The following is a 46521-nucleotide window of genomic DNA, read 5'->3' on the forward strand; positions in this document are numbered from 1 at the left end:
TGGTGCGCGATCCCGGTAAGCGGGATCGATATAGTCGATGTAGCAATGCGGCGGCTCGGTAACGTGAGAGTCCGCCGAGATCAGGCCTTTTGGCAGGCTGTTGTTCGCCGCTACGCCGCTCGTGGCGTCGATGGTATCGAGTATCGGATTGGTGACAGAGTTCATTCGGTTTCTTCCTGTGCAGAGCAATGCCGGAGTGAAGATCAGCGGCCGCACACAATCAGCAACGCCGCTCCGATCACCGCGCCATGGCTAGGCTGAACGGGCTTCCACGGTGTCCGGCTTCGATGCCGTCCGTCGCTGCACCGCCATCGGTTCCGATGCGTTCGCCGTCCCGCCGATGGAAAAATGCTCTGGATCAGGACTGCGGGTCAGCTGCCACATGTCGATGATCCGCCAGGGGCTGGACAGATAAAGCCGTCCCTTGCTGTTCTGATAATAGCTTTTCACGCGCGGATGACCCCAGATCATATTGTCCAACTGGCGGTCCAGCCGGTCATTATAGGCGTCAAAGGCCGCCTGCCTGGGTTCTATCGTACTCCCCTCGTGCGAGAGCATGAGGTCAAGGCAACCGATGGCGAGATTGGACTGCGCCTCCGACAATATGTTGATGCCCGCGCCATGCTGCGGCACGCTGTTGGGGCCGGACAGTACGAAGAAATTCGGAAAGCCCGGCACCGTGAGGCCCAGATGCGCGCGCGGGTCTTCATGCCCCCAAAGCTGGCGGATCGTCTTGCCGTCACGTCCTTCGATATGCATCGGCGCGAGCATGTCCGCCAGCACATAGCCAGTGGCGAATATGATGACGTCCAACTCGATCAGGCGGCCATCGCGCGTGACGATGCCGTTTTCGACGATCCGCTCGATGCCGCTCGTCTCCAGTTCGACATTGTCCTGCTTCAGCATGTCGAACCAGCCCGCGTCCAGGCACAGCCGCTTCGCGCCAGGGGGATAGTCCGGCGTCACCTTGTCTTTGAGGTCGGGACGGTCGGCCAGATGCTGGTCGATATAGGACAGCAGGAACTGCCGCATATGCTCGTTCGCCTGTGACACAGATACGTCCGGCATGTGCCAGTCGGGGTCCATGACGACATTCTGGTACAGCCCGTCCGATGCGTTCCAATAAGTATAGAGGCGCCACCATTGGGCATAATGCGGAATATGCCGCATCGCCCAGCGCACCTCTTCCGGCACCAGTCCGTTCAGCATCGGATTGGGCACGACCCAGTGTTTCGATCGCTGAAAAACGGTCAGGTGCGACGCGACATTGGCCAATGTAGTCGAAATCTGCATCGAACTTGCGCCGGTGCCGACAACGGCGACCCGCTTGCCTTCCAGTTGGACGCTGCCGTCCCACTTGGCCGAATGCATGGACACGCCCCGGAAACTTTCATGTCCCGGAATGTCGATATCCTTGGGACGATTGTTGAAGCCGATCGCGGACATGACCGCATTGACCCGCCGCGTTTCTTCCCGTCCCGTATCCAGCGAACGGACTGTCACATCCCACATCGATCCGTCCGCGTCCCAGATGGCCGAGACGACTTCGGTGCGAAAGGTCGTCCGGTCACGAACGCCATATTTCCGCGCGCAATGCAGCAGATAGGCATGGTTCTGATGCCCGCGCGAGAACCAGCGGGTCCAGTCGGCGTTCAGCTCGAAGGAAAAGGAATAGAAATGGCTGGGCGTATCCACCCCCAGGCCCGGATAGCGCGTATGATACCAGGTGCCGCCCACCTCGTCATTGCGTTCGATGATTTCATAGTCATAGCCAGCCTCCGCCAGCTTGGCGCCCAGCGCGATGCCGGTCATGCCCGCGCCGATCACCAGGACCTTGAAATCCTTCGGCGGCGTCTTTCGCGCGGTAATATCCACCCCTTGGGCCCCCGTAAGACCCGACTGCTCCAGCAGGAGCGGCACGAACTCTTCCGCGACATGCTCGCCCACATAAACATCCATCATGCGCCGGATAGTCGCGTGAGAAGGAAAAGCATCGGACACCGGCTCATCGCGCGTGAGGAGCGCGAAAAGCGCCTCACGAAGTTCCTCGCTCAAATCAGCCGGAATTCCCGCACCGCCACCCTGGAGTTGCGGCCGGATATGAGGCGCGAACCGGTCGAGAAATCCGCCGTCGCCGCTCAACTGCGTATAGGTCATGAGCAGCGTCGGCACATCGGCGATGGCCAGGGCATTGCGCAAGGCGGCCTCGTCGCGGATCGGCAGATGGCCCTTGGCGCTATTCGCGGTGGGCACGACCCGGAAGCCTTCGCGCTCGGCCAGTTCCTCTGGCGTCAGGTCATATGTCGTCGCCATGGTCATGCCGCCGCCCGATAGACCGGGGCTTCGGGCGGATAGATTTTCGGCGAACCGATCGCATAGTTGCGCAGCAGCGTCATCTTGAACTCTTCGTCGTGCAACGGATCGGATGGCGTCGCGATGCCGATCCCCTGCCCGCGCAGGTCGCGCAGCAGCGTGTCGATCACGCGCTCATGGGTCAGGTCGTCCAGATGATCGACATGCCGCTTGAAATCCTGATAGTCGGTGAAGGTCAGCGCGGTCCAGTGGAACAGCCAGCGCAACTCCTCCGTCGCAAACCGTCCGATCACCGTGTCGCCGCTGCGCATCCGCCAGCCCGAAGCGGAGTCGGGATCGCCCTCGAACACGGAATCGAAGGTAAGGCCCGGCACCCCCCATTGATCGGGCGTGCCGATAGATTCGCCCCGGTGGAACATGGATTCATTTTCCGCGACGATCCCCCGGTTCCAGAGGGGCGCTGCGATGCGCTGCGGCGCCTTGTCCGCGCCATCGGGCCAATAGGTGAAGCCGCCCTGATCGGACGTGCGCCAGAACCAGGTCACGACCGCGACCAGCTTCGACTTATACTCTTCGAACAGGCGCGAATTGGCCATGACCGACAGCAGCCAGATCGGCGTGTTGGTGTGGCTGAGCCCCCGGAAGGAAGGCGAGTCATAATGGCCGGGGTCCTGGCACTTCATCGGCGAGGCGACGTTGAAATGGAGCTGGCGCGCGCAGACATAATCGGTCTTGCGGTAACGCCGCGCCCAATTGAGCAGCTTCTCATTATACAGCACCGCATCGGCCCCCGGGTGGAAGCTGACGCCATGCTGGCCCAGGTCGCCCCGGAACATGGGGTCGAGGAACTGGTCCAGCGTCACCCCCTCGGCTACGGAGCCGGAGGTCGCTATCATCAGCTCCTCGGCGGAGGAAAACAGCTCGGCCGTCAGCAACCGGCGCGGCGGCCCCGCCCGCACGGCGTCAAGCAGGCCGTCAATCTGATCCGGCGTATAGACATCGTCCATCACGACCGGAGGAGCGCTGGGGATGAAGGCGGCGGCACGTTGGTCTGGGTTGATCATCGGGGACATCCTCTCTCACGCTCGTTCTTCGCGAGCGAATCCTTGAGGAAAGTATACGCTACCGTTTCCAGTTGGACAATGGGCGGCTTGCTTTTCCCTTCGACCGAAATCCCCTTATGCGGAAATGCCCTTCCTTTCCTGAATTGCAGCGGTCCCCCAGCTACGCTCTCAACAAGCGCCGCAGCCGTCAGCAAGGCAATGCCTAAGGTAATTCCATTATCCACGCCCACCAGCATGCAGCCAGTTTATGGCCGCGCCATCTACAAACAGCGCAACGTCATCAGGCGCATGTTCTGCGCCTCAAGGATGGGAGACGGCGCGTCACTCGTTTCGGCCGCGACAGCAAAAGTTCACGGCCCCGATCGTCCTTGCCGCCGCGGTCATCTGGTGGTTGTGAATCCTCAGCTAGGTACTTGCCGAATTTTATTTGTGAGCCGACGGTGCGGGCGGCAGCACCACGCCCTTATCCTGCGCGTAGCTGTTCCAGTCGGAGATCAGTTCCCGTAGCTTGGCGGGTTCCTTTGCTGCCAAATCTTCCATTTCGGCAGGATCTTGGGCTATATTGAATAGCTGCCAAGCACCCGTTCCAATGCTTTTACGAGGATAGGCATTACCTGAGGCCGACAGATAAACCGCCTTCCAGTCACCCTTGCGCAGGGCGCGGCGGTAGAAGAGTTCGGTCCCGACCGGCTCGTCCGGCTGCCGGACTTCCCTCTGTTCGCCCTTCAGCAACGGGACAAGGCTATGCCCCTGAAAAGGCAGGATGGCGCGCCCGGCGAAACGCGCCGGCTGGGTTTGTCTGGCGAGATCGAGCAAGGTTGGGGCTATGTCGGTGACGCTGAGGAAGCTGCCGACGATACGTCCGCCCGTAACCTGCGGTCCCGCAGCAAAGGCGGTAACGCGGGTGCCACCTTCGGTCGGATAGCCCTTGACCAGCCAGGAAGGGGCGCTGTTCGCCTGTGCCCAGCCAGGGCCGTAGCCGAGATAGGACGTCGCAGCGCCGATGTTGCCCAGGCTGTTGTCGATGCCCAGTCTGGCCTTTTCCTCAGGCTTAAGCGCTCCTTGGATTGGCGCATCGATGACATTGCCTTCGGGCCCATTGTCGGCGAGGAAGATGATAACAGTATCCTCATATCTGCCAAGCCGTTTGAGCGTCGCTATGACGCGCCCGATATTCTGATCCATCCGGTCAACCATCGCCGCGTAGACTTCCATTTTGCGGGCTTCTATCGCCTTCTCCTGCGGGGTTAGCGACGTCCAGGGCTTCACATCGACCAGCGTGTGCGGGGCGAGGTTGGCGGGCACCAGGCCCAGTTCCTTTTGCCGCTTCAGCCGCGCATCACGCAATGCCTCATAGCCCGCATCATAGCGGCCCTTATATTTGGCGATGACTTCGGGTGGCGCCTGGATGGGCCAGTGCGGCGTCGAATAGGGCAGATAGGCGAAGAAGGGCCGTGCGTCCTTCGCGCCTTCCTCCAGGAAGCCGATCAGACGGTCGGTGAAATAATCTGCGGAGTAGCGGCCCCTGGGATAGGCTACGACCTTGCCGTTATCGCGGTAGGTGGGTGCGGCGTTGATTGCTCGCCATGCGGCATTCTGGTCGGCGCCAAAATGATTGCCCAGCCCCTGGAGCAGGGCATAGGAGCGCTCAAATCCGCGCGCCGCCGGGCCCCGTTCCGGAGTGAGGCCAAGGTGCCATTTCCCCGACATCAGCGTGCGATAGCCGCCCTGGTGCAGCAGTTCCGCGATAGAGGCTACGCGGTCGTTCAGATAGCCCTCATAGCCGGGCTGCCCAATCTGCCCCGGCTGAAGAGTCTCCGCCATACTGCCAAGCCCAGCCTGGTGATTATCGACGCCGCTCAGCAGCATCGACCGGGTGGGTGAGCAAGTGGGCGCGGTATGGAAGCCTGTAAAGCGTATGCCAGCGGTCGCTATCGCATCCAGGTTGGGGGTGGAAATCTCTCCCCCAAATGAGCCGAGGTCAGACCAGCCCAGGTCATCGGCGACGATCAGCAGAAAATTGGGCCGTTGTGCGTTGACATCTGCTTTGGCCGCGCGCTGGGGAAGCTGTGCCGTCTGCGCCTGGGCCATACTGCCGCTGGACAGAGCGGTGATGCCAAGAGCGATAGCTGTTTTCAAAAACTTGTTCATTCGACTATCCGAAACCGGTCTGTAGGGCAGATGAAAGGGTGCCGGGAGCAGCGCGCCGCTCCCGGCCAGGGCGATCATTCGGCCGGGACGGCTTCGGGCGACTTTTCGATCTTGACCGAGCGGCTGCGGCGGCCATCGATCGCAACCGGCACATCGCCGTTCACGGTCGCGCGGCGCAGGGTGCGACGTTGCAGCCCGAAATCGGCAATGGCGCGATGCTGGGTCGATCGGTTGTCCCAGATGGCGACATCGCCTGCGCGCCAGCGCCACCGAACGGTATTTTCCGGCTTGGTGATATGATCCTGCAACACGGCGAACAGGCGCTGAGAGTCCGCGGGGTTGAGGCCGACAAACTGCTTCACGAAATGGCCGAGCAACAGGCTTCGCTCGCCGGTTTCGGGATGGACGCGGACAACCGGATGCTCCGTTTCATAGACGGTCGATGCGAATATCTTGCTGAACTCCTCGGACCGCTTGGCGTCCTTGCTGCCGAGAGCGGCGGCATAGTCATATTTATTGGAGTGCACCGCCCACAATCCATCGACCAGCGTCTTCAACGCTTCGGGCAGTTCTTCATAGGCGGTCGCGCCATTGGCCCAGAGCGTGTCGCCGCCGGCTTGAGGAACGTTGATCGCCCGCAGGATCGACGCCTTGGGATAGGCTTCGACGAAAGTGACGTCGGTGTGCCAGCTGGACGCGGCATAGCCCTCCTTCGAGTCCAGTTCGAGCAGGTAGCGTGATCCTTGCGCCACCGGAACCGTCGGATGCGCGACCGGGTCGCCTAACAGTGCGGCGAAAGCCTCATGCCGCTCATCGGTCAACTGGTCCTGATCGCGGAAGAAGATAACCTTGTGCCGCACTAGCGCCGCCCGGATCGCGTCGAGCGTCACGGGGTCAAGATCACCCGACAGCGCGACGCCGCGGATCTCCGCCCCGATGCGGCCAGCCACCGGAACGATGTCGAGCGGGCTTTCGGCATCCTTGGCATTGACGAAATTGTGTATCTGATCGGTCATGTCATGTCTCCTTGGGGGTGATGAACGGAGGGGGCTATTCGGCGGGCTGGAAAGCGTGGTCGCGTTCATCCAGCGCGCGGCGAATTTCGGTGTGAGCGGCCTCATCCAGCGGGAAGCCGTGGATCAGCCATGCGGAGAGAAGGTGCGCGATGGCGGGGCCAAGCGCGAAGACGGCGAGCAGGCCGCGCAGTGCGTCGGGCGTGTTGGCCGGGGCGGCCGGATCAAAGCCGAGCCAGCCTACGAGCGGCAAGGCAATGCCCACCGCCGCCGCCATACCCGCCTTGCTCGACAGGCTGAAGGCGGAGAAGAACAGAGCCGTCCGGTCTTCACCCGTGCGCAGCCGATGTTCGTCTGCGATGTCGGCCACCATCGACCGCAGCATCAGATTGCCCGACCCCTGCGCCAGCCCCTGGGCCAGCGTCAACGCGAGGAGCAGGCCGATCTGCCCCGGCGCCACCAGCAGCAGTCCAGCATTGATAACCACCTGGACAAGTTCGCCCGCGACGGCCGCGCGATGCTTGCCGATGCGATAACCGATCTGCGCCCAGATCGGACCGGCGACGATGCCGAAGACGAATTGGAAGAGGAACAGGCCGCTGGCCCAGTGGGGCAGCCCCATATAATGCGTCACGAAAAAGACGATCAGGGCACTGCGGATGCTCTGCCCCACCGTCACCGCAAAGTCGGACAGCAGCACACGGCGGAGCAGCGGATGCCCGAACAGAGCGACCACAGTCTGGCGGAGCGACAAGCGCGCCCTGGACGAAGGCGTTGCAGGCGCTTCGGCCTGGCTGCGCAACGTCAGCACGAGCGAGACGGCAAGGCTGACCAGCACGACGCTGCCCATCGCGGCAAGTTTCAGCGCGCCATCCTTCGGACTGATCTGGTCGATGATCGTCGGCAGGATGAGCACGACCAGCAGCGATGCGGAGCCAGCGACAGTCTGGAACGTGGCGATGCGCGTGCGGTCGTGATAGCCGCCATATGTTTCGCCCGACCAGGCCAGATAGGGTATCTGGACCATCGACCAGCCAAGATAGAAGAGGAACAGGCTGGCCGTGAGGTAGAGCGGCGATACCCATGACGCGGCCGGGAAGAAAAGCAGCGCGCCCGACACCCCGAACAGCGCCGATCCGGCCACGATCCAGGGCCGCCGCCTGCCGAAGCGCCCATGGGTTCGGTCGCTCAGAGCGCCGATCAGCGGGTCGGCCACGGCCCCCCACAGCCGTTCTCCCAGAAAGATCGCGCCGATTACCGCCAGCGATAGCCCGAATTGCTGCGCGTAGATCGCTGGCAGATGAACCGCCAGGGGCATCTGCGCCGCGGTGATCGGCACGAACAGCGATGCAAAGCCCGCCATCCGCCATCCGCTTTCGCGCTTTTCATCCTGCGGTGCCGCCTGCTGGAAGCGAGGCGGCGCGCTATGGTGATATACGCTAGCCATCATGGACCTCACAATCTGGTTTTGAGGGTGACGCCGATCGTGCGCGGGTCGCCGATGGTGCCGGTGACGAACCCGAACGCGCCTGCATTGAGCGCCTGGAAATATTGCTTGTCGGTGAGGTTGCGCGCCCAGACACTGATGTCCCAGAGCCCGCTGTCCGTGCGAATGCCGATGCGGGCGTTGAGCAGGCCGTAGCCCGGCACCTGCGCATAGCGGCTGTTGCTGGAGGAGGTATTGAAGCTGGAGCGGTGAGAAAAATCGGCATGGCCGTAAATTTCGATCCCGTTCCCGCCGACCGGCTGCGCCACGTCCGCACCCAGCGAATAGGTGAATTTAGGGACGCCGCCGAGCTGTACGCCGGTCAGATCCTGCGTGGGGACGAGCGCCGCGTTGCGTTCGGGCGCCTGCGGGGCGTTTCTGTAATCACGATAGGTCGCTTCGACATAGGATGCCGACGCCGTCAGGTTGACCCACTTGCTGGGCGCATAACTCAAGTCGCCTTCGATGCCGCGCGACCGCACCTTGGGAATGTTGGAGATATATTGGATGAAGTTGCCGATCGCCGTCGGCTCGGTGATCGCGGTCTGATAGTCGCTGACATCGGTCCAGAAGGCGGCGGCGTTGAACGTCAGGCTGCGGTCCAGCCATGTGCTTTTGAAACCCAACTCGAAATTGTCCACTGTTTCGGACTTCACTTCCGGCGCTGCGCCATTGGGTATGTTGGTGAGGTTGAGGCCACCCGATTTGCTGCCGCGCGAATAGCTGCCATAGACGAGGATATCCGGCGCGACCTTCCAACTGAGTGTCGCCAGCCCTGAAACGCTGTCGTCCTTGGTCGCGGCGGTGTAGCTTGTGACCGGGTTGAACTGGTTACGGATCGCCGTGGCGGCGGCAGCGTCGGCGGGCGCCAGCGTCGAAAGATCCGTGCCCGCGACCCATGCCTGGCGATAGACACCGTTCTTTTTCTCATGGGTGTAGCGAAGGCCGCCGGTCAGGCTTAGCGCATCGCTGACGTTCCAGGTCGCCTGGCCGAACAGCGCGTAGCTTTTCGTCGCCGGTTCTGAATAGCTACGTGTTTCAAAGCCATTCAACGCCGCATTGGAGATGGCCGGGTTGACGGCCGGGACGAACCAGTTGGGGGCTGCCGATCCATAAGCCGAAGCGCCATAGCCGCGGATCGTCTGCCAGAAATAATAAGCACCCACGGTCCAGTCGATGACATTGCTGCCGGTGGAGCCTAGCCGCACTTCCTGGCTGAACTGGCGCTGGCGGTTGGCCTGTTGCGCCTTGGTGATCACCGGCAGGCCGGTGCTGTCGCCGTCATTGGCGGGATCCCAGTCCCACCATCGGTAGGCGGTGATGGAGGTGAGCGCCACCTTGCCTAGATCCCAGTCGATCTGGCCCGACGCGCCATAGCTTTTCATGAACGCCTGATAATGGCTGTCGGAATCGCCTTTGCGTGCAAACGGGTCAGCGGGCAGCAACGTGTAACCGGCGCGCGAAGTGCGAGCGAAGATGTTGTTGGCGATCGTCGCGCCACTGTCATATGCCCCGAAATAAGCAACGGGAATGTTCAGCACATAATGTTGCTTCTGATGTGCATAATCTCCGATCAGCCGGACAGACAGCGTATCTGTCGGCTTGAGCAGCAATTGTCCGCGAAGGGAGAAATTGTCGTAGTCTTGCGCCTTCGATCCATCGTGCAGATTGGTCAGGAAGCCATCGCGGTGAGTATCGGCGATCGATAGACGGAAAGCGGCACGATCGGAAATGATCGGCATCGACACAGAAGCGCGTAGCTGGTGATAGCCATAATCGCCCAGGCTGAACTCCCCCTGCGCTTCGGGAGAGAAGCTGGGTTCGCGGCTGGTGATGTTGATCGCGCCAGCGGTGGTGTTCTTGCCGAACAGCGTGCCCTGCGGGCCACGCAGCACCTCGATCTGTTGCAGATCGACCAGGTCGAATTGTGACTGGCCCGGACGGCCATAATAGACGTTGTCGAGATAGAAGCCGACGCCGTTTTCCAGCCCGTCATTGGTCAGCGCGACATTTGAGCCCAGACCGCGAATATTGATGTTGGTATTGCGCGGATTAAAGCTGAATATCTGGAGACTGGGTACAATTTGCTGCACCTGTCCCAGCGTGAAATTGCCGGTCTTGTCGAGCGCGTCGGCGCTGATGACGCTAAGGGCGATCGGAACATCCTGCGCGTCTTCCTCGCGACGGCGAGCGGTGACTGTAATGGCCGCTTCGCTCTCCGCTGCATCGGAGGCTACTGCCTCCGCGGCGGGGGGGGGGGCGGGTTCGCCCTTTGCCCCGCCAAGGAGGGCTACGGACAGCAATAGTTTCCGACGAACGGCGGATGACCCCTTCGATTGAATATTATGACTCAATGATTTTCCCTGTCATTTTATAGGATTGTGTTGATCAGCGGGTGGAATGAACCCAGCGTGGTTCAACGATGGCGCGACGCCAAAGATCGCTGCCGCGGCCTGCTGAAATGGAATAGGCGCGGTAACGCATCGCCACGGAACGCAGACCGTGCCGCCTGATGACTCAGGTGGATGTGGTCACATCGGCCAGGCGGAACATCTTTGCGCCCGGAACCCGCGCATGATCGCACTGGGCGCGGGGGCGGCGCTGGAATAATGGATTATTGAGCGTATGTGCATCGTCTATTCTCCTGGGGGGAGAACACGATCCCTGGCGTAGCCGCCTTAGCATCGCGCGCTTTAGCCGTTGTTGACGCGGAGCAAGCTGCACCCCTTCAAAAGCCGCGGGTCGGATCTGTTACCAATAGCAGGAGCAACGACCATCCGCTCCTGCGTACAATCTCTATGTAGCTGATAGAGAATTATGCGCAATGCAAGTTTTGCTTCCTGCCGCCCAAATTCTGCTGTGGGCGACGGTCATGCGCGCGCATATGCGTCTGAGTAATCATGGCAATCTCCGCTCTTCATCTGCGGCGCGCCTGCATATCAGCGGCAACATCGCGACATCGACCGAGGGAGTGTGTGAACAGGCCGTCTGCTGCTGGCTGTCACCGATTGGAAAGAGCGAGCATCCGCAATGGGCCGGGTGCGACGACCGCTTCTATTCAATAGCCCACGGCATATCCCATGCGGCGGGGATCGGCTCCTGCCATAGGCGCGCCGGAAGTGTCGACCAATATGCCCTGCACGCTGCCGATTGCATAAGGTCCGACAAGATCAACTTTGTGCCCCATCGCCATCAAGCGCTGGATCAGCATGCCGGGGAAACGCCGTTCCGCCTGCACGGTGATTGCCGCGCCTTGCTTGTAGAAATTGGGGTCGGCGTCGAGGGCGAAGCGGGGCGCTTCAATCGCCGCCTGTATGGGCAGGCCACGATCGATGACATTGACCAGGAACTGGAACTGAGTCTGACCGATAGTCTCGCCGCCAGGCGATCCGAAGATCAGTTTCAGCCGCCCCTTATTAAGAACGATGGTCGGCCCATTGCCCAGCAAGGCGATCTTGCCCGGAGCGACCTTGTTGGGATGGCCGGCATAGGGTGCGGATGAGCCGAGACGCAGGCCGTTGTTAAACAATATCCCCGTATTCCCCATCACCAGGAAGGTGCCGAAGCCTCCGCCAATGGTGGTCGTGACCGCTATTGCATTACCTTCTGCGTCGACCGCAGACAGGCTGGTGGTGTCGCCGCCCCGGGTGCGATCGTCGTCACGGCTGGGAAAGTCCTGGCGCGCCCGTTCTGGCACAGTACGACTAAAGGCCGCCGCATTGCCGCCTTCTCGATACAGGCCCGCCCTGGCCGGATCGATCAGTTTGCGCCGTTCCGCGGCGAACCGCTTCGACAACAGCCCCTCGATCGGTGCCTTGGCAAACTTCGGATCCGCCGCATATTTGTAGACATCAGCCTTGGCGATCTTGATCGCCTCGATCAGATAATGGGTGAACAGGAGATCGTCGGCCGGAAGCGCGGCAAGGTCGAAACCTTCGACCAGATTGAGTTGTTCGCACAATTCCAACCCCGTGCGGGAGGTCAGCGGACTCGCATAGACATCAAACCCGCGGTAATTGGTCGTGACCGGATCGTCCCAGCGCGGCTGATAGGCCTTGAGGTCGTCAAGCCGCAACCAGCCGCCCGCTGCTGCCGAAAATCGAGCGAATTCCTGCGCGATCGGGCCGGTGTAGAAATAGTCATAAGCCGCCTGTAGCGCGCGATCGCGATCGGCGCCCCCTTTCAGCGCCTGGCTTTCCGCATCGGCAAGCGCCTGGAAGGTGCGGGCCAGGTCGGGATTGCGGAAGACCGATCGAGGGGCGGGAGGCTGTCCACCCGGCAGGAAGATGGCGGCACTGCTCGGGTAGAGGGCCAGCGTCTTCTGCGCGCGGGTGATGAACATGGCGATGGAGGCGTCGAGGGGATGGCCGTCGCGGGCATAGCCGATCGCTGGTTCGAGCAGAGTCGAGAGCGGCAATTTGCCGAAGCGGCGGACGAGTGCGATCCAGCCGCTAAAGGCGCCAGGAACGGTCAGCGCCTTGGGCCCATGGTCCAGCGCCTTGGGATCAACATCGGGATCGAGCAACTGCGGCGCGCCGCCGGTGAAGGCCAGTGAATGAACCTTGCCTGTCCTGCGTTCCAGGCAGGTCGCAAAGCCGTTGCCGCCAGCGCTCGATGCCCAGGGCTCGACCACATTCATCACGGCCATTGCCGCTACCACGGCGTCGGCGGCTGTACCGCCCTGCATCAGCATCCGTGTGCCCGCCATGGCTGCAAGCGGGTGACCGGCGGTCACACCGCCATGCGGCATCGGCACCTCCACCCTGTGCGCCGCCACGCTGGCGCTGCCGGTTCGAGGTGCGTCCGGCGCCTTAGCGCCCGATTGGGCAATGCCCCGGCCTGGCAGCGTGGCAAGCGCCACGCCAGCAAGGCCGGCGGCGAGCATTTCGCGGCGATCCAAGAGGTGCGGAGGCATATGGGACATGGCGAAACGATCTGCTCCAGAAAAATGTAAGGAGAAACGGGCACGACCCTCCCGCGCCGCGCCCGCCCCTTTCAGCCTTTAAAAAACCTTCTTAAGGCTGGTGTACCAGTAGCGCGCCTGTGGCTGGTAGAGGTTTGACAGATAGCCACCAGACGAAAGCGGCGGGTCCTTGTCAAAGATGTTTCGCGCACCAATCTGAATGGTCGTGCCGTTGAGCGGGCCGTCATTCTTGAACGTATATTGACCGTAGAGATTGACCGTGGTCTGGCCCTTCACCGTCCAGGGGTTGGCGGCAGCGTCGCGCACCGCATTTTCATAGACGCTGTGGATATACTGGGTGAAAGCGCCGATCTTCCACGGTCCGAGCGACCAGTCAAAGGTGGCTGAGATGCGCCAGCGCGGCTGGCCATCACGGCCGATCACGTCACCGCCGCCCTGAATCGGCACCCCGGCATTGACCTGTCCGGCCGCCTGTCCGTCGATCACCTGCTGCACACCCGCAGGGGCGTCCACATAATAGCTGATCAGGCGTGATGCGTTCACATTGAGGGAGAAGTTGCCGACTGTTGTTGTGGGCAGGAAATAATCAAGATTGAAATCGATGCCTTGAACGGTAACCGGCAACAGATTCTGGAAGTTGGCAATGACGTAGAGCAATTCACCTACCGGCGCGAGGCCGGTTCCGGCTACACGCGCAATATCGTCCGCCGTCGGATCGCGGCGGATGACGTTGGGATTGCTGCTGCCTTGCGTACGCATCAGATAGTCCAGATTGAGCGCATTCTGATAATCGAGCAGCCCCACGACATTCTTCTGCTGGATTTTCCAGCGGTCGACCGTGAAGGTGACCTTGCCCAGGCCCTCGCCCAGCTTCGGCGATAGCACCGCGCCGAAGCTCCAGCTGGTCGATTCCTCCGGCTTCAGCTCGGGATTGCCACCGCTGCGGCGCAGGACGGACACGTTGCAGACCGCGCTGGAGAAATTGCTCGCGCGGCCGGACCGGGCATCCGCCTCGCACAGCACATAGTCGAACCCGCCATTCACGCGATCGAGCGTCGATGTGTTGATGACCTCCAGATTGGGCGCGCGGAAACCCTGTGACCAGGAGCCGCGCAGCATCATGCCTTCCAGTAATTCCCATGATCCCGCGACCTTGGGCTTCGCCACTGAACCGACGTCGCTATAATCCTCGTAACGGCCAGCAACCTGGAAATCCAGGCTGCGGAAGAAGGGAACTTCCATTTCCGGGCTGAAGATTGGAATAGCCAGTTCGGCATAGGCCGATTTCACGTTACGCTTGCCGCGGACATCGGGACTTGGACTCGCGCCGCCAAGATCGGAACCATAGAAGACGCCTGTGACCGCATCGGTATAGGTCGTATCGACCCCGGCGATGCCGCCCTGATAGGTCGACCGATCATCACGATAGGTTTCGCGGCGCCACTCGATGCCCGCCGCGATACCGATGCTGTTGCCGGCCCATAGTCCCAGAAGATTGGCGTTCGACACCTTGAAGTCCCACAAGGCCAGCGATGTGCGGGTCTTGCGGGTCGCCTCAATCATGAAGCTGTCGATCGTCGCCTGGCTGTTGGGGGTACAATCGCCGATCGACGGCGTGTCGACACAGCCGCCGTTGAACGGGTTATAGGCGTCGGGCGTGGTCCTGTTGATCGCCTGCTGCAACAATGTGTTGGAGAAATTTTCCTGTTTATCTGCGGCCGTAGCCCAAGTGTAGAGGCCTGCGGATTCCCAGTCGAAGTTGCCGATATTGCCGCGCAGGCCACCCAGAAAGCGATATTGGTAATTGGTCACCTCGACCTTGCGCGATCCCACATCGACATAGCTGTGGGAGGTAATCTGGACTGGCAGGCCTTCGGCAGGCACCTCTGAAAGATCGAGCCCCGGCAGTCGATTGGGTGACCCGACCGGACCAAGAGGGTTCCAATAGGCATTGGCGGCGACCGTGATCGGAATATTAGCGAGCGAGCCCGGCGCGCCAATCGTCGAACTGGTCTTGCCGCGATAGAAACCCACTTCGCCGAAGAAGGAGAGGAAGTCCGACAATTCGTAATTCAGATAGGAGAAGATGTTGATGCGCTTGACCGACGGCTGGGCCGTGAGATCGTCAAAGGTCGCCGGTGAATTGAAACGCAGGTTGGAGTCTGCGCCCGACATTTCCGTTGCGCCATTACCATCATCATAGCAGGTGTTTGGCGTCCCCGACGCGATACGGCACCCGGGGTTTGTATCAGGCTGGATATGAAACTGGCCGGAGCTGTTGGTGAAGGCGGTGCCGTTGCTGGTGATTGTCCGATTAAGGAAATTCGCGCCGCCGCCGGGACGGATCACGCGGAATGTTCCCCAGGGCGTGCTGGTGCTGGTGCCATTCCAGGCCGCCACATCGGCAAAGGATGTCCCTGCGACATAGCCGCGGCGGTCGACGCTGGCGGTATAATCCTGGTCGCGAAGATAGAGCTTCGACTTTTGCGCATAGCCGCCGAAGATCGAGATATTGCCCCGGCCTTCGTTGAAGTCGAAGCCGACCAGTCCATTAGCAGCAAATTCCCGCAGATTGGTGCCTTCCGCGCCGCCATATTGTACGTCGAACTTGGCGCCCTTGTAATCGGACTGGAGCACATTGTTGACGACGCCAGCAACGGCGTCCGAGCCGTAGAGAGCGGCGGCGCCATCGCGCAGCACTTCGACGCGCTCGATATTGCCCACGGGAATTGTGTTGGCATTATAGCCAAAGGTCGGCACGCCGGAATCGACGACGCCCGTGATCGCCTGCGACGTCGGGTGCAGCACGGTGCGGCGGCCGTTGATCAGCAGCAGCGTATTGCCCTGGCCAAGGCCACGCAGCGAAACGGTGGATACGTCGCCGCGCGCCGCGTTCGCGTTGCCGCCGCCCAGCACCTGTTCGTTAAAGGTGACGCCGCCCAACTGCGGTATGGAACGATAGAGATCGGCGCCGGAAACAGCAGCAACGGCTTCGATCTGATCCTCGCCGACGAGGCTGACCGGCAGCGCGCCTCCTGTGTTCGCACCCTTGATCTGGGAACCGATGACGACAATTTCCGCAGCGGCCGGTTCACTGGCAGGCGGGGCGGCGTCGGTCGCAGGCTGGGCCTGGGCCATGCTGGCTGTCAGCGCCCAAAGACTTGCACCCGCTAAGGCAAAAGGCCTCTTTCCTCTTTCTCTCGTCATTATCGTTCCCCTGTGATGAAGCTTGGCTTCGCGCCGTTAGGCTAAAGTGCCTTTCCGGTTCAGAGATGGAGGGCCTCGGCAAATGACAGTGCCGCACGGAATATGCGGCGGTCTGTTCTTATTGATGATCGTTCAGACGGTGCATTTGCAGGCCCTTCCGAAAAACTCGAATTCCGGCATCATCCCTGGCGTGGGAAGTCGTTGTTGCCGTCGCCCTCACGACGGCAAGGCTCTTTCAGGCACAACACCCACAATTGTGCGCGTTCATGGTGCTGAAACTGATGAGCGTAAAATTTCCGCCATCTGTTTCGGAATATCTTTGAAATAAATTCCAGCTTCCCAGCAATAGCGGGAAATTCGGCGCGAATCGTCGTTGCGCATATTGGTCGGACAATGCCTTCCCTCGGGCCGTACCGCACAGCCGAATACAAGGGATTCATTGATGAGCGATAGTGGAAATCAGGGGGTCACCCGTCGTGAGTTCGCGACGTCGGCAGTGGCTGGCGCAGCATTTGTCGCGGGTGCGGCGCCCGCTTTGGCGCAAGCGGGCAATGCGCCACCAACATCAGGCAAGGCGGCCATCGAGCCAACGAGGCTGGTTAGCTCTGGTGAAACGCTACGGCCGGAAATCGTCGGCCAGTTCGGCATTGTGGCGGCAGGGCGCCATTATGCCGTGGCGGCCGGGACGCGCATCCTGATGGCTGGCGGCAATGCGACGGATGCTGGTGTCGCGGCGGTGTTTGCGGCGGCCGTAACAGAAATATCGCATTTCGGCTTTGGTGGCGAAGCGCCAACCATCATATATGATAGTAATGCGAAGAAGGTGTCGCTGATCAGCGGCCAAGGTGTCGCGCCAGCACTGGCCACGCCAGACAAGTTCTCCGGCGCCGGTGTCATTCCTGGCAATGGCCCCAATGGCGGGACAGTGCCCGCCATGGTCGATGCGATGGCGCTCGCGCTTCAACTTAACGGCACGATGGGATTGCATGAAGTGATGCAGCCCGCGATCGAACTGGCCGACGGCTTCGTCATGTATAACTTCCTGGCCGAAGTGTTCGTCAGCCAGCAAAAGGCGACATCCAGATATAAGGACGCCTATGACGCCTATTATCCTGGTGGCCGGTTGCCCAGAACGGGAGAGATTTTCCGCCAGCCCAATCTCGCCCGCACGATGCGGATCATCGCCGATGCGGATGCGGCGGCGTTCAGGAAGACCAAGGACCGCAAAGCCGCGATCCAGGCCGGGCGCGACGCCTTTTACAAGGGGGACATCGCCCGCCGGATCGGTGCAGCGATGGAGCGTGACGGCGGCCTGATGCGCTATGAGGATCTCGCCAGGTACAAGGGCAAGGTCGAAACGCCGGCGATGACGAGCGTCTTTGGCTATCAGGTCTGCAAGGCAGGTTTCTGGAGCCAAGGCCCGGCTATGCTGATGGCGCTCAACATCGCCGAGGCGGCCGGGATCGCGATGATGGAACCCGGCTCGGCACCCTATCTGCATGTCGTGACCGAGGCGATCAAGCTCGCCTTTGACGATCGCAACATGTATTTTGGCGATCCCGATTTCGCGACAGTCCCGGCCAAGGGCCTGTTGTCAAAAGATTATGCCGCGGAGCGGGCAAAGCAGATCGGCCCGCGCGCCTCGCTGGAACATCGTTTCGGCGACCCCTGGGCGTTTGAAGGGAAGGCGCGGACCACGGCGCAATTCACGCCCCATATGCTCAAAGCGCCGCCCAGGCCCACCGCCGATACGACGGCGATCGAGGTCGTCGACAAGGACGGCAACCTCTTTTCCTGCACACCCAGTTCCGGTTGGATGCTGGGCGGCGCCTATATCGCGGGCGACACCGGCGTGCCGATGAGCAATCGCCTGACTGTGTTCGATCTCGATCCCGCCAGCCCCAATGTTCTGGTGCCGGGCAAACGGCCGCGCACGACCCTGTCGCCTTCCTTGGTGCTCAAGGATGGCAAGCCCTATCTGGCAATCGGGACGCCAGGCGGCGACAATCAGGACCAGCAGATCATGAATGTGCTGCTGCGTGTACTGGCCTTTGACCAGCCGCTACAGGCCGCGATCGAGGCGCCGCGCATCAATTCCAATCATTTCCATGGCTCCTTCGGCATCAAGAAGGACGAACCGGGCGTGCTGGAGATCGAGGATCGTGTGCCGCAGCCGGTGCGCGATGACCTCGCCGCCCGCGGACACAAGCTCGACGTGCTGGGGCCGTTTGCCGTGTCGACCGGCATCGTCGCAGCCGGCGTTGTGCCGGGCAGCGGCACGTTGCGCGGCGGCGCCGACGTGCGCCGCGAACGCTATATATTTGGTTGGTAAGGGGATCGAGCCGATGAAATCTGCTTTCAAGCTTCTGTCGCTGGCTTTGCTGTCGACCGGCGCCGCGCATGCTCTTGCCCAGCCGGTCAATCCGCCGCCGCCGGGCGGTGAAACCCCGATCGCCTTCGACGTGCATGAAGGCACATCCATGGCCGTATCTGTATCGCCCGATGGCAAATGGCTGGCCGTCGATTTGCAGGGCAGCCTCTGGATCATTGCCAGCAGCGGCGGCAAGGCGAAGCGCATCACCGACTATTTCAACGACGCGCGCCAGCCGGTCTGGTCGCCGGACGGTTCCCGCCTTGCCTATTTTTCCTACCGCGACGGCAATTATGATCTCTGGACGATCAAGCCGGACGGCAGCGACATGCGCAAGCTGACCGAGGGCGCTTATGACGATCGCGAGCCAGCCTGGTCGCCCGATGGCCGGAAGATTGCCTTTTCGTCCGATCGCAGCGGTAATTATGATATCTGGACGATTGACATCGACAGCGGCGCGATGAAGCAGATCAGCAGCAACGCACGCGAGGATCGCATGCCAAGCTGGTCGCCTGACGGCGCGCGCATCGCCTATTCCGGTGCGGAGGGAAGCCAGACGGCACTCTACGCCACTACTTTGGCCGATGGGCAGGAAAGTCTGCTGAAGCAGGTGACCGGCAAGATCGACGCGCCATCCTTCGGCCCCGGCGGCGAACTGGCCTATGTCGTGCAGGATGAGAAGGGCAGCCGTCTGGAAGTCGACGGCAAGCCGGTCAGCGACAACGAAAATGTTTTCCCCTTCCGCGTTTCCTGGGGAAAGGCCGGCTATTATTACGTGTCCGATGGCAAGATCCGCAGCCGCAAGGGCGCGAGCCTGTCGACGGTTAATTTCGCGGCCACTCTTGAGGTGGTGAAACCCAACTATACCCGCGCCAAGCGGGACTGGGATTCGACTGCGCCGCGCAAGGCGCTGGGCATCGTCCACCCGGTTATCTCGCCGGACGGGAGCCGCATCGCCTTTGCAGCGCTCGGCGATCTCTATGTCATGTCTTCCAAGGGCGGCGTGCCGGAAAATCTGACCAGGGACGGAGCACTCGATACCGACCCGGCCTGGTCGCCCGATGGCCGGAGCCTGGTCTACACCTCCGACAAGGGCGGCGGCCTGCCGCAACTGTGGATACGTGATATGAAGACCGGCAAGGACCGCAGGCTGACCGACATCGACACACAGCCGTTGGGTGCTGCCTGGTCGCGTGACGGCACGCGGATCGCCTATATCGATGTCGACGGCCGCTGGGGCGTGGCTGGCGTCTGCGTCGTCGATGTCGCGACCGGCAAGATCACCCGCCTCCAGGGTTCGCTGGGCCAGCCCGGCAGCCCCAGTTGGTCGCCGGACGGAAAATATGTCGCCATCCCGCTATCCTACAAATATTCCAACAGCTTCCGGGAGGGCACCAACCAGATCTACATGGTGCCGACCGATGGTGTAAGCAAACCCTTCTGGCATTTGCCCGAACCGCATATGTCGATGGACACTCGCGCAGGGGGTGGTCCTGCTTGGTCGCCCGATGGGACGAAGATGGCCGCCATCTATGAGGGACTGCTAAAAATCTGGCCCGTTGCCGCTGACGGCAAGCCGCTGGGGCCGCCGCGTTCCTATACGTCGGACATCTCCTATTTCCCGAGTTGGGCTGGCGATAACAAGACGATCCTGTTCCAGTCGGCCGACAAGCTGAAGTCGCTCAATATCGAAACCGGCGCGATCACGGATATTCCCGTCGACCTGACTTATCGCATTGCCAATCCAACAGGGCGCACCGTCATCCATGTCAGCAATCTGGTGGATTCCGTCCATGACGTGACCCAGCATGACAAGGACATCATTGTCGACGGGCATCGGATCGCCGAAATCCGCGACCATGATCCCGCACTCCATCAGGCAGATCATTTTGTCGACGGCACCGGCCTGACCGCCATTCCGGGCCTTATCGAACATCATTCCCATGCGCAGAAGGATTTCGGTTCCAATCTGGAACGGGCCTGGCTCGCCTATGGCATTACCACGGTTCGCGATCCGGGCACACAAATCTATGATGCGATAGAGGATCGCGAGGCGGCGGAATCTGGCGTTCGCCTCTCACCCCGGCTTTATGTGGCGGGGCCGCTGCTCGAATGGCAGCGCGTCTATTATAAGATGGGCGTGGCCGTCTCCGGTCCCGCCCATCTGGAGCGCGAGTTCGTTCGCATGCGCGCGCTCAAATATGACATGATCAAGAGCTACGTGCGCATGCCCGACCTCTACCAGCGTCAGATCGTGCGCGCCGCGCACGAGATGGGCATACCGGTAAGCGGGCATGAGATCTTTCCAGCCGCATATTCGGGCGTTGACGGCACCGAGCATATGGGCGCGACCAGCCGGCGCGGCTATTCGCCCAAACAGGGGCCGCAGGGGATGGCATATGAGGATGTCATTCAGCTATTCGGTCGCAGCGGCCGGACACTGACGCCGACCCATTTCGGAGCGATGACGCCCTATCTGGCAAAGCATCCCGGCTACAGGGATGATCCACGCTTAAACCTGTATCCAGCCTGGGCGCGGGAGACGATTACCGGAGCCGATCCGATGGCGAGCATGCTGCGGCCCTTTCTCGAAGGCCAATATAAGAGCTTGAAGAAGATGTATGACGCCGGCACCTTGGTGACAGCGGGCACGGACACGATGATTGCGAACAATCTCCATGCGGAGATTTCCTCCTATGTCGATGCCGGTCTGACGCCATTCCAGGCGCTACAGACCGCGACCGTCAATTCGGCAAAGGACCTGAACCTTGACGCGGGCACGCTGGAGCCAGGAAAACTGGCGGATATCGTGCTGGTCGATGGCGATCCGCGCGAGGATATTGCCAACACTTTCAAGGTGAAGAAGGTGATGGTGAATGGCGTAATGCACGATGTAGATGCCATCGTGGCAAGCGGTTTAAAGAGAAACTGAACTGGCTTTGAAAATCTCTGTGGTTGCCGGATTGAACCGCCGCGGCATTGCCGGAGGCCTCAACTCCTGAGAGGAAGGGCCAATGAGCAGGACGACGAACAAGTTTGCACCGGAGGTTCGTGAGCGGGCGGTTCGCATGGTGACGGCTCAGACTTGACGCTTGGTGGTGGTGGGCTCTGCTTCAGGCATCTCCATGACCGTTCTCCAATGGCAAGAATGGCCATCTGAAGAACGCTTTGGGCCTGATGAGGAAGGATGATCGGCCATGTTGGATTGGGGAGACCTCAGGCATCTTCCTCTCCTTCGAGCTCTGCCTCCGCCCGGTCGTACAGGACACGCCATGGCACCACGCGCCGATCGCCCTGAACAGCGCGACGGCGCAGTTCGATGCGTGCCTTTATGCGCCCGCGCCGACTGGCGGGCCAGTCGGCGAATTCGGGCGCGGCATTGGCCTCGATTGCCGCATGGACCATGCGCGCGGTACGATGGTCGTCATCCAGCCCAAACTGCTCCAGATATGGAGCAAACGCGCGGTCGAGGGCCGCATCGAACGGCTTGCGCTCACCAAGAGAGGTGCGCCATGGCGAGGCGGGATGGACGTTCAGCGCCGATTGCCAGCCCTCAGGGATAGGCACGTTCGCGCTGTGACCGCGATCCTTGGCGATCAGCTTGGGAAGCAGATGGGTATGCGGCCCATCGGGCGATTTGCCGTCCGGCGGTGGGATCGGCTGGAACACCTCGACCCTGCCGGCCGGTGACAGCTGCACCCGATGGGGCTGCGCGCGCAACACTTGCCCCATGACCGCGCCGTTGCCGAGCACGGACTGACCCTGCGCAGCCTCCATGGCGGCGATCAGTCCTGCATCCTTCGTGCGAAGACACATGGTAACGACGCCTGATCCAACGCCAAGGTCGAACAGGCGATCGCCCCGGTCTGTGGCGCGGATGGCCTCTTCGTCGATTCCCATGTCGCCAATGACGCGCGGCCCGCTCGTTTCGCGCGGCACGCAGAAGGCCAGCGAGTGGCCCCAGCTTTCCCCGTCCGGCGAAAGACTATCCCAGGCGATCGGGGTGAGCGCCGCGCCACGTTCGATACGGATTGCGCCGCGCGCGGTACAGGCTTCCAACCGATCCGGCGCGCGGGTCATTTCCACCTGTTCTTCCGGGTCGCGGATAAACTCGCCGATCGCCCCGAAGCTGCCAATACTCCAGCCATGGGCGGGATCATCGAGAAAGGCGGCGATAAGGTCGAACGGATCTTGCGGCAGGCTCATCCGGGTCTCCGGTCATCAAGGAAGCGGACAGCGACACCATCGGCGTCGCGCAGAATTCGGACGCGCACATCGTAGAGCGCGCAGAGAAGGTCTTCCGTCACCACGTCTAAGACTGGACCTTCAGCCAGTAGGCGACCCTCCCGGATCGCGACGATGCCATCGGCATGGTTGAGCGCCAGATCGAGGTCATGGATGGCGAGGATCACTGTCCGCCCCGCATCCGCCCGCGTCCGCAACCGGCGCATGGCGTCGATCGCGTGGCGCGGATCGAGGCCAGCGATTGGCTCATCCACGATCAGCAGTTCGGGATCGCCGACGATCGCCCGGGCCAGCATTGCCCGCGCGAGTTCGCCACCCGACAAGGCCGTGGCCGACCGATGACGCAGGGCAAGCAGATCGCAGGCGGCAAGCGCATCCTCAACTGCGGGGAGTAGAGCATCTGGCAACGCCCCAAAGGCCGGAAGGCTGGGCGTGAGGCCGAGCGCCACGACCCGCTCTACGTTGACGGGCCATTCGACGCCAGCCCGCTGTGGCAGATAGGCTCGGCGCCGCGCCAGTACCTTGCGGCCGATCGCTGGCAAAGGCGTTTCGCCTAGCCGCACTGCGCCGGCATCGGGCGCGAGCAGACCTGCCGCGACGTCCAGCATCGTGCTCTTGCCCGCGCCATTGGGGCCAACGACGGCGGTTAACCGCCCGGCGGGGAAGCGCAGCGACAGGTCGTCAAGGATGGCCCGGCCGCCGCGCCGCACAACGATATGATCGAGGATCAAGTCGCTCATGCCGTCCGCCTCCGCACATGCAGGATCAGCCACAGGAAGAAAGGCGTGCCGATCAGGCTTGTGAACACGCCGATATTGAGCGGCGCGCCACCGAAGACCAGCGTGCGCGTCGCGACATCGGCGAGAGTGACGAGCAGTGCGCCAGCCAGCATCGCCGGCAACAACACCCGGCCCGGCTGATGACCTACCAGCGGGCGGACCAGATGCGGGGCCATCAAGCCCACGAAACCGATCGACCCGGCGATTGACGTCGCCGCCCCGACGCTGAGCGCCGTGCCCGCAAGCGCCATCAGGCGGATGCGCGTCACCGGCACGCCCAGGCTTTCGGCCTGCACTTCGCCCAAGGTCAGCGCATCAAGCGCCCGCGCGGTGAGCAGCAGTATGACAAGTCCGGGCAGCACGAACGGTAGAGCGAGCATGACATGGTCCCAGCTCCGGTCACTGAGCGACCCCATCAGCCAGGTCATGATCTCATAGGCGGCATAGGGGTTGGGCGCGAGATTGAGCGCCAGCATGACCAGCGCCATGGTGATGCTGCTGATCGCGACGCCGGTGAGGATCAGCGCCAGCGTGCCGCCGCTCCGGGCAAGCAACAGCGCGATCCCCGCCGTGACGAACGCCCCGGTCAGCGCGAACAGCGGAGTTGCCAGCCCAAAACTGGAGGCGAAGCCGAAATAGATGGCGACGACTGCGCCGAGCGAGGCGCCAGAGGTCACGCCCAGCAGCCCCGGCTCGGCCAACGGATTGCGCAGCAGGCCCTGGAGCGTCGCGCCCGACAGGCCCAGGCTCGCTCCGATCAACGTGCCGAGGATGATGCGCGGCAGGCGGATTTCCCGGACAATGAGCCCCGGCAAATCGGACGCCGTTGAAAGCAGCGCGTCCCAGGTCTGCCCAGGCGTCAGCCACACCGTTCCAGCCAGGATGGAGAGCAGGGCCGCGCCGGCCAGCAGCAGCGTCAAGACGGGCACGAGCCAGCGGTTCACAGGTCCCTCGCCGGCGCGAAAGGCAACGGGGTCTTCACCCGTGCGGCGGCGGCACGCAGTTCGGCGCGCAGGGCAATGGCGGCGTCGCCGACCATCGGCGTGCCGCATTGATAGGTGGCCTGCCGAATCGTCAGCGTGCGCGCCCCGTCCCAATAGCGGCGAACCAGCGGATGCCGCTCGACATTGTCGCGCAGGCCCGGCTTGCGGCCAAGCCCCGCGCCCTTTACCAGCAGCGTCGGTGCGGTCGCCAGCAGCACCTCTACATCTGGCCGGCCATAGCTTGTCGCAGGCGGCCGATTGGCGACATTGTCCGCGCCCGCCGCCTCTAGGACGGCGTTGTAGAGCGATCCCTCGCTGGCGTTGAAGCCTGCGCCGTCCCAGGCGGCGACGCGCAGACGCGGACCGGCATTGCGGGCAAGATCGGCGAGTTGCCGGTCCATCCGGGCGATCAGCGCTTCGCCCTTCGCTTCCTCTCCAACGGCCTGGGCGACCTGCCGGGTGATCCGCCTTATGTCCTCGAAGCTCTCCGCATGATCGACCTCGATCATGGGATAACCCATGCGCCTGAGCAGCGCGCGGGTTGCCGCCGTGGTGAAGCTGCCCGCGACCACCAGGTCCGGCTTTTGCCGGACGACCTCCTCGGACAGGCCATGGTTGATGCCCACCCGCATCGCTTCGCGGGCCATCAGCGATCCATCAGGATCGCGCGACAGCCAGGTCACGGATGCAATCCGCTCGGGAGGCAGCAAGGCCAGGACAAGCTGATCGGCGCACTGGTTCATCGACATGACCCGCATCGGCCTCTTCGGCAAATGCGGCACGTCCGCGCTGCCGACGGGCATCGGCAGCGCGGTTAGGACCAGTCCCGCCAGAAGGGCGGCGAGACGCATCAGAAGCGGACGCGCACGCCGCCATAGCCGGCGCGGCCGGGCGTGGCGAAGCTGAACACCTCCTCATAATCCTCGTTCGCCAGATTCTCCACGCGCCCGAAAAGAGCGATAGCCGGAGTGATCTTGTACTCGGCATTGAGGTTCACCAGCACATATTCCTTCAGCGACACGCGAACCGGGATGTAGCTGGGATCGGTATAGGCGACATCGCTCTGGCGGCCATTGTACCGCAGGGTGATCGTGCCGGAAAAACGCTCGTCCTTGCTGAACACCGTCGCGTTGAAGCTTGCGACATGCTTGGGACGCCGCACTTCCTCAGTGCCGTTTTCCCGCGCCTTCAAATAGGTGTAGGCAGCGTCCAATCTGATCTGCTGGATCGGCCGGGCGCTCACGAAGACTTCGACGCCGCGTTGCTTCGACAGGGTCGTGCGGTTGGACGGTGTGGCCACATAGGTCGGCGCGGGATAGGTGATGTAGATTTCGTCTTTCAGCCTGCTATCGAAATAGGTCGCGCCGATGGTGGCAAGGTTGCCGCCGAAGCTCTGTTCGATCCCGGCTTCCCAACCCTCGGATTTTTCCGGCTTCAGGTTCGGGTTGCCGATATAGCGGCCGTCCGAATAGCCAAACAATTCATTATAGCCCGGATTCTTGACGCCCGTACCATAAGCACCGCGAATACGTGTGCCGGTCGCAAAGCTGTAGCTGCCCTGCGCCCGCCATGTCGTGACATCGTCGAAGCGGTCATTCTCGTCGCGGCGAATCGAGGCCCCCAGCGACAGCGCGTCGTTGACCAGAAGCTCATACTGCCCGACCAGGCCGACATTGTCGGTATGGCGCTTGCCCTGGAAGGCAGAGGGCGTTGTATTCTGGAACTGCTCACGCTCGACATCCACGGCGGCGGTCAGGCGATGAATGATGCCGTCCGTGCCGAAGCGAAGGCTGGATTCGAAGCTGCCCTTGTAACGCTGCCCCTTGTCGCCATAGTCGAAGCCGGCAGCGGTGTAGCCCTTGCGGGTCGTGTCCGCCATTTGCGCGGTCACGGCGTTGGTCCAACGACCGTCGAGAGCGGTCAACTCGGCGCGAATGAGGCCGTAGAAAGCCTTGTTCTTGAAATGGACGCCGGGACTGTCGACAGTGTAGCCAAACAGCGGGCTGCCCGGATCATTCTCGCTATCGTTGGTATCGGCGTCAGTGTAGCTGTAGCGTGCGACGCCGGTGACCTTGAAGTTGTCCGCCGGCGACCAGATCAGCTTGGCGGACAGGCCTGCGCTGTCCGATCCCACGTCGCGGGTGCCATAGCGTGCGGTCGGCGTTCCTTTGGTGTGGTAATAGGAGCCGGAGACGGCATAATCGAGGTCGCCGGTAACGCCAGCCGCGCGGAGCCCGCCAGTGAACGTGCCGAAAGAGCCGCCCTCGGCCCGGGCCGAGAAGCCGGGCGCTTCCGCGCCGGTCAGGGTGATATATTGGATCACGCCGCCGATCGCGTCCGACCCATAGAGGGAGGACTGCTGGCCGCGCAGCACTTCGACCTTGGCCTCTGGATCGGCGATCAGCGTACCGAAATCATATTCGCCATAATAAGGATCGGAGGCCTTGATTCCGTCGATCAGGACCAGGACGTGATTGCCCTCCGAACCACGCACGCGGATCTGGGTCAGGCCGCCGATCGCGCCGGTGCGGTTGACCGCCACGCCAGGCACGTCGCGCAGGATATCGGAGATGATCCGCGTCTGGCGCGTTTCGAGCGCTTCTGCGTCCAGCACCGTTATGGAGGCGCCGATCTGCTTGACCGGCACCGCCTCACCGGAGCGGCTTCCGGTCACGACGATGGTGTCGCCATCTTCATTCCTGGTGGGTTGGCTGGGATTGGATTGTGCGAAAGCCGGCGTCGCCGTCAGAGCCAGCAGAGACAGATATTGGATCGACTTCATGTTCGTTCCCCCCGCGCCTGAGCTTGGACGGCGGGGGCAAACCGGCACATATCGTCAGGGCTGACCTGAAACGGTCAACCAGGCGCACGAACGGTCGGCCTGCGACGGCGGCCGGGCGCATGTCGCCCGCAGACGCAGACCCTCACGGCCCCAGCCGCTTAGGTTCGTCGCTCAGACGGAGAAGTACCGTGCCTTGACCATCCCCTGGACCAAAGCAAGAGCGACCTAGCGCCGGCAGGTCTCCTGGCTCGCGGGTCATAACTTGATGCACGGCCTTCCCAGGCCTCGCAGGAATTAGCGTCCGGCCCAGTGGCTGGCGGTTCGGGACAATCCCATCCGCACATGTGCATCGCGCTCACCGCTTACAGTTGCAGGGACAGCCTCGGATTGGGATGGATTTCGCCATCCGCACCGCGTTCCCTATTAAGCCCCTTTCGGGGCACCGGCGCGATCATTGCCCATGCCGGGATACGGCATGAACGTCCCGCCAATATGCTGTTGGTGCTTGCAGCGCAAGACAGCTTTTGCCGAAAGCTGTCGTTCGCGAAACTGTTTGCGAGCGGCCGCTTTGCCCCAACGCCCGGTGAAGTGGCCCCTCGCCGGAGGCGAGGAGCCGACAATTCAAAATGGCGAAGTCCATCGTGTCCCGCGTTTCCGAGCCGATGGGTGCTGGTGTTTGCACACCGACGGCATCAGTTGCCCCCGTTCTGAGCCAGTATTGCGGTTACCAATGCCGCTGCGCCATTGCGGATAGCTTGGCGGGCAGAAGGTGCATAGTTGGGCGAGTGATTGGTGGGCGGGGCAATGCCCTTCTCCTTGTAGCCGTTGAGCACCGTAGGATCGTCGCCCCCGATCATGAGATAGATTGAAGGAATCCCTGCCGCAGCGAACATTGAAAAATCCTCGCTGCCCGAAAAGCCAGGCGCGGAAGCCGGCATGGAGACGACACCCTCCCCGAAGACCGATTTCAGGGGCGGCGTGAGACGCGCGACCAGCGAACTGTCGTTGCGGGTCTCGGCCGTTCCATAGGGGCGGACAATCGAGGGCGGCGGCGCCCCCGCAATCATCGCGACGCCCTTGGCGGTCTTTTCAACACCATCGAGCAGAAGCGCGCGAACTTCGGGGGTGAAAGAACGCAGCGACAGCCGCAACGTGGCGGTGTCCGGGATGATATTGCCGACCGTGCCTGACTGGAAGGCGCCGACGGTGATGACACCGAATGCGCCCGCGTCCTTGCGCCGGCTGATGACGGATTGGACGTCTGTCACGAAGTTGGCGCCCATGACGATCGGATCGATCGCCGCGCTGGGGGCGGAGCCATGCGCTCCACGTCCCTTGAAGGTGATGTCTACGGCATCCGAGGCGGACAGGATAACGCCATCCTTCACCAGCACAGTCCCCAGGGGCATCCCGCCGCCGACATGCGCGGCGATGGCATAGTCTGGCCTTGGAAAGCGCTTGAGGAGGCCATCGTCCAGCATGGTTTTTGCCCCGCTCAAGGTTTCTTCGGAGGGCTGCGCCACAAACAGCAAGGTTCCGCGCCACTTGTCCTTAAGTGCAACAAGCGCCTGAGCAGTCGCGACCCACCAGGCCATATGAACGTCATGGCCGCAGGAATGGGCGACCAAGGTGGATTTCCCGTCCTTTTCCACGACAGCTTTGCTGGCGAACGGGAGCCCTGTTTTCTCTTCCATGGGCAAGGCATCCATTTCGGTGCGAACGAGCGCGACGGGGCCAGCGCCATTCTGGTAGACAGCGACTACGCCGGTTTTCCCCACATTCTCAGTCACCGTGAAGCCCAGCTTGCGCATGCGGTCCGCGAGCAGCTTTGCCGTCCGAACCTCTGCAAAGCCCAACTCCGGGTGTTGATGAAGATCACGATACAGCCCCTCGATGCTGGCCTTGCTGTCATCGAGCACGTTATCGACGGCTACCGGTCCGATCGGGCCGGCCGATTGAGCGAACGCTTGGGAAGCTCCGCAGGCCGGAGCCAGCATGAGCATCGAACCGCAAAGGAAAATGGGAAGTCGCACGATCTGGCCTCGCTGACAGGCTCCCGGTCATCCGCGCGATCGCGGTCGAGAGCGGGTGATGACGATCGAACATTGCCTGGTCGGTAGGCAGAGGCAAATCGCAAGAAATCATGGCCATAACCGCAGGTTACCCCCCATCCACTCGCCATTCGGAAGGATGTGCAGCGGGGACCCGTCAGAACGCCGATCTCAACATCCGGGTCAGCAAAACGGCGCCGGGCGACAACAGGTCTTCGTCCCGGCAGGCCATCGCGATATGCATGCGCGGCAATGGTCGATCCGTCCTGAGTTTCGTCATGGCCCCCGAACTGAATCTGGCGTCAAGATAGGGATTTATGTCGGCCGCCCAATGGCTGATGAACCCGGCCTGTTCCGCCAGATGAAAGCAGAGGGATATGGATGTGCACCGCAAGATCCGATCGGGGAGATCGAGCCCGCTCGTCTGCGAGAGCAAGGCAAGATAGCCATGGCCGTGGTCGGACAGATCCGGTGTCAGCCAGTTGAGCTTGAAGATCTCTTCAAGAGACATCTCATTGGAAGAGGGCGCCCCTCCGATGGCCAGATGCGTATCGAAGGTTTGCAGCGCTACGCAATCGACTCCGGGGAGATCCACCTCGCCATAATGATGAAACAGGCCGACGTCGATCTGTCCATTCCGCAGGGCGTCGACGATCTGCGCCGGCCGTAATTCCAGGAGCTCAAGTTTGACCGATGGTTGATGTTGAAGGAAGGCGGCGAAGCTGTCCGATATCCTCGTGCCGGTGACGGGAGGCGAGACTCCTACCAGCACCTGCCCGCCCAACGTGCCCTTCAGCCAGGCGATTTCCTCGCGCGCCTTCTGGATTTCGCCTTGCATGACATGGAATCGCTTGCACATGATCGCCCCGAACGGCGTCAGCGTCGTCCCCGCGGCGCCGCGCACCAGCAAGGGAACGCCAAGATCGCGCTCGAGCTCACGAACGGCCTTGCTGAGCGCAGGCTGCGAAACATTCCGTGCAAGCGCCGCCTTCTGGATGCTGCCGGTTCTCGCGACCTCGGCCAAAGCTCGCAGTTGATGAAATTTCATGCCGGGGCCCTTCTCGCAAATGCCGTTCGGTCTTGCCTAGCGCAGATGCGTGCACGGCAGAATCGCGATATGCCGGAACGGCGATCGGACCACTGGCCGGAACGGGCGTCGTCGACAATTCCGTTGGTGAAGATCGATCGCGCCCGGCAAGGAGGCAGGGGGTGAGACCGGACGAAGCGCATGCGTCCAGTCATGTCGATCAATAGGCTGCGCGCAGATTGACCCCAACGGTACGTGGCGGCACACTGAAAGTCAGGTTGGATACGCCGAACGTTGACAGGCGGCTGGCGATGCCATTCACATTCCCGGCATTCTGCACGAACAGGAAAATGCCGTAGCGATCGTCCTGCACCCCCGCTCGAAGGTTCAGCACGGAAAAGTCGCCATATTCGGTGTAGTAGGAATCTGTCGTCGTGAATCCCACGCGCCCCTTGCCGCTATAGGAATAGTCCGCACGGAGCAGACCCTTCCAGCGGGCGCTCACCGGCCATAGATATGCGGCCGTGGCTGAGGCCGACCACGGCGCCGATCCCAGCCGGTCACCCTTCTTCCCGCCCACGGTGGCGTTCTGGAATTCGGTGAGCACCTGATCGCTGGTCAGCTTCGCGTCCAGATAGCCGAGCGAGGCCGTCAGACTGAGTCCCCTGACCGGCTCGACAGCAAGTTCGGCTTCGGCACCCCTGATGCGCGCGCCGCCCGCATTCGTCAGGAAGGAGTAGAGTCCATCCGCCTTGCGCGCGAGCGCGATCCCCGGCGAACGCGAACCGTGATCGCGCAATCGCGGGGGCGCGCCCGATCCCCTGCGGGTGGGTTTCTCCGTCACGCTGCCGGGCGGCGCCATGGCGCGGTGCAGCCCGGTGCGCATGGCCGCCGGATGTCTGCTGCGTCCTTGAGGAGGATGCGGCCACGTCGCTATGTCGAGGTTACTGCCTGCCGCTCAATCCTGATCAGGTCAGGCGCAGCCCTCGACATAAGCGAGCACCGGCATCAGGCCGACATGAATCATCTTGACCCTGCCGTCCTTCCCGATCTCGAAACGCAGGGCGGATGACCCGCTTCCTGCGTTGGGCGCGGTTAGATATTTTGCGGGCGCGTCTTCATATTCGTGCGGGTCTTCGCGAAAACCGGCGAACCACTTTCTGACCTCCGCCTCGCTTGCCCCCACTCCGATCCCTTCGGCGAGCTCGGCCGTGGACCGTTGACCGATCGTGATGCGCTGCACCTTGCCGCCTGTGACGATCGCATAGGCGCCAGGATAGCCGGGCGAACTTATCGTGCGGCAGGCTTCGCTGACCTGAGCGCCGCGTTCGGCCCAGCCGCTGCCTTCGGGAACAGGTTCACCGATCTTGAGACCGCCCAAGCCTTCGAGACTCAATACGTTCGGACTGGTGGGTGCGGACGTGTTGGCCGCGCCATCGACAGGCGAGATGGCGGCAGCGTTGACGTCCGAGGGGGCGCTATCCCCTGTACTGTTCGCCGATGCCTCATTTGTGGCCGGCTGGTGACCGGACGAACAACCGGGAACAATCAAGAGCAGCCCGCATAGGGGAACCGCGCGAAGCAGGATCTTGTTCATGCTGGCACAACGGCAGAGAGGCAAAATCGTTTCGGTCAGCGCCCTAGGCGGGCTTCAACATGGAAACGGCAGGGATTAGGCAACTGCCGGTCTCAAGCATGTTGGAGCGCGGCAATAAAAGGGGGAATGACCCGCCCCGGCGAAACGGAGCGGGCCGGGCATCGTCACGCCTTCAGGATAGCAGCGACGGCAGTCGCAAGCGGTGTGGACGGGCGGCCGATCAGCGTCGAAAGCTGCCTACTGTCGTCGAAAAGCGCGCCTTGCACGATCGCCGCATCGACACCTGCCAGGAAAGAGGCCAAGCCTTCCGGCATGCCGGTTCCGGTCAGGGCGGCGGCATAATCCGCTTCCGGCAGGTTCTTGTAGGGCATGTCCCTGCCGGTCTGCTTCGACACTTCGGCGGCAAGGTCGGTCATCGTCCAGGCCGTGTCGCCCGCCAGCTCATAGGTCTTGCCGTCATGACCGTCACTGGTGGCGGCAGCCACGGCGGCTTCCGCATAATCCTCACGCGTTGCGCTGGAAATCCTGCCTTCGCCCGCACTGCCGATGAAAGCGCCGCTGGCAAGGGCGCCATTGATGGCGCTGCTGTAATTCTCCGTATACCATCCGTTGCGAAGGATTGTGAAAGCGATACCCGAAGACTTGATGGCAGCTTCGGTCTGACGATGCTCCTCCGCAAGGCTGAGCGGCGAGGTGTCGGCGTGGAGGACGCTGGTGTACAGGATCTTCTTGACGCCTGCCTTGCTGGCCGCATCGATGACGTTCTGATGCTGGACCGCCCGCTGCCCGATCTCGCTGGAGGAAATCAGCACGAGCGTATCGACGCCCGCCAGCGCGGCTTCCAGCGTTTCCGGCTTCGCATAATCGGCGGCGCGTGCGGTCACGCCAAGGTCAGCCGCCTTCGCAGTAGAACGGGCGAGAGCCACGATGGCGGAGGCGGGCACCTTTTCCTTCAGCTTCTGTATCACGAGGCGGCCAAGATGGCCGGTGGCTCCTGTCACGGCGATGGTCATGAGGCAACTCCTTGTCTGACTGCACTGCCGATGTGATATAGATCCCATGATGACTTTTCATAAGTACGCACATGAAGGTAAGTTAGCATGAAGACCAGAGCAGATGGGATTGCCACGCCGCAGACGTCCCTCGCCACGCTATCCGGCAAGTTGCAGCGGGGCGACTTGATGGCGCAGGCCTGCCCATCGCGCGATGTGTTGAAGCATGTGACGAGCCGCTGGGGCGTGCTCATACTCATCGCCCTTCAATCGGGAACGCATCGCTTCAGCGATCTGAGGCGGAAGATCGGTGGCGTCAGCGAGCGTATGCTGGCGCAGACGCTGCAATGGCTTGAAGGCGACGGGCTGGTGATCCGCAGGGCCTATAATGTGGTGCCGCCTCATGTGGAATACACGCTCAGCCCGCTGGGGCAGGAGGCGGCCGAAAAGGTGCGCGGCCTTGCCGACTGGATCGAGGTCAACTTCCCGCAGATCGCGCGGCATCGGGACCAGCGGACGCAGAGGTGAAGGGGCTGGCCGGATCGGCCGCCTTGATGTTCAATGGGGATCGATGGGCCACTTGCTGGCGGCGCCCGGCCTTACTTGCACCTCTTGAGGGTGTCACCATTGTTGAAGACGCGCGGGTTTGTCCCCGGCCCCTATCGCAAATGCACGGATTTCAGCCTTTCTCGGTAATGACATTGACTCGCGTTAGCATTAATGAATATGGAGCGCGGCAGGTACATTCCGGGGGATCATATATGGGTCAACTGTCGCTGTTGCTTTCGGGGGCGGCCATTGCCGCATTGAGCATGCCAGCCTTGGCGCAGCAGGCGTCCGGGGATGATGGTGCGGAAGGCGTACGCGCCGACATCATCGTCACTGGCGAGAAGAGCGCCCGCACCTTGCAGCAGACGCCGACCAGCATCGCGGTCGTCACGCCCGAGAAGATCGAGCGCGAAACGCTGATTACCATTCAGGATGTTTATAATCGCACCGCCAACCTGTCGGAAACATACGGCTCCTCTGGCTTCACCATTCGCGGCATCAGCAATAGCGGGGTCGGCGCGGGTGGTCAGGCGGACGCGGCGAGCGTCTATGTCGACGGGGCGCCGATCCCCAAATGGGCGCTCTATGGCGGCCCGACCGATATGTGGGATGTGCAGCAGGTCGAAGTGTTGCGTGGACCGCAATCGACGATCCAGGGACTCAACGCGCTGGCCGGCGGCATCGTCATCACCAGCAAGGAACCTTCACTGACTCGTTGGGGCGGCGACGCGCGCCTGCTGTGGACCGAATATGATGGCCGCACCTTTTCGGCTGCGGCGGGCGGGCCCATCATCCAGGATGAATTGGGCATCCGCTTGTCGGCGGAGCGTCGCAACGACCGGGGCCTCATCCGCAATGTCACTCGCGGCGGATATGATGATGCGCTCAAATCCCTGAACCTGCGCGGCAAGATCAAATGGATGCCGCAGGCGATTCCGGGGCTGGAGGCCCTCGCCAGCTATAACAGGGTGCGGCGCGACGGCGGCTATCTCTATGAATATGCCCGCACCGACGTCCCCAATTATTTCAGCCGCCGCATCTCGACCGGAGACCAGCCAAGCCGGGGCAAGATCGACAGCGACATTGCCGTGCTGAACATCAGCTATCCGCTTGCGGACCGGCTGAAACTGTCCAGTGTCACATCCTGGAACCGGTCTAAGGTCCATTCGCGGATCGATACTGATGGAACGGCGCAAGATAGCCAGGCTATCGACAATCGCTATGACTACAAGACGCTGACCCAGGAACTGCGCCTTAATTATGACAGCGACCGGCTGAGCGGTCTGTTGGGCGCCTGGTATTATCGCCGCACCGGCAGCCTCCAGCAAAACAGCCGCGTCAATATTGCCACTCCAACCTCCACCATTGCCGCACTGCTGCGCGCCAATGGTGCAACAGCGGCGCAGGCCAGCTTCCTCAGCACCGCCTACGCCGCGCAATTGCCGGTGATCCCAGTTACCTACTTCGCTCAGCAGCCAGAGAAGGTGGAAACCATGGCGCTGTTCGGAGACGGCCGCTTCAAACTAACCGAGCGGCTGACCCTGATCGGTGGCTTCCGTTTCGATCATGAGCGCAATCGCTACGTGGCGGAGACGGTCACGAACTTCAACGGCACACTGCCCAATGCCAATTTCCTGGGAGCGGCCTATGCGCCGGTCATCGCGCTCATGAACCAGGGCGTGCTGGGCCTGGTGTCCGACGCGTCGTCGCCGCTGGCTGGCACCAGCCGGACCTTCAACGCCTTCCTGCCCAAGGCGGGGATCAGCATGGACTGGACGCCGGACATCACCACCGCCTTTACGGTACAGCGGGCCTATCGCTCAGGCGGCTCCAGTCAGAACCCGGCGCGCGCCGAACTGGTGCCCTACGATCCCGAATATAGCTGGAACTATGAAGGGTCGTTGCGGTCGAAATGGCTCGACGGGCATTTGATGCTCAATGCCAACATCTTTTACATGAAGTGGAAGGATCAGCAGGTGACGGCCTATTTCGGCCGCAATGCCTATGACTACAACACGGTCAACGCGGCCGGATCGCATCTGTACGGCTTCGAGGTGGAGGCCAATGCCAATGTCGCGCGCGGCATCGACCTTTATGCCTCCGTCGGCCATGTCCGCACCAAGTTCGACAATTTCGACCTGCCTGTGGGAGCGACCAGCACCGTCGACCTGACCGGCACCCAATTCCCTTACGCGCCGCGCTGGACGCTCGCGGGTGGCATCAATGCCCGGTTCGGACCGGGTTTCACCGCCAACCTCAACGCCAATTACCGCTCCTTCGTCTTCACCGGCGTGGGTCAGGACCAGGGGCAATATGAGGTTGGCGGCCGCACCGTGGTCAATGGCCGGATCGGTTATGAAACCGCTCATTGGTCGCTGTTCGCCTTTGCCCGGAACATCTTCAACGAGGAATATATGCAATATCAGTATGAGGCGATCCACCAGGCGATCCTGGGCGAGCCGCAGACGGTGGGTATCGGCGCAAGCATGCATTTGTGATCGCGCTGGCGAGCCCCGTGCTGATAACGGCAGGGGCGCTCGGCGCATCCCTACTGCGCCAAGCGCAGGAATATGCCTGTGGAATCGCCGAATCTTTTCGGGCATGTTCAGCGGGAATAGCGAAGGGGGGCTTTATGCGGCTGAATTATCTCATGTTCACGTCGGCCGCCCTCTTGGCCCCGCAAGTGCTTTCCGCCCAGACATCTGCTGACGCGACTTCGGCGTCCAGCGCACAGGGCGACGTGTCCGTCACCATCTATAATAATGACCTCGCGCTGGTGCAGGACGTGCGTCGAATGGCGCTGCCGTCCGGGCGTTCACGGCAGGAGTTCCCTGACGTGTCCGCGCGCATCCGGCCGGAAACGGTGACGCTGTCGGGCGAGGGCGTCGGCATCGTCGAGCAGAATTTCGACTATGACCTGCTGTCCCCCGCGTCACTGATGGAAAAGGCGGTGGGGCAGACCATCACCCTCCTGCGGACCAATCCGGCGACCGGCGTGGAGACGCGGGAGCAGGCGACGGTACTGGCGGCCAACGGCGGCGTCGTGCTGAAGATCGGCGACCGCATAGAGGTGCTGCGTGACGACGGCCTGCCGGTGCGGGTCATATTTTCGTCCATTCCGCCGAACCTGCGCGCGCGCCCGACGCTCAGCGTGACGATGGATACACAGCAAGGCGGCGCGCGGCCCGTGACGCTCAGCTATCTGACGCCGGGGATGAGCTGGAAATCCGACTATGTTGCGCTGTTCGACGAGAAAGCGGGCGAGCTGGACATGCAGGGGTGGATCACCCTCAACAACAGGACCGGAACGACCTTCGCCAACGCCCGCACGCTGCTCGTGGCCGGGGAGGTGGGGCAGGTTCAGCAACGCTATGATGGCTATAATAGAGGACGGCCGCAGCCGCGCGGCAACCAGCCAGGCACCGAAAGCGACGGCGGCGAGCAGTTGGGCGACTTCCACGTCTATCCGATCGACGGTCGCACTACCATCGCCAACGCCCAGACCAAACAGGTGAGCTTCCTGGACGCGTCGGGCGTCCCGGCGGAGCGCGGATATGAATTTCGCAACGGCTGGATGGAGAGCAAGGGCGAGGCGGAAAGCGCCGCATCGGTGCTCAAATTCTCCAATGCCAGGGCCGCTGGCATCGGTGCTGCTCTGCCGGCGGGCACGGTGCGCGTCTATATGCGCGATACACGCGGGCAAGCCCAGTTTGTTGGCGAAAGCGCTATCCCGCACACGCCGGGCGGCTCCACCTTGGCGCTGCGCACCGGCGACGCCTTCGATGTGAAGGTGCAACCTGTTGTGGAGAAGCGCGACGTCATCACCAGTGACGAATGGACACAGTCGGAGCGCTGGCGCGTAACCTACCGCGACGGCACCAAGATGGAAGGCATGGTCGAGCGGCCGCAGAAATATTACCGTACCCAGATGCGCTACATCGTCACCAATGCGAAACCGGCGCCGGTGAAAGTCGACGTGGTCCAGTCTGGACTCGCCCGCTGGTGGGGATGGCGCGACCTGCGCGTCCCGGAGGAGAGCATCAAGGGCGTGCAGGAGGATGCCGACTCCAGGCGCTGGGTCGTACCGGTGCCCGCCAATGGCAGGGCCGAACTGACCGCCACTTTCCTCACGCCCTGGTAAGCGCCTCATGCGCCGCCTTGGGCTGTTTCGGGCACTGTTGATCCTGTTGCTCTGGGTGCCCGTGGCCGCGCGGGCGCAATCGCCCGTGGTCATCTCCGCCGCGCCGGACAAGGTGGCGGTCACCCTCTATCGCGACCCTAAGAGGGGCGAGGGGGACATTGATCGCGACAATCCCGGCTCCTTCGCGCTGGTGGCGGAGACGCGCACGGTCACGCTGCCGCCCGGCGTAGCAGTGATCCGGTTCGAAGGGGTGGCGAGCGGCATCGTGCCGCAATCGGCCATCCTGTTTGGCACACCGCCGAGGGAGCGCAATCGAGACGCGGCGCTGTTGTCGCAAAAGGGGCTGGTGGATGCCTTCACCGGTCAGCGGGTGATTTTGCGCCGTACCGATCCGGCGTCCGGCAGGACGCTGGAGGAAAGCGCGACTATCCGCTCCGCCGCCGACCGGCTGGTGGTGACGACACCGCGCGGTGTGGAGGCGCTTTATTGCTCCGGCTTGCGCCAGACCCTCCTCTATCCAGAAGCGCCGCCAACCCTTTCCGCCAAGCCGGTGCTGTCGATGACGACCAGGGACCAGCCCGGCGGCAGCGTGACGATTACGCTCGCCTATATCGCGACCGGTTTCGATTGGGACGCCACCTATGTCGCCACGCTGGCTTCAGACGGGCAATCGCTTGATCTGCTCGGCTGGTTGACGCTTGCCAGCGCAGACGAAACCAGCTTTGCTGATGCAACGGCCTCAGCGGTGGCTGGACGGGTTAACCGGTCAAAGGATAGCCGCGATGATACGGGGGAAAATGCCAGGCAAGAGGCGCAGTATCTCAACAGGTTCAGCGATTGCTGGCCCGCCGGTAAGACGAGCGATGTGGGCAACGGTCCTCCCGCGCCTCCTCCTCCGCCGCCGATGGCCATCATGATGGATGCTGGCGAAATCGTCGTCACCAGCCAGCGGCGTCAGGAAGCTGTGCAGTCCGCGCCGCTCGCCTTATCCGTGGTCGCCAAGGCGGAAAATCTGGGCGATCTGAAGTTGTACCGCATACCCGTTCCCGTCACGGTCGCCGCGCGATCGCAGAAGCAGGTGGCCTTCCTCGTCAAGGACCAGGTGAAGGGCAGCCTCATCTACCGGTCGCAAATGAGCTGGGACGGGCCGGGCGATCCCCAAATGCTGTTCCGCTTCCACAACGGGAAGGAGGAAGGCATGGGCGATCCGCTCCCGGCGGGACGCGCCATCCTCTATCAAGACAGTCCGTGGGGGCGGATGTATGTTGGTGAAAGCATGACCGGCGACAAGGCCGTGGATGAGGAGGTCGAATGGCCCTTCGCCCGCGCGAGCAATCTTACCGTGGAGGAAGAAAAAGCGAAGGACGGCAAGGACCGTTTGCGCCACACCGTGATCGTGCGCAACGCCAACCCTTTTGCCGTTCGTTTCGAAATGGACTTTCCGCTGAATGACGGACGGATCTTCAGCGGCTTCGGCGGGCGGCTCACCGCCGAGCCGGGCAAGCGGGTATGGGTCATGACCGTCCCCGCGAATGGCGAAGTCCGCCTCCGCTTCCAATCCGCGGTGCCGGAACCAGCCAATGGCTATCACGCTCAAGATGAAAATGCTCTAAGAGCAGATTGACGATTATGACCGGATGACAGTGCTGTAATTCGGTGTCTAGTTGTTTAGTCCCAGCATGTGCTGGTGTGCTTGACGACAAAGATGTCCGGCTTTGATTTCCAGAGTTCCTCGATGGCCTCGTATGGGGTTTTGAACCTGAGAGCCTTGAGCTGCTTGGCGAAGTTGTAGGCTATCAACCAGTCACGGACGTGCTGTCGCAACTCGACGATGGACGCATAGCTCCCTCCGCTGTGATGAGGTCAAAGCCACACCATCACATGTTGGGACTAAACACTTAGCCCGCCGCCTCGGGGCCATCATGCATGCCATGCTGCGCGATGGCACTTTGTTCCAAGCGTGAGATAGGGCAATATCTGCTTGCCAGCGGTGAAGCTTCAAAGCTGATCCGAGGGCGGTGTCCCGAGAGGGAACGCAGGGACGAACGATCTGCGAAGGTAGTCAGATGGACCGAAAAGCCCGCGTCAAGTCAATGCAACGTTCGCCACTGTGAGACCGATACAGCACGACCAAGCTCCAGTTCGGCCAGTGCGGACAGATACATGAACCCCTGAAGGGATCACACCGCCTAGCTGTGCATTACAGATCCTGATCCTAGCTAGAACCTGGCCCTTCTTCGTCGCTCATCGGCTGAGTTGCCCTCTCCAGTAGCGGACGTGCCGACATTCATGGTTTGGATATCAGCATGTCGATAAAAATGAAATCTCCGTGGCGCATAACCGATGGAAGGTCGTCATCGATCGGACAGAACCTTCATAATCCAGCTATCCGATCCAGTTGAAATCGTTGCGTCATACCCCACCCTCATGGGGCTGATTGCGATGTCCTTCCGTATGACAATCGACTCGTCCGACTGTTGATCGGCCGAGGGCTCCTCGCTGGCAAGATCGATTGAAAGCCCCGGTGAAGAGGGAAGTTTGATGCCGTTCTGACTGGCGTAGGCCTTCGATACCGCCGATGCTGACGCGGCAACATCCTCTACAAACCTGAACCGATACAGATTGAACGTGCCAATCCGCGATGGCGTCCATTGAGCGCCTGCGAGCTTGTCCGGAAAGTTGACGTTCAACGCCATGCCGCTAGGCAACAGCGGGGCAGATCCAGCCAAAGCGTCAAGTTTTTTTACCAGGTCGGCGGACAGGCGCGCGATCCTGGGCGAATCCGGATGTGCCAGCCCCGCGTCGTCAACTGTCTTCGCACCGGCGCTCAGCGCAATTGCCGGAATTCCTCTCTGGGCAGCGAATTGTGCCGCGCTCACAGTCCCGGAACCAAGGACTATCGCCCCGACATTCTGGCCTTCGTTCGGGCCGGAAAGGACCAGTTCCGGATCCTGGCCCCAACGGCGCTGGGCAACCACGTCAAGGCCGTAAAGAACCGCCATGGTCGGCGTGCCATCGACATAATGGAAGTCCTCGGCGGGAAGGCCCGCGCGTGACATTCTGCCGGCAGTGATAGCGCCTGCCTTGGCGGCGGCGCTGCGACAATCCTTCTCTAGTCTGGTTGCAGGCGCTGTAAATGTCATGGCCGTACCCGCGCCGCTCTGGTTGGTGCATGGAACCGATACGATGACGTCATGCCCATCTTGCTTCAGGGCGCGGTACAGCGCGACCAAATTGCTCGTTAGGCCATCATCGTTGGTGACGACAATCGTGCGGGCTTCGGCACTGACCGACATAAGGGCGATGATAAGGCCGGACAACAGAACAGGTTTCATTAGACATCCTTGATGGGGCGCGAAAGTTGAAGGAAGAGTGCCCATAGGCCGCTGACAGTCATTGCGCGTACATTACTGCGAGCCGCCCACGGAATAGAGATATCGGGCCAGTGAACATGCACACCAGCCCACGCCTCCAGGTCAAAATGCAAGTCTAGCTTCCAGACCATATGTTCGAGGCTCGTTGTAGGCACCGGCGATATTGCCCGCTAGGCCTGTCCCCTCATAAGGGAACTGGAAGATGCGGTATTGCTTGTTGGTCAGGTTCTTAGTCCAGAGGGAAATCGCGAACTCGTTGTCACCTCCACCCATCCTGATGTCGCCCAACGTTACGCGCCCGTTCAATAGGAAGTACGAACCAGTTGGATAATTCTCATCCGCGCTCACGAAACTGCTCGAATAGATCGCGTCTACGTGGGCGGAGATCGTTCCAAAGCTGAACGGTTCGAAATCATAATCGATTGCAGCGACCGCAGAGTGCTTTGGATCGTTGAGGTCGCCTCCGTTCCGCCGCGCACCGGTAAACGGATTCACGTCCGGACCCACTTTTCCGTCGATGTAAGAATAGCTTCCGCTCAATGTAAGACCGCGGGCGGGAACAACTGTCACATCGACCTCCACCCCGTGAATCTTGGTCGTGCTATCGGCATTCAGCGTTTCAAGATTAGAAGGGTTTGCCGGATTGACGAATTCCACCTGTCGATCCCGATATCGGGTACGGAACGCCGCGATGTTGACCCTTGCCCGGCGATCGAACAGATCGGCTTTGAACCCGACCTCCCAGCTTTCGACCTCCTCTTCGTTGAACGGCCGGAACGTTACCGACCGTGATTGTGCGCCACCGGCACGATAGGCCGTCCCCCAGCGCACATAGGTGTTGATGTCATCGTTCCAGTCGAACGCGACCGTAGCGGCGGGATCAAGCCGCTTCGATTCGAACTGGAATCCAATGTTCGTCGCAGTTCCTCTCAGGGTCGTTAGTGCGCCGTGCTTACGATCGTGAGTCCAACGCAGTCCACCTGTCAGATGCAATCGATCGTCGAGAATCGATGGCGTGAACGTTGCCTGTCCAAACAGCGCCTTCGACCTGGCATGCGCTTCGCTGCCCCGGTCGGGAGGCGGCGTGCGGCTGAAGGGCGTCGGCAGGATCGTATAGGCGGTCCCGGTTGCGTTAAATTGGGCCACGAAAGGCGCAAACGCGCTATCGCTTGCGTCCTCTTCAAAGTAAAAGCCGCCCAGTACGAAATTCACTCGCTCCAGGCTGCCGATCAGTTGCAACTCCTGGCTGAACTGGTCTTGTTCAACGTCGGAAAGGCTGAGCCGGGCGAACAGGCCGTTTGGCGAGAACGCTTGCAGGAGCCCTCCAGCCTGGTCGAACTGCGATTGCTTCAACTTTCGGTAGGCTGAAATGGAACGCAGCGTCAGTCCATCCGTGAAGTTCCAACTGGCATTCAGTGAATGCCCCTCAACCTTGGCGACGCCGGGATCGAGCGGCACACCGGCGCGGCCGCGTTTTACGCGATCGGGTTCAGTGGAAAATATCGGCGGAAGAGCAGGTGCTCCAGCTACGAGGCCGAATATCTGAGTGTAGCCGACCACGGAAGCATCACGCGATTTATCGAAGCTGTAGAGAACATCAATTTCATCGCTGGGTTGCCACAGGGCGGAAACGCGCCCACCCCGTCGATTGTAGGCGTGCCAATCGGACTCGCCGGCAAGCGGGTTATCAACCCATCCCCCCCGTTTGCTCAAAATGCCGTCAAGTTTGATGCTGATTCCAGCGAATTCGGGCAGGTTGACATGCGCCCGGACGTTCCGTCCGTCATAGTTGCGAATGCCGGCGACGAGATCGACGCCGAAACGGCCGGTGGGCTTTTTTGAAACGATACTGAGCGCGCCCCCGACGGCATTGCGGCCAAAAAGCGTCCCCTGAGGGCCGCGGAGGACTTCGATGCGCTCGATGTCGAACATCTCAGTGCCAAGTCCCTGGACGCGCCCCAGATAAACGCCGTCGACATAGATGCCCACCGATGGGTCCCGGCTGATCTGTGATGGATCACCTGAAGAGATTCCGCGCATGCTGACTGAGAAAGCGGAGGTACGTGTTCCCGCGGTTGGAACGATGCGCAGTGCCGGAACAGCGCCACTCAAGAAGTCGCCCAGACTGCTGATGCCCCGGTCTTCAAGAGCTTGGCCGCCGAGAACAGCAATCGAAATCGGTGTATCCTGTAGCGACTCTTCCCGCTTTTGGGCGGTGACAACGATGTCTTCCACGATCGGAGCGGACGTGGCGGCAGTGTCCGCTTGTGCCCCTGTCTGCGCGAGTAGTGGAGACGATGCAAACAGGCTGCATCCGGCCAGCAGTCCGATACGATGTGGCGAAGGTCGTTTCATGATTTCCTCTCCCCCTGTTCAGTGTCACGGGACGGCACCGAATCGTTGGTATAGAAAAGATGTACCATTTCATATCGGCGAGTCAACGAGCACAGCATAGCGCTATGGCAATAGAATCGAATATATGTACAACATTGCCTTACGTCGGCTTCCGGTGCATTTGTTGGCGATGACAGATGTGACGACCCGGTCTTCGCGAAAGATGTTGTCTATCGCGACAGAGATTGGCATGGCCCGCGGCCTGGAGGGCATTCGCGCGCGCCCCGTGGCGCTGGCGGCAGGCTTTAGCCCTTCCCAGGTGAATTATCACTTTGGAGGTCGCGATGCGCTCCTAACGGCCGTCCATCATGTTGTCCGGGAAGAGCAGTTCAGCGCCTTGTCGCAAATGCTTGAATCGGTTTCTCGAATGCCGCTTCACCTGCGATCGATCCCAGGCTTCATGGCGTCCGCCCTTGCTCAACTAGCCCATGACGCCCGGGCCCGCACCCTGTTGCTGCTCGAACTGGATTTGAATGCGGCGAAGTCTGGTCCGCTGTCTTCGGAGATGAAGGAACAGGAATTCTGGGACTGTTTCGATCGTGTGTTCAGTCTTGCCGCTGGTGTCGCATGGAAGTGGAAAGCCCTGTTCGACGGAGCTCTGTGGTGCGCCGTTCTCGACAAGGACCCGATCAGTAATGCAGCCTTTCTTTCCAGGTTGACCTTTCGGTTTGCCTCCCGACTGAACGGTCTGGACGATCTCCCGATTCCAGACGAGGTCCGCGGCGACAATCATCAACGTGAACGTGATGCTGACGTAACCGGCCGACATCCCAGAGCAGCCAAGATCATCGATGCGGCGGTTCGATTACTCGCGAAAGGCGAGAAGATTGGTCATCGTGCGATTGCGGCTGAAGCCAATGTGCCGCTTGCGGCCACGACCTATTTCTTCGCAAGCAAGACCGACATATTGGCCGAGGCATATAGGCTCATCTATGACAGACTGGTCATGCAGGCCCCGATGACCATGGGCTTGTCTGGAGAGCCGGTCAGGCTCGATGGCGCGACAAGGGAAAATCAATTCCTAATGGCGCGGCTGATCCTCGCATCCGTGCGGGACGACAGTTTACAACCGCTGGCGGAGCATATCCGAAATTCCCGAGGACGAAGCTCGACAGAAGCCCTTCGCAAGCTTGGCGCAGTCCGAGCAGATCGCCTTGATGGCTTGTTGCTTGCCTTGTGCCACAACGGCCTCAACAAGCTGGCGCTTCATTTTCCTCCTGCGGAACGGCCCCTGCTCTTCAGTGAGAAAAGTAAGGAACTCCTCTCCAGCTTATTTCCCGAAATATGTTGATGACGATAGAAGGACTACGGCCTGCACAAGACGCTGTACAATCGATGGAGCGACAACGGTATCTTCCTTCGGATGATCGAGGGTCGCTGCGCCTCAGGCTGATGATAGCAAGACAATCATGATCGGCGCGACCTATTTCAAAGCCCACCATACGGCTTCGCCTCGGGCAACAGGGGTGCAGGGCAGGTCGCAACACGCTATGGCAGATGCCGCAGGGCCGCCCATGTTCCGCCGCCATTTCGGCAAGCCATCTTCTACATTCTATCGTTGAACGACTGGTGCCGCTGCCATGGCGGCCGCCCGAACAGGTGCAGCGCGCGTCTAGTGAGTGATTTTCATCGGCTGAAATCGCTGGAGTATCCGTGATGATCAAGCGGGATTGTTGCCAGCAGCGGTCTGCTTTGAGCAGAGCGTTTGCGGTCACTATGAGCTTTCGCATGATGGCGGTGATAGCGATTTTCGCTGGCTTTCCGCCGGTGAGCATCTGCTGATACTTTGCCTTGAGGTCGGGGTTGAAGCATGCGGCGATCAGCGCGGGCATAAAGAGCGCGCGGCGGACGTTGGCGCGTCCGTGCGGTCGCGAACGAGGCGATCTCGGGCATTGATGAGTTCAGCAAGCTGGGCTTGCTGCGCGCTGCGGGCCGACCTGATAGGAGGTCGCAGGGTCGCGGCCATGGGGGCAAGCAGCATTGTGTCGATGTGATCGGTCTTCGCGAGCACTCCTGTGGCCTGGGCAAAGCGCCGGACACGTTCGGGATTGAGCTTAACGCACGGCCAATCAGCCAGCGCTGCCTCCAGCACACGGTGGTATGTCGCGGTTGCCTCATAAGCGATCTGCTCGACCTGCCATTTTTTCGTAGGCAGGTAATCAGCGCCTTGTGGCCTTTGGCTGTGTTGGCGAACTGGCGTTCCGCGCGGCTGGATAGGCATGGCAGTCCAGGCTCGCTTTGGAGATGTCGATGCCGGTCGTCTGCAGTAGATTGTCGCTCATCTTTTCCGCTGTCCCATGCTTGTCATCCGGGCATTGCAGTCCGGGTATCGGTTCGGGCCTTATGAAAAAGAAAGGGGCGATCCCACTTTAAGGCCTGTGGGGATTCATCGTGAGTTGATGACGGCTGCGGCGAGGTGGATCATGGCTTCGAAGCTTTGATCGGTTTTGCAGGGGCGCATGGTGATACGCTTGAATTCCTTGAGTTTGCAGAAAAGTTTTCGAGGAAGTGCCGCCATTTGTACATTTCAGCGTCAAGCGGGATGGCTTGGCGCGGTGTGGATGCTGCGAGATGACGATCTTCGCACCACGCTTATCGAGGTCGGCGACGATCTCGTTGCTATCGAAGGCCTTGTCAGCGAGCGGAGCGCCGAACTCGATGCCATGGCCCCTGCTGTGCTCCAGGGCTGGACCACGGAACGCCCGACCTTCAGCTCGGCGATGATTCGAGCGGTGATCTGTTCGTAGGGGTTCGGCCGGTCACTGGTCTGCGGCCGCTGCGTGCTTGCTGTGCCATCGCGTGTCTCCGCAACGGCCGGCGGCGAGCCTCCTTCTCACTCTGAAAGAGCGGGACGTTGCGGGGCGGCCAGCCCCGCATGAAGGGGTATGACGCGATGCTGAACGCAGCGCCATCAGGGGAAGGCTTGCCCTCCCAGAAAATTTATATGCCAAAGCGTGAAACTAGACGCCGGTGCACGCAACGACGGTGGATGATCCTAAGAAAATTGGAGCGGGCGAAGGGATTTGAACCGTAACCGCCCGATTGTTACCGCGATGGTTGTGCCTTGAAGCGGGCAGC

31 protein-coding genes, 2 pseudogenes and 1 riboswitch (1 of these 34 cut by a window edge) are annotated in these 46521 nt (G+C 61.5%); of the genes and pseudogenes, 10 read left to right on the forward strand and 23 right to left on the reverse strand.

The window, feature by feature from the left end:
• The 9 genes from ET21_RS0111550 to ET21_RS0111590 all read right to left on the reverse strand — a co-directional run.
• On the reverse strand, positions 1–165 hold the start of the coding sequence (locus ET21_RS0111550; RefSeq protein ID WP_081856698.1) for an amidohydrolase family protein. 1041 nt of this gene lie to the left of the window's left edge; 165 of the gene's 1206 nt are visible here — the first part of the coding sequence; it begins with the start codon at positions 163–165; its stop codon lies off the left edge, out of view.
• An 87-nt stretch (positions 166–252) separates the two neighbouring features.
• A complete protein-coding gene (locus ET21_RS0111555) occupies positions 253–2313 on the reverse strand; it encodes an NAD(P)/FAD-dependent oxidoreductase (RefSeq protein WP_081856699.1) in 2061 nt (686 codons plus the stop codon).
• A 2-nt stretch (positions 2314–2315) separates the two neighbouring features.
• Positions 2316–3377 carry a hypothetical protein gene (locus tag ET21_RS0111560; protein WP_030539818.1) on the reverse strand — a complete coding sequence of 354 codons (1062 nt, stop codon included), beginning with the start codon at positions 3375–3377 and terminating at the stop codon, positions 2316–2318.
• A gap of 423 nt (positions 3378–3800) precedes the next feature.
• A complete protein-coding gene (locus ET21_RS0111565; RefSeq protein WP_030539819.1) occupies positions 3801–5528 on the reverse strand; it encodes an arylsulfatase in 1728 nt (575 codons plus the stop codon).
• A 74-nt stretch (positions 5529–5602) separates the two neighbouring features.
• Positions 5603–6544: a TauD/TfdA family dioxygenase gene (locus ET21_RS0111570; protein WP_030539820.1), complete on the reverse strand. Its 942-nt coding sequence runs from the start codon at positions 6542–6544 to the stop codon at positions 5603–5605.
• A 34-nt stretch (positions 6545–6578) separates the two neighbouring features.
• Positions 6579–7988, reverse strand: coding sequence for an MFS transporter (locus ET21_RS0111575; protein ID WP_030539821.1), 1410 nt, complete (start codon positions 7986–7988; stop codon positions 6579–6581).
• A gap of 8 nt (positions 7989–7996) precedes the next feature.
• Positions 7997–10381: a TonB-dependent receptor gene (locus ET21_RS0111580; RefSeq protein WP_037470763.1), complete on the reverse strand. Its 2385-nt coding sequence runs from the start codon at positions 10379–10381 to the stop codon at positions 7997–7999.
• A 704-nt stretch (positions 10382–11085) separates the two neighbouring features.
• Positions 11086–12951, reverse strand: coding sequence for a gamma-glutamyltransferase family protein (locus tag ET21_RS0111585; RefSeq protein WP_030539823.1), 1866 nt, complete (start codon positions 12949–12951; stop codon positions 11086–11088).
• 78 nt (positions 12952–13029) lie between these two features.
• Positions 13030–16089 (reverse strand): TonB-dependent receptor, encoded by a 3060-nt coding sequence (locus ET21_RS0111590; protein ID WP_051585493.1) that lies wholly within the window; start codon positions 16087–16089, stop codon positions 13030–13032.
• A 151-nt stretch (positions 16090–16240) separates the two neighbouring features.
• Here ET21_RS0111590 and ET21_RS27685 point away from each other — a divergent pair, with 151 nt between their 5' ends.
• From ET21_RS27685 to ET21_RS0111600, 3 genes are all read left to right on the forward strand, one after another.
• Positions 16241–16486 carry a hypothetical protein gene (locus ET21_RS27685; RefSeq protein WP_156029131.1) on the forward strand — a complete coding sequence of 82 codons (246 nt, stop codon included), beginning with the start codon at positions 16241–16243 and terminating at the stop codon, positions 16484–16486.
• Positions 16487–16600: 114 nt separating this feature from the next.
• The gene (locus ET21_RS0111595; RefSeq protein ID WP_030539825.1) at positions 16601–18490 is read left to right on the forward strand and encodes a gamma-glutamyltransferase family protein; all 1890 of its coding nucleotides are present in this window, start codon (positions 16601–16603) and stop codon (positions 18488–18490) included.
• Between the two features lie 13 nt (positions 18491–18503).
• On the forward strand, positions 18504–21461 hold the full coding sequence (locus tag ET21_RS0111600; RefSeq protein ID WP_030539826.1) for an LpqB family beta-propeller domain-containing protein: 2958 nt from the start codon (positions 18504–18506) through the stop codon (positions 21459–21461).
• Positions 21462–21745: 284 nt separating this feature from the next.
• Here the strand turns inward: ET21_RS0111600 and ET21_RS0111605 are convergent, their stop codons facing one another.
• The 10 genes from ET21_RS0111605 to ET21_RS0111650 all read right to left on the reverse strand — a co-directional run bounded on the left by ET21_RS0111605 (position 21746) and on the right by ET21_RS0111650 (position 33006).
• Positions 21746–22735 (reverse strand): hypothetical protein, encoded by a 990-nt coding sequence (locus tag ET21_RS0111605; protein ID WP_030539827.1) that lies wholly within the window; start codon positions 22733–22735, stop codon positions 21746–21748.
• Positions 22732–23514 carry an ABC transporter ATP-binding protein gene (locus ET21_RS0111610; RefSeq protein WP_030539828.1) on the reverse strand — a complete coding sequence of 261 codons (783 nt, stop codon included), beginning with the start codon at positions 23512–23514 and terminating at the stop codon, positions 22732–22734. Before ET21_RS0111610 ends, ET21_RS0111605 begins: the two co-directional genes overlap by 4 nt.
• Positions 23511–24497, reverse strand: coding sequence for an iron ABC transporter permease (locus tag ET21_RS0111615; protein WP_037470766.1), 987 nt, complete (start codon positions 24495–24497; stop codon positions 23511–23513). The genes ET21_RS0111610 and ET21_RS0111615 overlap by 4 nt, the downstream gene beginning before the upstream one ends.
• Entirely contained in the window at positions 24494–25387 is an 894-nt protein-coding gene (locus ET21_RS25815; RefSeq protein ID WP_051768130.1) for an ABC transporter substrate-binding protein, read from the reverse strand. The genes ET21_RS0111615 and ET21_RS25815 overlap by 4 nt, the downstream gene beginning before the upstream one ends.
• Complete coding sequence (locus ET21_RS0111625; RefSeq protein WP_030539831.1) at positions 25387–27318, reverse strand: TonB-dependent siderophore receptor; 1932 nt, start codon at positions 27316–27318, stop codon at positions 25387–25389. Before ET21_RS0111625 ends, ET21_RS25815 begins: the two co-directional genes overlap by 1 nt.
• 215 nt (positions 27319–27533) lie before the next feature.
• Positions 27534–27780, reverse strand: a riboswitch (cobalamin riboswitch).
• 230 nt (positions 27781–28010) lie between these two features.
• On the reverse strand, positions 28011–29321 hold the full coding sequence (locus tag ET21_RS0111630) for an amidohydrolase (RefSeq protein WP_037470768.1): 1311 nt from the start codon (positions 29319–29321) through the stop codon (positions 28011–28013).
• A gap of 205 nt (positions 29322–29526) precedes the next feature.
• Positions 29527–30417, reverse strand: a complete 891-nt coding sequence (locus tag ET21_RS26615; RefSeq protein ID WP_081856701.1) for a LysR family transcriptional regulator — start codon at positions 30415–30417, stop codon at positions 29527–29529.
• Positions 30418–30616: 199 nt separating this feature from the next.
• The gene (locus ET21_RS0111640; RefSeq protein ID WP_030539834.1) at positions 30617–31282 is read right to left on the reverse strand and encodes a TonB-dependent receptor; all 666 of its coding nucleotides are present in this window, start codon (positions 31280–31282) and stop codon (positions 30617–30619) included.
• An 87-nt stretch (positions 31283–31369) separates the two neighbouring features.
• Entirely contained in the window at positions 31370–31993 is a 624-nt protein-coding gene (locus tag ET21_RS0111645; protein ID WP_030539835.1) for a hypothetical protein, read from the reverse strand.
• 164 nt (positions 31994–32157) lie between these two features.
• On the reverse strand, positions 32158–33006 hold the full coding sequence (locus tag ET21_RS0111650; RefSeq protein WP_021238037.1) for an SDR family oxidoreductase: 849 nt from the start codon (positions 33004–33006) through the stop codon (positions 32158–32160).
• 87 nt (positions 33007–33093) lie between these two features.
• Here ET21_RS0111650 and ET21_RS0111655 point away from each other — a divergent pair, with 87 nt between their 5' ends.
• From ET21_RS0111655 to ET21_RS0111670, 4 genes are all read left to right on the forward strand, one after another.
• Positions 33094–33513 carry a helix-turn-helix domain-containing protein gene (locus tag ET21_RS0111655; protein ID WP_021238036.1) on the forward strand — a complete coding sequence of 140 codons (420 nt, stop codon included), beginning with the start codon at positions 33094–33096 and terminating at the stop codon, positions 33511–33513.
• Between the two features lie 233 nt (positions 33514–33746).
• Complete coding sequence (locus tag ET21_RS0111660) at positions 33747–36032, forward strand: TonB-dependent receptor (protein ID WP_030539837.1); 2286 nt, start codon at positions 33747–33749, stop codon at positions 36030–36032.
• Between the two features lie 134 nt (positions 36033–36166).
• Complete coding sequence (locus ET21_RS0111665) at positions 36167–37675, forward strand: DUF4139 domain-containing protein (RefSeq protein WP_030539838.1); 1509 nt, start codon at positions 36167–36169, stop codon at positions 37673–37675.
• 7 nt (positions 37676–37682) lie between these two features.
• Positions 37683–39299: a DUF4139 domain-containing protein gene (locus ET21_RS0111670; protein ID WP_051768132.1), complete on the forward strand. Its 1617-nt coding sequence runs from the start codon at positions 37683–37685 to the stop codon at positions 39297–39299.
• A 36-nt stretch (positions 39300–39335) separates the two neighbouring features.
• On the opposite strand, the pseudogene ET21_RS25825 reads toward ET21_RS0111670, so the two are convergent.
• The 3 genes and pseudogenes from ET21_RS25825 to ET21_RS0111685 all read right to left on the reverse strand — a co-directional run.
• Positions 39336–39517, reverse strand: a pseudogene (locus ET21_RS25825) (IS481 family transposase); the annotation flags it as partial.
• A gap of 512 nt (positions 39518–40029) precedes the next feature.
• Positions 40030–41010, reverse strand: a complete 981-nt coding sequence (gene surE, locus ET21_RS0111680) for a 5'/3'-nucleotidase SurE (protein ID WP_051768133.1) — start codon at positions 41008–41010, stop codon at positions 40030–40032.
• 141 nt (positions 41011–41151) lie between these two features.
• Positions 41152–43404 (reverse strand): TonB-dependent receptor, encoded by a 2253-nt coding sequence (locus ET21_RS0111685; protein ID WP_030539841.1) that lies wholly within the window; start codon positions 43402–43404, stop codon positions 41152–41154.
• 124 nt (positions 43405–43528) lie between these two features.
• On the opposite strand from ET21_RS0111685, the gene ET21_RS26620 reads away from it, so the two are divergent.
• A complete protein-coding gene (locus ET21_RS26620; protein ID WP_030539842.1) occupies positions 43529–44734 on the forward strand; it encodes a TetR family transcriptional regulator in 1206 nt (401 codons plus the stop codon).
• 15 nt (positions 44735–44749) lie between these two features.
• Positions 44750–44894: pseudogene (locus tag ET21_RS28475) on the forward strand (IS5/IS1182 family transposase); the annotation flags it as partial.
• A 368-nt stretch (positions 44895–45262) separates the two neighbouring features.
• Here the strand turns inward: ET21_RS28475 and ET21_RS0111700 are convergent.
• Positions 45263–45664, reverse strand: a complete 402-nt coding sequence (locus ET21_RS0111700) for a transposase (protein WP_030539843.1) — start codon at positions 45662–45664, stop codon at positions 45263–45265.
• A 238-nt stretch (positions 45665–45902) separates the two neighbouring features.
• Between ET21_RS0111700 and ET21_RS27690 the strand changes: the two genes are divergently transcribed.
• Complete coding sequence (locus ET21_RS27690; RefSeq protein ID WP_156029134.1) at positions 45903–46190, forward strand: hypothetical protein; 288 nt, start codon at positions 45903–45905, stop codon at positions 46188–46190.
• The last annotated feature ends 331 nt before the right edge of the window (positions 46191–46521 follow it).

It is taken from the genome of Sphingobium sp. DC-2 (assembly GCF_000722555.1).
Lineage (GTDB): Bacteria > Pseudomonadota > Alphaproteobacteria > Sphingomonadales > Sphingomonadaceae > Sphingobium > Sphingobium quisquiliarum.

Excerpts from the sequence above, each read along its gene's own strand:
- ET21_RS0111645 (WP_030539835.1), bottom strand. The coding sequence starts at position 31,993 with ATGAACAAGATCCTGCTTCGCGCGGTTCCCCTATGCGGGCTGCTCTTG.
- ET21_RS0111590 (WP_051585493.1), bottom strand. The coding sequence starts at position 16,089 with ATGGCCCAGGCCCAGCCTGCGACCGACGCCGCCCCGCCTGCCAGTGAA.
- ET21_RS0111650 (WP_021238037.1), bottom strand. The coding sequence starts at position 33,006 with ATGACCATCGCCGTGACAGGAGCCACCGGCCATCTTGGCCGCCTCGTG.
- ET21_RS0111630 (WP_037470768.1), bottom strand. The coding sequence starts at position 29,321 with ATGCTCATGCTGGCTCCGGCCTGCGGAGCTTCCCAAGCGTTCGCTCAA.
- ET21_RS0111660 (WP_030539837.1), top strand. The coding sequence starts at position 33,747 with ATGGGTCAACTGTCGCTGTTGCTTTCGGGGGCGGCCATTGCCGCATTG.
- ET21_RS25815 (WP_051768130.1), bottom strand. The coding sequence starts at position 25,387 with ATGCGTCTCGCCGCCCTTCTGGCGGGACTGGTCCTAACCGCGCTGCCG.
- ET21_RS26620 (WP_030539842.1), top strand. The coding sequence starts at position 43,529 with ATGTACAACATTGCCTTACGTCGGCTTCCGGTGCATTTGTTGGCGATG.
- surE (WP_051768133.1), bottom strand. The coding sequence starts at position 41,010 with ATGAAACCTGTTCTGTTGTCCGGCCTTATCATCGCCCTTATGTCGGTC.
- ET21_RS0111610 (WP_030539828.1), bottom strand. The coding sequence starts at position 23,514 with ATGAGCGACTTGATCCTCGATCATATCGTTGTGCGGCGCGGCGGCCGG.
- ET21_RS0111575 (WP_030539821.1), bottom strand. The coding sequence starts at position 7,988 with ATGGCTAGCGTATATCACCATAGCGCGCCGCCTCGCTTCCAGCAGGCG.
- ET21_RS0111600 (WP_030539826.1), top strand. The coding sequence starts at position 18,504 with ATGAAATCTGCTTTCAAGCTTCTGTCGCTGGCTTTGCTGTCGACCGGC.
- ET21_RS27685 (WP_156029131.1), top strand. The coding sequence starts at position 16,241 with ATGACAGTGCCGCACGGAATATGCGGCGGTCTGTTCTTATTGATGATC.
- ET21_RS0111655 (WP_021238036.1), top strand. The coding sequence starts at position 33,094 with ATGAAGACCAGAGCAGATGGGATTGCCACGCCGCAGACGTCCCTCGCC.
- ET21_RS27690 (WP_156029134.1), top strand. The coding sequence starts at position 45,903 with ATGGTGATACGCTTGAATTCCTTGAGTTTGCAGAAAAGTTTTCGAGGA.
- ET21_RS0111565 (WP_030539819.1), bottom strand. The coding sequence starts at position 5,528 with ATGAACAAGTTTTTGAAAACAGCTATCGCTCTTGGCATCACCGCTCTG.
- ET21_RS0111570 (WP_030539820.1), bottom strand. The coding sequence starts at position 6,544 with ATGACCGATCAGATACACAATTTCGTCAATGCCAAGGATGCCGAAAGC.
- ET21_RS0111555 (WP_081856699.1), bottom strand. The coding sequence starts at position 2,313 with ATGGCGACGACATATGACCTGACGCCAGAGGAACTGGCCGAGCGCGAA.
- ET21_RS0111560 (WP_030539818.1), bottom strand. The coding sequence starts at position 3,377 with ATGATCAACCCAGACCAACGTGCCGCCGCCTTCATCCCCAGCGCTCCT.
- ET21_RS0111670 (WP_051768132.1), top strand. The coding sequence starts at position 37,683 with ATGCGCCGCCTTGGGCTGTTTCGGGCACTGTTGATCCTGTTGCTCTGG.
- ET21_RS0111640 (WP_030539834.1), bottom strand. The coding sequence starts at position 31,282 with ATGCGCACCGGGCTGCACCGCGCCATGGCGCCGCCCGGCAGCGTGACG.
- ET21_RS0111665 (WP_030539838.1), top strand. The coding sequence starts at position 36,167 with ATGCGGCTGAATTATCTCATGTTCACGTCGGCCGCCCTCTTGGCCCCG.
- ET21_RS0111585 (WP_030539823.1), bottom strand. The coding sequence starts at position 12,951 with ATGTCCCATATGCCTCCGCACCTCTTGGATCGCCGCGAAATGCTCGCC.
- ET21_RS26615 (WP_081856701.1), bottom strand. The coding sequence starts at position 30,417 with ATGAAATTTCATCAACTGCGAGCTTTGGCCGAGGTCGCGAGAACCGGC.
- ET21_RS0111625 (WP_030539831.1), bottom strand. The coding sequence starts at position 27,318 with ATGAAGTCGATCCAATATCTGTCTCTGCTGGCTCTGACGGCGACGCCG.
- ET21_RS0111700 (WP_030539843.1), bottom strand. The coding sequence starts at position 45,664 with ATGCCTATCCAGCCGCGCGGAACGCCAGTTCGCCAACACAGCCAAAGG.
- ET21_RS0111605 (WP_030539827.1), bottom strand. The coding sequence starts at position 22,735 with ATGAGCCTGCCGCAAGATCCGTTCGACCTTATCGCCGCCTTTCTCGAT.
- ET21_RS0111685 (WP_030539841.1), bottom strand. The coding sequence starts at position 43,404 with ATGAAACGACCTTCGCCACATCGTATCGGACTGCTGGCCGGATGCAGC.
- ET21_RS0111595 (WP_030539825.1), top strand. The coding sequence starts at position 16,601 with ATGAGCGATAGTGGAAATCAGGGGGTCACCCGTCGTGAGTTCGCGACG.